Below are 55,493 nucleotides of genomic sequence, written 5' to 3' on the forward strand. Positions count from 1 at the left end.
TGATCAGCAGGTCGTCAGACGTTATATCCGTAATCAGGAAAAGGCCGACAAAGCTTCCGACTTTGCCGACCTCTTTAATCGTAGCTACTAACTTATAACAAAACCGCTTCTAGCGGTTCAAGCGCAGCGTTTCAAACCTCCACCTCTGGTGGAGGTCATGACTTTATGCACGCCGCAAAAACAGGTGAAATAATTTTCCGATTGTACAATAATTTCCAAAAAACCGTTGCTGCCGCAAAAAAAGCAACTATAAAGGCGCCGCAAGTGAACTTTAAGATTCACGTCGGGGTTCGAAGGCAGACCGGAACGGTTCGCGGCGTGGCGCCTGCGCCGAGGCGCAGTCCCTGCCTTTGCAATCTTCAAGCAATCCGCCGGCGGAACCAGGCGGCCTTCAGCAGTCACAGCGGTTATGCGTCCGATCCCCAAAGGGGCCGGGCGCAGTTCAGTATATCGGGCAGATTCCGGCGGATACCCGCCGGCACGCTTTCGGAATGCGCGCCGACGGAACCGTTCGGGGCCGGCCGGAAACGTTCAAGAGAGATGGGGCCTGGGGACACAGGTGTTCAAGATTACCAAGACTGATCTTTCCTCGCCGTTCCTGCCGGGGTCGATGGAGTTCGGCGCCTCGGACAACGAGATGCTGACGCAATACTGCGTGACGGAACGCTGGAGCGGCGACCTTTCCAACGGTCTCTTCACGCTCGGCGAGAAGGCCACGCTCGCCCACGGCCTGCAGCAGCGCACCTGCGGCCTCCTGAGCCTGATCCGCTGTTACGAGCCGCGGGACCGTCCCTTCCTGCTCGAACTGTTCGAGCAGGCGGCCTCCTCCTCCTCGTCCTTCTGCTTCTCCACGACGATCCATACAGAAGGCACGCCGGGCCAGCCGGTGTTCTGCATCGGTGAATCGACGGGCCTCGAGGACCGCTATGCGGGATCGATCATCGGCGTCTTCATCATGCCGCGCTTCCAGGTCGATCTCGAGGGCCGGCGTTTCCAGCGGCAGTAGCCCCTACAGCGCCAGCGCCTTCAGGTCCGACTGCGGATCCTCGATTACCGCGCGGTCGGGCGTGCGGCCCATCTCGATCAACTTCTTGCCGACCACATAGGCCTTGGCGTCGTTGACCGCGTCGACGGCGATGAGACGGCCCTCGCGGAAATACCACACGGAGACGCTGCCATCGCGCTGGCCGGGACGCACGACCGTCTCGTCGAAGCCCTGGCAGAAGCCGGCGATCTGCAGCTTGACGTCGTACTGGTCGGACCAGAACCACGGTTTCGGCACATAGGGCGCATCGCCGCCGGCGATGACGGTGGCGGCCGCCTCCGCCTGGTCGACGGCGTTCTGCACCGATTCCAGCCGCACGCGCCGGCCCTCGAAGGGCAGGACCGTGCAGTCGCCGATCGCGAAGATCGAGGGATCGGAGGTGCGCGCGCGATCGTCGACGACGATGCCGCCGGCGACCTCCAGCCCCGCCTCGCGGGCGAGCCTGTCGTTCGCCGCGACGCCGATGCCGACGATCACGAGGTCGACCGGCAGCACGAAGCCGTCGGACAGTTCCGCGCCCGTTACCCGGCCGTTCTCGCCGATCAGCCGCACGAGGCCGGTCTTCTCGCGGATGTCGACGCCGCGCGCGCTGTGGATCGCCTTCAGGATGGTCGCGGTCGCCGGCGAGGCGACGCGGGCGAGGATGCGCTCGGCCATCTCGATGACGGTGACGTGCAGCCCTCGCCCGCGGGCGACCGCCGCCGCCTCCAGCCCGATATAGCCGCCGCCGACGACCAGCGCGCGCCGGCCCTCCTGCATCTCGATGCCGAGCCGGTCGGCGTCGCGGTAGTCGCGCACGGTGAAGACGCCGTCAAGGTCGCCGCCGATCTCGGCCGGCAGGCGCCGGGGCGCCGCGCCGGTGGCGAGCGCCAGGTATTCGTAGGCGAGCGTCGAACCGTCGCCGAGCGTCACGGTCTTCTCCGCCCGGTCGATGGCGACGATCTCCGTCGACAGGCGCATCTCCACGTCGTTTTCCGGGTACCAGTTCTCCGGGCGGAACATCAGCCGGTCGAGATCGGCCTCGCCGAGCAGGTATTTCTTGGAGAGCGGCGGGCGCTGGTAGGGATGGCTCGCCTCGGCGGAGACGATGGTGATCGGCCGCATGTCCTTCAGCGCGCGCAGTTTGGCGACAAGGGCGAATGCGGCCTGGCCGCCGCCCGCAACAACCAGTCTTCCGGTCACGAATGGCTCCCTGTTTTCACGAGAGGTAGCGCGGCGGCGATGCCTGCGTCAACGCGCGCCGGCGTCGCCCGGTTCTTCGTTTGCGTCAGGGATCGGCGGGGACGGCAAGGCCCTTCACCGCCGCCGGACGGGCGAGGCAGCGCTCCAGCCAGGCCATGACGGCGGGGAAATCCTTGTAGCCGAGCGCCTCGCGCCCGCCGTAGAAGACGTCGGCGCCGCGCACCCAGGGATAGGTGGTGATGTCGGCGATGGTGTGCTCCTCGCCCATGATCCATTCGCGGTCCTTCAGGCGGCCCTCCAGCACCGAGAGCAGGCGCCGCGCCTCGTCGCGGTAGCGCTCCACCGGATAGGGATTGTCGGCGACCTTGTCGGCGGCGAACTTGTGGAAATGGCCGAACTGGCCGAACATCGGGCCGATGCCGCCCATCTGGAACATCACCCAGGCGATCGTCTCGTAGCGGGCGGCCGGGTCGGCGGGGATGAGGCGGCCGGTCTTCTCGGCGAGGTAGAGGAGGATCGCGCCCGACTCGAACAGGCCGATCGGCCTGCCGCCCGGGCCGTCGGGATCGATGATCGCCGGAATGCGGCCGTTCGGGTTGAGCGAGACGAATTCCGGCGACTTCTGCTCGTTGGCGCCGAAATCGACGCGGTGGACCTCGTAGGGCAGGCCCAGTTCCTCGAGCGCGATCGCCACCTTCACGCCGTTCGGCGTCGCCAGCGAATAGAGCTGGATCACGTCGGGGTTCTTCGCGGGCCATTTCTTGGTGATGGGGAAGGCGGAAAGGTCGGACAAGGCGGGCTCCTTCTGTCGTCGCTTCCGCATATAGGCGCGGGAAGCGACCGCCGCAAGCGACGATCAGCCGGCCTTTCGGGCGAGCCAGACGGTCGCGCCGCCACAGTCCGGGTCCTCCGCCACGTGGTCGACGACGGCAAAGCCGTTCTCCGCGAGAAGCGCGCGGTACTCCGCGGCGTCGAGGCTCGCATGATAGAGCGGCTCGCCCTCGAAGCGGCCGACGGCGACGCCGTGCGACGGGCCGGAGGTGAACATCAGCATCGCGCCCGCGTCCGCCAGCGCCGCGAAGCGCGGGAACATCGCCCGCTGGTCGTCATGCGCGAGATGGAAGAAGCTGTGCCACGCGAGGATACCGGCGAAGGTTTCTTCGGCCGCGAAGCGGCGCATGTCGGCGACGTGCCAGGTCGCCTGCGGATGGCGCGCCCGGCAGAGGCCGATCAGCGTTCCGGAGGTGTCGACGCCGGTGACGCGCAAGCCGCGCGCGATGAGGTCGGCGGCCAGGGGCTCGCCGGAGCCGCAGCCGAGATCGAGGACGGGGGCGCCCGGAGCGAGCGGCGCGGCGAAGCGGTCGAGCCAGGGCCTTTCGACGAGGGTGCGGCCGCGGAGCCGATCGAAGGCGGCGGCATGGCGTTCGTAGAGGCCGGCGATGCGCTCCGCCTCGCTCACCTCAACGTGTCCCGCACGCGCCCGACGATATCGGTGACGACCGGGTCGCCGGCATGCGCTTCCTTGCGGGCGCGCACGAGGCAGGCCTCGGATTTCAGGATCACGCCGTCGGTGAGGATCTTCAGGTGGTTGGCCGTCAGCGTCGCCCCCGTCGAGGTGATGTCGACGATGATGTCGGCGGAGCCGGAGGCGGGCGCGCCCTCGGTGGCGCCGAGGCTCTCGACGATGCGGTAGAGCTGGATGCCATGGTTGCCGGAGAAGAACTGCTGCGTCAGCCGCCAGTATTTCGTGGCGATGGTGAGCCGACGGCCGTGGCGGGCGCGGAAATCGGCGGCGACGTCGCCGAGATCGGCCATGGTGTCGACGTCGAGCCAGATCTCCGGCACGGCGACGACGACGTCGGCATGGCCGAAGCCGAGCCGGGCGCAGAACTCCACCCGCGCATCCGCCTCCGCGAGCCCCTCGCGCACGAGATCCTCGCCGGTGACGCCGAAATCGATCGTGCCGTTGCCGATCTCGCGGGAGATCTCCGAGGCCGAGAGGAAGGCGATCTCGATGTCGTCGCGCCCCTCGACGCGGCCGCGATAGGAGCGGTCGTTGCCGACGGCGACGACGGGAAGGCCGGCGCGGGCGAGGATCGCCGAGGCGTCCTCCTTCATGCGCCCCTTCGAGGGCAGGCCGATGGTGATCGTCATGCCGCACCTCGCTCAGCCGCCGCGATACGGTCGAGCCAGAGCGCGAAGCCGACGGCAGGGATGCGGTCCGTAGCACCGAGCAGCGTCAGCAGCCGGTCGAAGCGGCCGCCGCCGGCGAGCACCGCCGGGTCGCCCTTCGGCGTCACCTCGAAGACGAGGCCGGTATAGTAGTCGAGCGGGCGACCGAAGGCGGCGCGGTAGGTGATCGCCGCCGCGTCGACGCCCGCGTCCGAGAGCGCCGCGACGCGGGCATCGAAACGGGCGAGCGCGTCGTCGAGCGCCAGCCCCGCCTTGCCGGCGAAGGCGGCGAGGGCCGCCGGCGCCTCGGCGAGCGTCAGCTCCAGCGACAGGAAGCCGGTGAGCAGCGACAGCGTGCGGGCATCGAGGCGGGTGCTGGCGAGCTCGATCTTCTCGCGCAGGCGCCTTGCGATCTCGACCGGGCTGCGGCTCGCATTGGTGGAATAGCCGGTCGCCTCCATCGTCGCGTCGATATGGGCGGCAAGGGCCGCCTCGTCGTCGAGCTTGCCGAGGATGGCGAGGCGCTCGACCTCCGGGCCGAAGACGCCGGAAGGCTCCGGCGAGGAGAGATCGGCGATCAGCCGGGAGAGCCGCTCCTGGTTGCCGAAGGCGTGCACCAGCCGCTTCTGCCAGCCGGCCGGCAGGCCGCAGGCTGCCACCACCGCCTCGAACACCGACTGGTCGCCGAGGGTGACGGCGAGCGGCACGCCCGGCAGGCGGTTGGCAAGGACGTGCAGCGCGTCATGGACGGCGCGGGCGTCGGCGCGGGCGGCGTCGGGCTCGCCCAGGTCCTCGATGCCGGCCTGGTAGAACTCGTTCGCGCCCTCGCGGCGCTGGCGGAAGACCTCCCCGAGATAGGCATAGCGCTTCGGCGTGCCGGTCGCCGTCTCGATGTGGCGCAGGCACACGGGGATGGTGAATTCCGGGCGCAGGCAGAGGCTCTTGCCCGTCTCGCTCTCCGTCATGAAGATGCGGCGGCGCAGGTCCTCGCCCGCCATGTCGAGAAACGGCTCCGCCGGCTGGATCACCGGCGTGTCGACGCGCTCGGTGCCGAGCGATTCGAGATCGGCGACGAGATCGGCGGCGAAGGGCGGCAGGTTGGTCAGGGGCATGGGGAGATAGCCCCCTCATCCGCCTGCCGGCACCTTCTCCCCGACGGGGAGAAGGGGAAAACGAGAGGTCGGCGATCATCTCCTTCTCCCCGTCGGGGAGAAGGTGGCCGAAGGCCGGATGAGGGGGCCAGCGATGCGTCAGGCATTGCGCGCCCGGTCTTCCGCCTGCGCGGCGAGCATCTCGCGCACCTTCGCCACGAGGTCGGCCTCGGGCACGGAGACCTGCGCCACGCGGGCCTCGCGCCAGGCGGCGTTGTCCTCGATCTCGCCGGAGAGCCGCTTGCCCTCGATCAGGTCCTTGACCTGGACGATGCCCTCGGCGCGCTCGTTGCCGCCCTGGATGACGGCGAGCGGGGCGCCGCGGCGGTCGGCATATTTGAGCTGGTTGCCGAAGTTCTTCGGATTGCCCTGGTACATCTCAGCGCGGATGCCGGCGTTGCGCAGCTCCTGCGTGAAGCGCTGGTAGCGGCCGAGGCTGTCGATGTCGCGGTCCATGACGCAGACGACCACCGGCGCGAGCACCTCGTCCTGCCCGAGCTTGCCGAGGTTCTTCAGCGCCGTCATCAGCCGCGAGACGCCGATGGAGAAGCCCGTCGCCGGCACCGGCTGGCCCATGAAGCGGGAGACGAGCCCGTCATAGCGCCCGCCGCCGCCGACCGAACCGAAGACGACCTTCTCGCCCTTCTCGTTGGTGACGGCGAACTGCAGCTCGGCCTCGAAGACCGGGCCGGTGTAATATTCGAGGCCGCGGACCACGGAGGGGTCGATCTTGATGCGGTCCGGTCCGTAGCCGGCCGAGGCGACGAGATGGCCGATCTGGTTCAGCTCCTCCACGCCCTCGCCGCCGCGGGCGCTGCCGGAAACGAGCGCGGCGAGATCGGCCGCGCTTGCGGCATAATCCTTGATGCCGACGAAGAAGAGCACCTTGTCGATCTGCTCTTCGAAGAGGCCGGCGCCCTTGGTGAAGTCGCCGCTTTCGTCCTTGCGGCCCGGCCCGAGCAGCAGGCGCACGCCGTCGGGACCGAACTTGTCGAGCTTGTCGATGGCGCGCAGCACGGTCAGGCGCGCATTGGCGTTCGCCTCGCCGGCAAGGCCGATCGCCTCCATCACGCCGTCGAGGACCTTGCGGTTGTTGACGCGGATGACGTAGTCGCCGCGGGCGATGCCGAGCGCTTCCATCGTGTCGGCCATCATCATGCACATCTCGGCGTCCGCCTGCACGCCGGCGGCGCCGACCGTGTCGGCGTCGAACTGCATGAACTGGCGGAAGCGGCCGGGGCCGGGCTTCTCGTTGCGGAAGACGTAGCCGGCGCGATAGGTGCGGTAGGGAAGCTGGATCTCGTTGAAACGCTCCGCGACGTGGCGGGCGAGCGGGGCCGTCAGGTCGTAGCGCAGGCTCATCCACTGCTCGTCGTCGTCCTGCAGCGAGAAGACGCCCTCGTTCGGCCGGTCGGCATCGGGCAGGAATTTTCCGAGCGCGTCGGTATATTCGAACAGCGGCGTCTCGACCGGGTCGAAGCCGTAGCGCTCGTAGACCTCGCGGATCTTCGCCGTCATCTCGGCGACGGCGCGGATGTCGGCGGCGTCGCGGTCGACGAAGCCGCGCGGCAGGCGGGCCTTCAGCTTCTGCGGTTTCTTCTGTTTCTCGCTCATCGGATGCCCGAAAGTCCTGTATGTCCGTTGGGGGTTTCCCTAGCGGATTGGGGGGCGGGCGGCAAGGCGCGCCGAAATGCCTCCTTCCAATTTTCCGCCCGGCCGCTATCCCTTTTGCCGGAACGGCCTTTTCAGGATTGGAGCAAGACGATGATGAACAGAAAGACGCTTCTCGCCGCGCTGGCGGCCCTCGCCCTCGCCGTCCCGGCCCTTGCCGAGGATGCCCACCAGGGCCACGGCGCAGCCGCGGGCGCGGAAAGCCCGTCGAGCACGGCCTTCGCCGAGGCCAACGCCCGCATGCACGAGGGCATGGCCATCGACTACACGGGCGATGCCGACGTCGACTTCGTGCGCGGCATGATCGCCCACCACCAGGGCGCGATCGACATGGCGCGCGTCGAGCTCGAATTCGGCAAGGACCCGGCGCTGCGCAAGCTCGCCGAGGAGATCATCGCCGCGCAGGAGGGCGAGATCCGGATGATGCGGGAGTGGCTGGAGAAGAACGGCCGGTAGGGAGCCGCACGCGCGACATGCCCCGTCCTCCCCGCTGGCCCGCCGGCAGGGCCATCGCCTCCAGCTTTGCCCCTCGCCCCGCAAGCGCGGAGAGGGGCCTGCCCTGCGAACGGTCATCGGCCGGGGAAACCGGTGCGGCAAATCTCCTTCTCCCCGCCTGCGGGGAGAAGGCGGCCGGCAGGCCGGATGAGGGGCAGCCGGCATATCGGCACCCTCCCCGCCAGGAGAGCCAACGCCAACGCCAGGAGCCTGCCGCTACTCGCCCGCGTGCCGCGGCCGCGAGGCGTCCATCAGCGAGGCGGCGATGGCGCGGGCCATCATCAGGCTCGTCTCGCGGATTTCGGTATTGGTGCCGTTTCGGGCGGAGCGGATGAGGCGGAACCCCTCCCGCAGCATGATCTCCTGAGCCTTGTCGCAGGCCCACTCCTCTATGCGGACATTGTCGCGCACCGACGTCTCTGGCGCCATGATCCCCTCGTGCCAAATCATTCAGCATCAAGCGGCATGCCGCGAGAAACGCACGCACCCAACCGAAAACTTCAATGTCTGAAACCGCCGCTTGAGCCTACGTTACATGATTCGTTGCAAATTCAAACATTTATTTATGACGAATGCATAAATCACGGACGCGCGAAGGCCGCCCGCTCCCGCTCCACCTCCTCGCGGCAGAAGCAGCCCTCGACATGGTCGTTGACGAGGCCCATGGCCTGCATGAAGGCGTAGACGGTCGTCGGGCCGACGAAGGTCCAGCCGCGCTTCTTCAGGTCCTTCGACAGGCGCACGGAGACGGGCGTCGTCGGGTTGGCGACGAGCGTGTCCCAGTCGACGCGGGCGGGGCGGTCCTCCGGGCCGGGCTCGTAGCGCCAGAAATAGCGGGCGAGCGAGCCGAACTCGTCGCGCAGCTCGCAGGCGCGGCGCGCGTTGTTAATGGTCGAGACGATCTTGCCGCGATGGCGGACGATGCCGGGATCGGCGAGGCAGCGGGCGACGTCCTCCTCGCCGAAGGCGGCGACGCGGTCGAAGTCGAAGCCGGCGAAGGCGGCGCGGAAACCCTCGCGCTTGCGCAGGATGGTGAGCCAGGAGAGGCCCGACTGGAAGCCTTCCAGGCAGATCTTCTCGAACAGGCGGCGGTCGTCCGTCACCGGCCGGCCCCATTCGGCGTCGTGGTAGCGGCGGTAGTCGTCGAGATTGCCGTGCCAGGCGCAGCGGTCGCGCCCGTCCTCGCCTGCGAGAAGTCCCCTCTCGGTCATATGCGTCTCCGTTTCCCTTTTGTTCTCATTTACCATATATCAACCAGCTTTGGAAAGCCGGCAATAACCCTACCCGTTACTTTATCGGCGCCGGACAAGTTTCATGAACGGGCGTTTACCTTTCGCTTGGCCGCGCGGTGCAAGCATTTCCGCGAACCTGCGCCGTTCCCTTCGTTCCCGCGGCGCGATCCGGCGACGATCAGTAGCGAGTACGTCCGATGTCGATACGATTTCTCCTGGCCACGAGCCTCCTTCTTGCCTCCACCGCGGCTGGGGCCAACGACCGGTACATGAACCGGCCGCCGATCATCATCAGCCCCGATCTCTCCGCGCCCTGGGTGATGCAGCTCACCGGCGAGGGCGTGCGGCCGGCCGTCACGACGCGGCGCATCGTCGAGCGGCAGCGCGTTGAGCAGCGCCGCGTCCTGAAACGCGACGGCGCCGCGCGCATCGAGCGCGTCGCCGCCGTCCGGGCGGAAAGGCCGGTGCGCTCGAAGATCGACCCGATGTACCTGCCGCAGATCGTCTCCTACGAGAGCGGGTACAAGCCGGGCACCATCGTCATCGACACCAACAACCGCTTCCTCTACCTGGTGATGGCGGACGGCAAGGCGCGGCGCTACGGCGTCGGCGTCGGCAAGCCGGGCTTCGAATGGGCCGGCACGCACAAGATCACCCGCAAGGCCGAGTGGCCGGACTGGGTGCCGCCGAAGGAGATGATCGCGCGCGAGGCGGCCAAGGGCCACTACCTGCCCGCCCGCATGGAAGGCGGGCCGGACAACCCGCTCGGCTCGCGCGCCATGTATCTCGGCTCGACGCTCTACCGCATCCACGGCACCAATGCGCCCTGGACGATCGGCTATGCGGTCTCCTCCGGCTGCATCCGCATGCGCAACGAGGACGTCGTCGACCTCTACGAGCGCGTGAACGTCGGCACGAAAGTCATCGTCATCTAGGCACGGGCCGAACAAATCCGCCTTCACGATCGTCTTACCCTGGGCAGCCGGTCTTGCAATCGGTCAAGACTCGGCTAGCCTTCGCGTATCGAGAGTGAGAGAGGGGAACAGCATGCGGACATACGCATCGATCCTGCTGGCTGCGGCGGTCGCCGTCACGACGGCCCTGCCCGCGACCTCGGCGAGCGCCTTTCCCGGCGTGACGCAGGGCATGGGCACGACGTCCGACGTGACGCTCGTCGCCACGCAGTCGAAGAAGCAGGTTGCGGCGAAGTACAAGCGCCAGAAGGTCCGCCTCGTCACCGACGAGGCGCCGGGCACCATCATCGTCGATACGAACAACAAGTTCCTCTACTATGTCGAGAGCAAGAACCGGGCGACGCGCTACGGCATCGGCGTCGGCCGCGAGGGCTTCGGCTGGTCCGGCGTGGTGAAGGTCGGGCGCAAGGAGGAATGGCCGGGCTGGACGCCGCCCGCCGAGATGCGCCGCCGCGAGGCGAAGAAGGGCCGCATCCTGCCCGCCTACCAGCCCGGCGGCGAGGACAATCCGCTCGGCGCCCGCGCGCTCTACCTCTTCAAGGGCGGCCGCGACACGATCTTCCGCATCCACGGCACGAACCAGCCCTGGACGATCGGCCAGAACATGTCGTCCGGCTGCATCCGCATGATGAACAAGGACGTGGAGCACCTCTATGCCCGCGCCGGCATCGGCACCAAGGTCATCGTCGTCGGCCCCGGCAACAAGCACGGCAAGGTGAGCTTCGACGACCGCGGCATGGACTTCTTCGGCTCGCTGTTCGGCGGCTGAGCCTGCGCCAGGAAGACAGACGATGCCGGCCCCGCGCCGGCATCGTCGTCTTCAGCCGACCGAGCAGGTGACCCTGCCCGTCCGGCGCAGCGGCTCGCCGTCGCCGTCCGCACGGTAGAGGATCAGCGTGTAGTCGCCGGCATAGGCCGTCTCGTCCTCCGTCGCCTTCGTCATCACCACCAGGTCGGCGGAAGCGAAGGGCAGGTCGCCGCCGGTCTCGGCATGGACGAGCAGGCGCAGCTCGCCGTCGTAGAGCCAGTCATGCGCGAGGTGGGAGGGTTCGAGCGCGACATTTTCCAGCCCCTGCGGCGCGAGGCCGGCGGGCAGCGCCAGCTCGCCGCGGAAGTTCAGGAGGCCGCCGCCGATCGAGTAGCTGAAGCCGGCCTCGGCGGTGAAGGCGAGGTTCCCGTCCTTCGCCGTGCAGCCGAAGCCGTCGGTGGCGTAGGCCGGCGAGGCGACGAGGGCGAGGCAGAGCGGCAGGATGCGCATGGGAGGCTCCGTTGCGGGGTGGCCTCAGGAAAGCATGTCCGGCTTCCTTCCGCCATAGGCCCAGTCGAGGAGCTCCACCGTGTGCAGGATCGGGATGTCCGTGCCGGTGGCGATCTGCGTGATGCAGCCGATGTTGCCGGTGGCGATCACGTCCGGCTTCGTCGCGGCGATGTTCTTCACCTTGCGCGCCTTGAGCTTCCGGGAAATCTCCGGCTGCATGATGTTGTAGGTGCCGGCGGAGCCGCAACAGAGGTGGCCTTCCGCCGGATCGCGCACGGTGAAGCCCGCCTTCTTCAGCAGGATCTTCGGCGCCATGGTGATCTTCTGGCCATGCTGCATCGAGCAGGCGGAGTGATAGGCGACCGTCATCCCCCTCGCCGCCTGCTGCGGCAGGTCGAGCGTCGACAGGAATTCCGTCACGTCCTTCGCCAGCGCCGAGACCCGCGCGGCCTTCTCCGCATAGGCCGGGTCGAGGCGCAGCATGAAGCCGTAGTCCTTGATCGTCGTGCCGCAGCCGGACGCCGTGACGATGATGGCGTCGAGGCCGCCCGCCTCGATCTCCCGGAGCCAGACGTCGACATTTTTTCGCGCGGCCTCCAGCGCCTCACCCTCGCGGCCCATGTGATGGACCAGCGAGCCGCAGCAGACCTCGCCCGCCGGCGCCACCACCTCGACGCCGAGGCGGGTGAGCAGGCGGATCGTCGCCTCGTTGATCTCCGGCTTCAGCACCGGCTGGGCGCAGCCGGTGAGGATGGCGACGCGCGCCCTGCGGGGACCGGCCGCCGGATGGGTGCCCGGCCGTGCAGCCGGCGACGGCGCCGGCAGGCGGCTGGGTGCGAGATCGAGCATGGCGGCGAAGGGTTCGAGCGGCTTCACCCGCCTGAGGAGGCCCGCGAAGGGCCGGCCGAGGCTTGCCGCCCTAAGCGCCAGGCGGAAGCGGCGCGGATAAGGCAGCACGGCGGCGAGCAGGTTCCGCGTCATCCGGTTCCAGAACGGGCGGCGATAGGTCTCCTCGATATGGGCGCGGGCATGGTCGACGAGGTGCATGTAGTCGACGCCGGAGGGACAGGTCGTCATGCAGGCGAGGCAGGAGAGGCAGCGGTCGATATGGGTGACGACCTGCTCGTCGGCGGGCCGGCCGTTCTCCAGCATGTCCTTGATGAGGTAGATGCGGCCGCGCGGGCTGTCGAGCTCGTTGCCGAGCGTGACGTAGGTCGGGCAGGTCGCGGTGCAGAAGCCGCAATGCACGCATTTGCGGAGGATTTTTTCGGACGTCGCGACATGGGGGTCGGCGAGTTGTTCGGGGGTGAAGTTGGTCTGCATCAGCGGGCATCCCTGTTGCGGACTGGGACGGCGCGAGCGGCACCCCCCTCTGCCCTGCCGGGCATCTCCCCCTCAGGGGGGGAGATTGGATGAAGCGCCCTCCCGCCCCTCTTGGACGGTGCAATTCGAGCGAGGGTTTCACGTCTTGCCGATCTCCCCCCTTGAGGGGGAGATGCCCGGCAGGGCAGAGGGGGGCAACTGCTGGCTTCAAACATCGACATCACCCCACCATCCGCGACACGAAGACCCCCGAAGGGTCGAAGCTCGCCTTCACCTGCGCGCTCAGCGCCGCGACCGCCTCGGCCTGCGGCTCGAAGACCGGCGTCGCGGCCAGCACCTCCGGCCGTGCCCGGACGAGCGTCGCATGGCCGCCGCCGAGCGCCTTGACGTAGCGGCGCAGGAGGGCTGCCTCGGGATCGGCCTCCATGCGCAGCCAGAGGAGGCCGCCCTGCCAGTCGTAGAAGGCGTCGACGCCGGTTTCGAGGCGCAGTGCCGCGACGAGCTGGTGGCCCATGGTCGGGGCGACGGAGACGCGCCAGAGCGGCCGCGCCGTGCCGTCGGCATAGGGAGCAGCGTCGCGGATCTCGCGCCAGAGCGCTTTCGTCGTCTCCGCGTCGAGGACGGAGACCGGGCCGAAGGCGGCGAGTTCCGCGGCGAGCTTCTCCTGCCGCACGGCGACGGAGGCGGCGAGCCCTTCGAGGCGCAGCACCGTCGCGGCCCCCTCGCCCGGCAGCGCGCCGCCGGCGAAGCGACCGCGCACGCTCTCGGGCAGGTGCGCCGCCCCCGACACCTCGACCGGCAGCGCCATCGCCGTCGCCATGGCGGCGGCGGCCTCGGCGTCGTTGAGGCCTGAGACGACGACGGTGGCAGCGGTCTCCGGCACCGGCAGGACGCGGAAGGTGACTTCGGTGACGAGCGCCAGCGAGCCGTGCGAGCCGGCGAGCACCTTGGCGAGGTCGAGGCCGGTGACGTTCTTCATCACCCGGCCGCCGGCCTTGACGATCTCGCCGCAGCCGTTGACGAAGCGCACGCCGAGCAGGCTGTCGCGCGCCGCCCCCGCCACGAAGCGGCGCGGGCCGGAGGCGTTGGTTGCGAAGACGCCGCCGATGGTGGAGGCGCCCTCAGCGCCGGTCAGCGCCTTGAGGTCGGTGGGCTCGAAGGCGAGCATCTGCCGCTTTTCGGCGAGCGCCGCCTCGATCTCGGCAAGCGGCGTGCCGGACCGCGCCGTCATCGTCATCTCGGCCGGATTGTAGGCGGTGATGCCGGCGAGCGCGCGGGTGGAGAGCGCCTCCGTCCCTTCGGGCGGAGAGAAGAGGCTGCGCGTGCCGCCGCCGCGGATGACGAAGCGGGCGGAGGATAGGCTCGCGACCTGGACAAGGCGGGCGGCGGCCTCCTCGGAGAGCGGTTCGTGGACGGCGGTCATGCGGCGGGGCGCCCTTCGAGCGGAAAGACCTTGGACGGGTTGAGCAGCCATTGCGGATCGAAGGCGGCGCGCACGGCCATCTGCTGGGCGAGGTCGACCTCGGCATATTGATGGCGCATCAGGTCGCGCTTCTCGACGCCGACGCCGTGCTCGCCGGTAAGGCAGCCGCCGGCGTCGACGCAGAGCTTGAGGATATCGTTGCCGGCGGCTTCCGCGCGGGCGGCGTCCTCCGGGTCGTTGGCGTTGAAGAGGATGAGCGGATGCATGTTGCCGTCGCCGGCGTGGAAGACGTTGGCGACGCGCAGGCCGTATTTCGCGACGATCTCCGCCGTGCCGCGCAGCACATGCGACAGCTGGCCGAGTGGCACCGTGCCGTCCATGCAGATATAGTCGGCGATGCGGCCGGTGGCGCCGAAGGCGGACTTGCGGCCCTTCCAGATCAGCGCCGCCTCCGTCGCCGACTGGCTTTCCTTGACGACCCTGACGCCGTGGCGGCCGGCGATCTCGATGATCTTTCCGAGCATCGCGTCCATCTCGGCATCCGAACCCTCGACCTCGACGATCAAGAGCGCCTCGACGTCCATCGGATAGCCGGCCTGGGCAAAGGCCTCGCAGATCTCGATCGCCGGCTTGTCCATGAACTCGATGGCGACCGGGATGATGCCGGCGCCAATGACGTCGGCGACGCAGGCGCCCGCGTCCTCCGACGAGTCGAAGCCGAAGAGCACGGGGCGCGCGCCCTCGGGCCTGGCGATGAGGCGCACCGTCGCCTCGGTGACGACGCCGAGCTGGCCCTCGCCGCCGCAGACGAGGCCGAGGAGATCGAGCCCGCCGGCATCGAGGGCCTTGCCGCCGAGCTCCACCACCGTGCCGTCGATCAGAACCAGCTTGACGCCGAGCAGGTTGTTGGTCGTCACGCCGTATTTCAGGCAATGGGCGCCGCCGGAATTCATGCCGATATTGCCGCCGATCGTGCAGGCGAGCTGCGAGCTCGGGTCGGGCGCATAGAAATAGCCGTCGGCGGAGACGGCATCCGAAATGGAGAGATTGGTGACGCCCGCCTGCACCGTCGCCGTGCGGTTGGCATAGTCGACCTCCAGGATGCGCGACATCTTCGAGAGGCCGAGCACCACCGCATCCTCCTGCGGGATCGCCCCGCCGGCAAGCGAGGTGCCCGCGCCGCGCGGCACGACGGGCACGCCGTAGCGATGACAGTATTTCAGCACGGCGGCGACCTCAGCCGTCGTCTCCGGCAGGGCGACGGCGAGCGGCAGGCGGCGATAGGAGACGAAGGCATCCGTCTCGAAGGGCACGAGCTCGCGCTCCTCATGGACGAGACAGCCGGGCGGCATGAGGTCGAGAAGGTCGGCGACGATCTCGCGGCGGCGCGCGAGGACCGCCGGACGCGGCGCCAGGAAACCGATCTGATCCATCGTGCGGGCCCTCCTGCCTGACTGGTCTTTTTTCTTTACCACTTCCGCAAAAGCGAGGCAAATGCTAAGCATCTTCTCCCCTTCGGCAACAATGGGCGCGGCTTGTGACCAATCTGGGCGATCTCGAAATCTTCTCCCGCGTCATTTCCACCGGCAGCATGTCGGCGGCCGGCCGCGCGCTGGGGCTCTCGCCCGCCGTCGTCTCCAAGCGGGTGAAGCGGCTGGAGGAGCGGCTCGGCACGCGGCTCCTGCAGCGCACCACGCGGCAGATCTCGCTGACGGAGGCGGGACAGGGTTTTTACGAGCGCATCGTCGGCGTGCTCGCCGGCATCGAGGAGGCGGAGGCCTTCGTCTCCGGCCGCTCCGGCGCGGCGCGCGGGACGCTGCGCGTCTCCGCCCCCACCTCCTTCGGCCGCATGCACATCGCCCCGCATCTCAAGGGCTTCATGGACGCCCATCCGGAGCTGACGCTCAATATCGTGCTGACCGACGAGTTCTCCGACATCGTCGGCGGCGGCTTCGACCTCGCCATCCGCATCGGCGAGCTCAGCGATTCCTCGCTGGTGGCGCGGCGGCTGGCGCCGGTGCGCCGGGTGCTCTGCGCCACGCCCGGCTATCTCGAAAAGCACGGCACGCCGGGGACGCTCGACGATCTCGCCGCCCATGTCTGCCTGCCGCAGCACACGCAGGACGTCTGGCGGCTAGAGGGACCGGACGGCAGCGTCGTCCACAAGCCGACCGGGCCGCTCGTCACCAATTCGAGCGAGGTCATCCGCGAGGCGGTGCTCTGCGGCATGGGGATCGCCCTACGCTCGACCTGGGACGTCGGGGCGGAGCTGAAGGACGGCCGGCTCGTGCAGGTGCTGCCGGGCTACGAGGGCTCGCGCAACGTCGTGCTCTCGGCGGTCTATCCGAGCCGGCAGTTCCTGCCGGTCAAGGTGCGCCTCTTCATCGACTACCTCGCCGAGCTGTACGGGCCGCTGCCCTATTGGGAGCGGTGAGCCCCCTCATCCGGCCCTTCGGGCCACCTTCTCCCCGCTGGGGAGAAGGAGGACATGGCGCCGCTGGAAGTCCCCTTCTCCCCAGCGGGGAGAAGGTCCCGGAGGATGAGAGGGACTTGCGATCATTCCCTCAATGCCGGTCCTCGTCCGCATGGCGCTTGCGGATGGCGCGGACGAGCAGCCACATGCCGGCGATGACGAAGGGGACGGCGATGCCGGTCAGCGTCTCGGGCTTCACCGGCACGCCGAGCCCGTTCGCGGCCTTCGCCACGTAGCCGAACAGGCCGACGACATAATAGGAGATCGCCGCGACCGACAGGCCCTCGACGGTCTGCTGCAGGCGAAGCTGCAGCCGCGCGCGCCGGTCCATCGAGTTGAGCAGCGTCGTGTTGAGCTTCTCCAGTTCCACGTCGATCCAGCTTCTCAGCAGCGCGGTGGCGCGGGCGAGCTTTCGCGACAGGTTCGCCTGCCGCTCCTCCACCGACTGGCAGGTGCGCATGGCGGGCGCCAGCCGCCGTTCGAGGAAGAAGCCGAGCGTCTCGTAGCCGGGCATCGCCGTCTCGGCGAGCGTGCGGATGCGCTCCTGGACGATGCCGTAATAGGCGCGGCTCGCGCCGAAGCGGTAAAGCGAGAGCGCGGCGTTCGCCTCCAGCTCGGCGGCGAGACGGGTGATCTCGGTGAGCAGCGTGTCGGCATGGTCGCGGGCCTCAAGCTTCATCGCGTTGGTGATGCCGGTCAGCCCGTCCTCGATGCGGCGGATGTCCGGCGAGAGCGACTGCGCCAGCGGCAAGCCCATCATCGCGAGCGTGCGGTAGGTCTCGATGTCGAGCAGGCGCTGCACCAGCGCGCCGCGCCCGGCCTCCGTCATGCCGCGGTCGATGACGAGGATCTGCGTCAGCCCGTCGCCGTTCTGGCGGAAGTCGGTGAGGATCGCCGCCTGGCCGCCCTTGACCTCGCTGTAGCAGAGGCTCGTCGGGTCGAAGACGGAGATCGCCTCGCGCGTCTCTTCCGTGTCGGGACGGATCTCCAGGCGGATGCCGGAGATCAGCGTGCCGGGCGGCGCAAAACTGTCGCCGAAGGGATGGACCGGCACATCGCCGCCGAAGCGCTCGGGTGCCGGCGCGTCCCAGAAATAGGTGGAGAATTCCGTGTGCCGCTCCCAGCGCAGCGTCCCCTGCCCCCAGCTCAGCGCGTGGTGGCTGGCGTCGCGGCCGGGCGGCGATATGCCGCGCGAGCGCGACAGTTCCGCCATCACGGCGTGGTCGACCGCCGAGCCGCCGTCGGTGAGGAAGGCGAGCTGGAAGATGACGCGCGGCGACGGCACCAGCGCATAGGGTCTCGCGTGGATCTCGCCGAGCGCCTGCGCGCGCGTCGTCGCCTGCGGAAAGGCGAAACTGCCCTTGGCCATGCGTGCACCGTCCCCCTCGTGCTGCAACAGCACTTTCTTAACAAATGTCAGTGCCGTGAAGATAGGACGCATTGACGCAGGCACACAGGTTTCGAGTGGCCAAGATTCTTGACCAGTTTCGCCTCCGCTTGCTAGTCTTGCCGCCGTGACCGACACCGCCTTCGACCTCTTCGCCCGCATCAGCCACAGCCGCACCGCCGACGAGGTCGTGCGGCAGATCGAGCTCCTGCTTCTGGAGGGGGTGCTGCGCGACGGCGACCGGCTGCCGGGGGAACGGGAGCTGGCGCGCCGCCTCGACGTCTCGCGGCCGATCCTGCGCGAGGCGCTGAAGGAACTGGAGGCGCGCGGCCTCCTCGTCAGCCGCCAGGGCGGCGGCACCTATGTCGCCGACATCATCGGCGAGATCTTCTCCCGCCCGTTGGTCGAGCTCATCGCCCGCCACCCGCAGGCGACGGCGGATTACGTCGAGTACCGGCGCGAGCTCGAGGGCATCACCGCGGAGATGGCGGCGGGCCGCGCAACCGAATACGACCGGCGGATGCTGACGCGCATCGTCGAGGCGATGCGCACCGCCCACGAGAGCGGCTCCTTCGAGGCGGAGCTCGCCGCCGACGTGGAGTTCCACAACGCCATCGGCGAGGCGGCGCACAACATCGTGCTGCTGCACACGCTGCGCGCCTGCTACCGGCTGCTCGCCCAGGGCATCTTCTTCCACCGCCACCTCGTCTTCTCGTCCGAGCCGGCGCGGCTTCAGCTGCTCCTCCAGCACGAGGCGATCCATGCCGCCATCATGGCCGGCGACGGGGCGGCGGCGAAGGCGGCGGCGCGGAACCATATGGACTACATCGCCGTTGCCATCCGGGAGGCCGAGCGGACCGGCGAATGGCAGCGCATTTCCCGGCTGCGCCTCAAGCAGCGCGGGCTTGAAACGTAAACCCTGCGCAAGCAAGATGCGCTACAACGCACGTGCGTCGCCGCCGCTCGACCGAAAGGACAGACAAGGACGTGAATCTCCTCCACCGCATAGCCAGCGATGTGCATCTGATGTTCCGCCGGCCGGCCCGCGTGCAGTACGGCGCGCTGTGCTACCGGCTGCGCAAGAAGCGGAGCGCGGTGGAAATCCTGCTGATCACCAGCCGCGACACCGGGCGCTGGGTGATCCCCAAGGGCTGGCCGATGGCCGGCCGCGCGGCCCACGACGCGGCGGCGCGCGAGGCCTGGGAAGAGGCGGGCGTCAAGGGCCGGACGGATCCGGAGGCGATCGGCCACTACATGTACAAGAAGGGCATCGCCCAGGGCATGAAGATCGACTGCAAGGTGCAGGTCTATGCGCTGGAGGTGGAAACCCTGTGCAAGAACTTCCCGGAGAAGAGCGAGCGGCAGCTCGAATGGGTGAGCTGCGAGGAAGCCGCACGGCGCGTGCAGGAGCCCGGCCTCAAGGAGCTCATCCTGGCCTTCGAGCGCACGATTCTGCCGGACGGAAAAAACTGATCGCCCGCAAAAAAGCCGACGGGCGGCCTGCCCGCGATATTGCCCTTCCCCTCGCCCGGCGATAGTCCCAAGCGGGACGATGGAGCGTAATCGATGGCGAATTCACAGGCACGGCTGGGCAAGCCCACGCTGGACAAGGACCTCGACAAGGTGACGCGGGTCGAGGAGGCCGCGCAGTTCGTCTCGAGAAGCCTCGTCGCGCCCGGCGTCGGCCTGATCTTCCTCGTGCTCGCCATGCTGTTTTCCGGCGTCTACGTGATCGACCAGCCGGGGGCCGTCGTGACCGTCGCGGCGGCGGCCATCGCCGCCTACATGGCGATGAACATCGGCGCCAACGACGTCGCCAACAATGTCAGCCCCGCCGTCGGCTCGCGGGCGATGACCATGGCGCGCGCGCTCGTCATGGCGGCCGTCTTCGAGACGGCGGGCGCGCTGATCGCCGGCGGCAAGGTGGTCGAGACGATCTCCGAGGGCATCATCACCCCGGATGCCCTGCCGACGCCGGACATCCTCGTCTGGGTCATGCTGGCGGCACTGCTCGCCGCGGCGCTGTGGGTCAACCTCGCCACCTGGATGGGCGCGCCCGTCTCGACCACGCACACCATCGTCGGCGGCGTGATGGGCGCCGGGATCGTCGCGGCGGGAACGGCCTCGGTCGACTGGACGGGCATGGCGGCGATCGTCGCAAGCTGGGTTGTCTCGCCGCTGCTCGGCGGCGTCATCGCGGCGGGCTCCCTCTTCGTCATCAAGGAACTGGTCATCTACCGCGACGACAAGATCGCCGCCGCCCGCACCTGGGTGCCGGTGCTGGTGGCGGTGATGACGGGCAGCTTCATCGCCTATCTCGTGGCGATCGGCCTCGGCAACGTCATGGCGATCGGGCTTGGCACCGCGCTCCTGATCGGCCTTGCCGCGGGGGCGGCCGCCTATGCCGGCGCCGTTCCGGTCGTGCGGGGCCAGTCGGTGGGGCTGGAGAACCGAAACCAGTCGCTGCGCACGCTGTTCCGCATCCCGCTGATCTTCTCGGCCGCGCTTCTCTCCTTCGCCCATGGCGCCAGCGACGTTTCGAACGCCGTCGGCCCGCTCGCGGCGATCGTCCGCGCAGCCCAGGTCGCCGACATGACGCCCGGCTTCGACGTGCCCTTCTGGGTCATGCTGATCGGCGCGCTCGGCATCTCGCTCGGCCTCCTGCTCTACGGGCCGCGCCTCGTGGCGCTGGTCGGCGAGCAGATCACCAAGCTCAACCCGATGCGGGCCTTCTGCGTGGCGCTGTCGACGGCGCTGACCGTGCTCGTCGCCGCGGCCCTCGGCCTGCCGGTCTCCACCACCCATGTCGCCGTCGGCTCGGTCTTCGGCGTCGGCTTCTTCCGCGAATGGTACACGCGCCATTCGAAGCGGCGCATGGACTACATCCGCCGCCGCGGCGGACGGCCCGACGCCGAGGAGCCGGAGGAGCACAATTCCGAGGAGATGCGCCGCCGCTACCTCGTGCGCCGCTCGCATTTCATGACCATCGTCGCCGCCTGGATCATCACCGTGCCGGTGACGGCGGCGCTGGCGGCGGTGCTGTTCTTCGTCCTGAGCGGCCTGTTCGGCTGAGGGTTTTCGATGCGCGCCAACTACCGCATGCAGCGTCTTTTCGTCGAGGACGGCCTTGCCGCCGGCCGGGCGTTCGAGGCCTCGAAGGAGCATTTCCACTATCTCGCCAATGTGCTGCGCATGGAGGACGGCGGAAACGTGCTGATCTTCAACGGGCGCGACGGCGAGTGGCGGGCGGAACTCTCCTTCCCGACGCGCAAGCGGCTGACGCTGACGCCGGTCGAGGAGACGCGGCCGCAGCCAAAACCCTCCGACCTCCACTATCTCTTCGCTCCGCTGAAGACCGGCCGGCTCGACTATCTGGTGCAGAAGGCGGTGGAGATGGGCGCCGGCGTGCTCCAGCCCGTCCTGACACAGCATGTGCAGGGCAAGATCGCCAGCCTCGACCGGCTGCAGGCGAACGCCGTCGAGGCCGCCGAGCAATGCGGCATCCTGGCGATCCCGACGGTCGCGCCGCCCCGGAAGCTGGAAGACCTGCTGGCCGGCTGGCCGCAGGAGCGCCGCATCGTCTTCTGCGACGAGGGCCACGGCAGCCAGAACCCGCTGCCGGTGCTGTCGGCGATCGAGGAGCGCAGGCTGGCGCTGCTCGTCGGTCCCGAGGGCGGCTTTTCCGACGAGGAGCGGGCGCTGCTCGGAAGCCTTCCCTTCGTGACGGCGATCCCGCTCGGCCCGCGGATCCTCAGGGCCGACACGGCTGCGGTCGCGGCGCTCGCCGTGCTCCAGGCGACGATCGGCGACTGGCGCTGACGCCGTCTGTCCCTCGTTTTTTTGAACCTGCCTTGAAAGAAATTTGCTTGCACCGCATGTAAATCCGGTTCAAGCACCCATCAGGCCCGACGGTTCCGCCGGGCGCCATCCGTTCGGAAGAAGACGCCCATGGCCCGTGACACCACCGACCAGACGCCGGTCCGCTCGACTGCGGACATGGCGGAGTACCTCGCCTCCGGCTGCAAGCCGAAGGACAAGTTCCGCATCGGTACGGAGCACGAGAAATTCGTCTTCTTTACGGCAGACAACAGCCCCGTGCCCTATGCCGGCACGGCCAGCATTTCCGCCCTTCTGAACGGCATGCAGGAGAAGACCGGCTGGGAGCCGATCGTCGACGCCGGCAACATCATCGGCCTTGCCGAGCCCACCGGAATGGGGGCGATCTCGCTGGAGCCCGGCGGGCAGTTCGAGCTCTCCGGCGCGCCGCTGGAAAACCTGCACGAGACCTGCCGCGAATCGAACCAGCATCTCGCGACGCTGCGCGAGATCGCCGAGCCGCTCGGCATCCGCTTCCTCGGCATGGGCGGCAGCCCGAAATGGACCTTCGCCGAGACGCCGCGCATGCCGAAGAGCCGTTACGACATCATGACCCGCTACATGCCGAAGGTCGGCACGCAGGGGCTGGACATGATGTACCGCACCTGCACGATCCAGGTGAACCTCGACTTCTCCTCCGAGACCGACATGCGCCGCAAGATGCAGGTGTCGCTGAAGCTGCAGTCGCTCGCCACCGCCCTCTTCGCCTCCTCGCCCTTCACCGAGGGCCGGCCGAACGGCCTCCTCTCCTGGCGCGGCGACATCTGGCGCGACACCGACAACAACCGCGCCGGCCTCATCCCCTTCGCCTTCGCGCCGGATTTCGGCTTCGAGCATTATGTCGAATGGGCGCTCGACGTGCCGATGTATTTCGTCGTGCGCGACGGCAGGTACCACGACTGTACCCACGTCACCTTCCGCCAGTTCATGGCCGGGGCGCTGAAGGGCGAGATCGCCGACTGGGAGCCGAACCTCGGCGACTGGACCAACCATCTGTCGACGCTCTTCCCCGACGTGCGGCTGAAGCGCTTCCTCGAGATGCGCGGCGCCGACGGGGGCCCATGGCGGCGCATCTGTGCGCTGCCCGCCTTCTGGGTGGGCCTGCTCTACGACGACGCGGCGCTCGGCGCCGCGGAGGATTTCACGCGCGACTGGACGGTCGAGGAGGTGACGGCGCTGCGCGATGCCGTGCCGGCGAAGGCGCTCGGCGCCGAGTTCCGCGGCCGGCCGCTCCTCGACGTGGCGAAGCAGGTGCTGGACATCGCCCGCAGCGGCCTCGCCGCCCGCGCCCGGCTGAACGACGAGGGCTTCGACGAGACGGTCTTCCTCTCGCCGCTGGAGGAGGTGCTCGCCAAGCGCGCGACCCTCGCCGAGGACATGCTGTCGCTCTATCACGGCCGCTGGGGCGGCTCCGTCGAGCCGGTCTTCACCGACTACCAGTACTGAGCCTCCCAGAAAGCGGGTTTGCGAGACCGGATTTGCCGTTATAGTGCAGGCACATGCTTGTGCCTGACGGCGGGGAGGTTTCACGATGCTTTCGCTCTACGACATGATGATGCAGGCACAGAGCGGCAAGGCCGTGGAGGCGATGGCCAAGCAGTTCGGCCTCGCCCAGGAGCAGACGGCGAAGGCGATGGCGGCGCTGATGCCGGCCTTCTCCGAGGGTTTCAAGCGCAATGCCACCACCCCCTACGACTTCGCCGCCTTCATGAAGGCGCTCACCTCCGGCGCACATGCGCAATATTTCGAGGACCTGGGCAAGGCCTTCACGCCGCAGGGCATGGCGGAGGGCAACAGCATCCTCGGCCACATCTTCGGCAGCAAGGAGGTCTCGCGCGCCATCGCCGCGCAGGCCGAGCAGATGACCGGCATCGGCCAGGAGATCTACAAGCAGATGCTGCCGGTGATGGCGAGCGCGCTGATGGGCGGCCTTTTCAAGCAGTCGCTCGGCACCTTCTTCCCCGGGCTGGACACGGGCGGCAAGACGCCGGCCAATCCCTACGCCGACATGATGCAGCAATGGGCCGAGGCGACGGGCTTCGCGAGGAAGCCGGAGCCTGCGAACCCCTTCGACAATCCCTTCACGCAGGCCGCGCAGGATTTCTTCGGTACCGCGCCGAAGAAGGACGCGCCCGCCAATCCCTTCACCGACAACCCCTTCGCCAAGGCCTTCCAGGAGATGTTCGCCGGCGCCCCGGCGCCTGAGGACAAGCCGGAGGGGACGGCCGCGGACGCGCTGAAGACACTCGTCAACACGATGTTCGACACCGGCCTCGAAATGCAGAAGGATTATCAGCGCAACATCGAGTCCGTCTTCGAGACGATGCGCGCCGGCATGGACGCCCCCGCCGGCACCGCGAAGAAAGACTGATCCCGGAAACGAAAAAGCCCGACGCGGACGTTTCCGTCGCGCGCCGGGCAAGCAGCAGGGTTATTGGCTCTCACCCTGCGGGGAAGAGGGGCGCGGCCCGGGGAGGACGGGCCGGCGCCGCGGACGATCAATCCGGATGGCCGCAGCGCAGGTGGCGACGGGCGCGCTCGCGCGCAGCGATCGTCAGGTGCAGGCCGGCGTCGGAGAAGAAGGAGGACGTGATCGCCTCGCGGACGTCCTCGCGGGTCAGCCCCAGGTCGAGAAGCTGGCGGTCGTCGAGCTCGCGCAGGCGGTTGAGCGCGCCGCGGTTCAGCCATGCCCGGAGCACTTTCGAGGCGGCGTTGCCGAGGCGGGCGGCAAGCCCGGGCGCCGGCTTGCGGCCGGCAAGGATGTCGAGGTCGAGACTGCGGTCGATCATGCGCATGGCATCTCTCCTTTCCGGCATGGCGCCCCTTCGCTCCTCGATGGGGTCGTGCCGTGCCCGCGATGTCGATCGCGTTTTCGCAGAAAGGCATTGATCAGTCCAACGAATGTTTCTAATAGTATCAATCAATCACTCTGATGGGTAACGCCATGTCCGCACCGCTCGACATCGACCAGCTCCAGACCTTCGTCGCCATCGCCGACACCGGCAGCTTCACGCGGGCGGCCGAGCGGGTGTTCAAGACGCAATCGGCGGTCTCCATGCAGATGCGCCGGCTGGAGGAGCGCATCGGCAAGCAGCTCTTCATGAAGGACGGGCGCGGCAACCGGCTGACCGCGGAGGGCGACCGGCTGCTCAACTACGCGCGCCGGATGATCCGCCTCAACAACGAGGCGATCGCCGCCTTCGACGACAACCGCCTGGAAGGCACGCTGCGCATCGGCACGCCGGACGACTATGCCGACCGCTACATGCCGGAAATCATCATGCGCTTCGCCAAGACGCATCCGAACGTCGAGCTCTTCATCGTCTGCGAGCCTTCGGTCGACCTCGCGGAGAAGATGAACAGGGGCGAGCTCGACATCGCGCTCGTCACCCACAACCCGCGCCAGCGGCAATCCGACGTGGTGCGCACCGAGCCGCTCTGCTGGGTGATGTCGGCGAACCATCCGCTGCCGGAGAACGCGCCGGTGCCGCTCGCCGTCGGCCGGCGGGACTGTCAGTGGCGGCAGATCGCCTGCGCGGCGCTCGATTCGGTCGGGCGCGAATACCAGGTGCTGTTCACGAGCTGGTCGTCCACCGTCGTCGCCGCGGCGGTGATGGCGGGCATGGCGGTCTCGGTGCTGCCGGAATCGGCGCTGCGCCCGGGCATGAAGGTGCTGACCCAGGCCGACGGCTTCCCGCCGCTCGCCCCCGTGCAGATCGGCATCATGCGGCGGCCGGGGCTCTCGCCGTCGCTCTCCAACGCCATCACCAGCCACATCACGGCCTGTCTCGACAACATCACGCCGCTCGCCGGCAACGACGACCTGCCGGAGGCCGAGGTCAAGGTCTTCCCGCGCCTGCCGCGCCTCAGGCCCGGCCACATCCTGCCGGGCTGGTGAGCGGAGACTGCAAGGCCCCCTCATCCGGCCGCCGCTACCTTCTCCCCGATGGGGAGAAGGGGAAAAACGCAACGTCGGCGCCCCTTCCTTCTCCCCAGCGGGGAGAAGGTGGCCTGAAGGGCCGATGAGGGGGTGTCACGTAACCGCAAGCCAGACCGCGAGCCACGCCCAGAGCAGCATCACCACGACGAGCCCCGCGATGAACAGCGGCCGGCGGTAGCGCAGCCGGTTGCTCGTCACGTGCACATAGGCATGGGCATAGCGCAGCGCCACGAAGAGCCAGCCGCCCGCCACCGTTACCGCATTGTCCGCGTCGACGAGGTAGAGGAGGATGCTCACCGCGTAGAAGAGCACCGGCAGCTCGAACTGGTTGGCGAGGCTGTTGCGCACAGGCAAGCTTTCGGCCGGCTCCTCGCGGTTCTCGCGGAACTGCGCCGCCGTCGCGCGGCCGCCCCTGACGGCGCCGACGCGCCGGGCGGACAGCAGAAAATAGAGGATGAAGACGAGCGCGGCATGCGCGATCATCGGCCAGATCGTGGCTTCCGTGGGAGACATGGGACCCTTCGGCGTGTCGTTTCCTGCCATCCATAGGCGGTTCCGGCGCCGGCCTCAAGACGCGAGGAGCCGCGGGCCGGCAGGGCATTCCGCTTTTCCAAGAAGCACGGCATGCCCTGCCTGTCGTTCCTGCGCTTCGCACTCCCGCTGGAGCCGTTCTATTGCGGCGTCAGCCGCTCCGTTCCGGAGCCGTCCTGGCCGCTGATCGTCCAGGCGCCTTCCAGCGAGCCGTCGCCCTTGACTTCGTAGACGATGAGGCCGACGGCGTCATCGAGCACGTAGGCGGCGGCAAACGCGTTGTCGTAGAGCATGCAGATGCCCTGCGACGTGGTGGTGCCGGTGTTCCATTCGATCGCGCAGGTCGTCTCGCTCGTCAGCTCGATCGTCGCCGTGCCGCCGTAGGACGAGCCGTCGAGGTTCGTCCCCTCGACGTCGTAGGTGCCGGCGTTGACCGTCTGCGCATGCGCGGACGCGGCAAGCCCCAGGCCCAGCAGGGCGCCAGCCAGTATCGTCTTCATGATGTCCCCCAGGTGAAGCCGGCGAGATTGCCGGCACACCGGAGACTAGGGCCTCGCCGCGGAAAACGGAACAGGAATCGCGGGCGCGCCCGCGGTCAGGCCGAACTCAGACCGAACCCGGATAGTTCGGGCTCTCGCGGGTGATCGTCACGTCGTGGGCGTGGCTCTCGCGCAGGCCCGCGCCGGAGATGCGCACGAAGGTCGCCCGCGCCTGGAACTCCTTGAGGTCGCGGCCGCCGACATAGCCCATCGAGGCCTTGAGGCCGCCGGCGAGCTGGTGCAGCACGCCCGAGACCGGGCCCTTGTAGGGCACCTGGCCCTCGATGCCCTCCGGCACCAGCTTCAGCGTGTCGCGCACCTCCGCCTGGAAGTAGCGGTCGGCCGAGCCGCGCGCCATCGCGCCGACCGAGCCCATGCCGCGATAGGCCTTGAAGGAGCGGCCCTGGTAGAGGAAGACCTCGCCCGGGCTCTCGTCCGTGCCGGCGAGCAGCGAGCCGACCATGACGGCCGAGGCGCCGGCGGCGATCGCCTTGGCGAGGTCGCCGGAGAATTTTATGCCGCCGTCGGCGATGACGGGCACGCCTTCCTTCTCCGCCGCCTCGACCGAGCCCATGATGGCGGCGAGCTGCGGCACGCCGACGCCGGCGACGATGCGCGTCGTGCAGATCGAGCCCGGGCCGATGCCGACCTTGACGGCGTCCGCGCCCGCGTCGATCAGCGCCTTGGTGCCGTCTGCGGTGGCGACGTTGCCGGCCATGATGCGCACGGAGTTCGACAGTTTCTTCACGCGGGCGACGGCGTCCAGCACGCGCTGCGAATGGCCGTGGGCGGTGTCGACCACGAGCAGGTCGACGCCGGCGTCGATCAGCCGCTCGGCGCGCTCGAAGCCGTCGTCGCCGACGGAGATGGCGGCGGCGGCGCGGAGCCGGCCCTGCGCGTCCTTCGAGGCGTTGGGGTTCAACTGCGACTTCTCGATGTCCTTCACGGTGATCAGGCCGACGCAGCGGCCGTCGCCGTCGACCACCAGCAACTTCTCGATGCGGTGGCGGTGCAGCAGGCGCTTGGCCTCCTGCTGGTCGACGCTCTCCTTCACGGTGACGAGGTTCTCCCGCGTCATCAGCTCGTAGATCTTCTGCGAGGGATCGGAGGCGAAGCGCACGTCGCGGTTGGTGAGGATGCCGACGAGGCGGCCGGCCTTGCCGCTGCCGCCGTTCTCGACGACCGGGATGCCGGAGATGCCGTGCGCCTTCATCAGCGACAGCGCCTCGGCGAGCGTGGCGTCGGGGCCGATCGTCACCGGATTGACGACCATGCCGCTCTCGAACTTCTTGACCTGGCGGACCTCCTCGGCCTGCTCGGCCGGCGTCAGGTTGCGGTGGATGACGCCGAGGCCGCCGGCCTGGGCCATGGCGATGGCGAGCCGGCTTTCCGTCACGGTGTCCATGGCGGAGGAGAGGATCGGCAGGTTCAGCTCGAAATCGTGGGCGATGCGGGTGGCGATGTTGGTCTGGCCGGGCATCACTTCGGAATGGCCGGGTTGCAGGAGGACGTCGTCGAAGGTCAGAGCTTCGAGACCGGTTGCCGTTTCGATGATGCGCGCCATGGGCCAAGTTCCTTCGGTGTAAAGCGAGCGCCCCAGGGGGAACATCGGGAGTTGTCCACCTTGGTCGCTTGCAAGAAATTCTTGGAAGTTGGCGAGGGCTGGTAACACGTTCCCGCCGGAATGGAAATAGGAAAACGCCTTTAGGCCGCACCGCCTGCCCCAAGGCGTGATCGCAGATGAAATACGACCTCGCCGTTCTTCCTTCTCCCCTCGGGGAGAAGGTGGCCCGGAGGGCCGGATGAGGGGGCGGAACGCACCGTGGCCTCGCCGCGGCGTCCCCCTCATCCCGCTGCCGCGACCTTCTCCCCGACGGGGAGAAGGGGCAAAAGGCAACCCTCATAGACCATATCCAATTGCTGCCCCTGCGGCCGCCATTTGACAGCGCCGCGCACGAGGCGCAGAAGACGGGCGGGCTCGCCCAGGAGCCCGGTTGCCGGTGCCCGATGAATCGTATCGTTCCCCTCATCCTCGCCGTCGCGCTCTTCATGGAGCAGATGGATTCGACGGTGATCTCCACCTCGCTGCCGGCGATCGCCGCCGATCTCGGCGTCGGCCCGATCACGCTGAAGCTGGCGCTCACCTCCTACATGATCGCGCTCGCCACCTTCATTCCGCTGAGCGGCTGGATGGCCGACCGCTTCGGCGCCAAGCGCGTGTTCCGGCTGGCGATCCTCGTCTTCGTGGCGGGCTCGGTGCTCTGCGCGGGCGCGGAAAGCCTCGTCGGCTTCGTCGTCTCCCGCTTCCTGCAGGGCATGGGCGGTGCGATGATGACGCCGGTCGCCCGCCTCGTGCTGGTGCGCTCGACCTCGCGCAGCGAGCTCGTCTCGGCGATGGCCCTGCTGACGATCCCCGCGCTGGTCGGTCCCCTCGCTGGGCCGCCGCTCGGCGGCTTCATCACCACCTATTTCTCCTGGCACTGGATCTTCCTCATCAACGTACCGGTCGGCATTCTCGGCTTCGTGCTCTCCGGCATCTACCTGCCGGAAATCCGCGCAGCGCCGCCGCCGCTCGACTGGAAGGGCTTTCTGCTGAGCGCCGTCGCCGCGTCGGGCACCATGTTCGGCCTCTCGGTGGTCAGCCTGCCGGCGCTGCCGCCGCAGGTGGGTTTCGCGGCGACCGCCGTCGGCCTCTGCTGCGGCGCGCTCTACGTGCGCCACGCGCGTCGGCATCCGGCGCCGCTTCTCGACCTCACGCTCTTCCGCGACAGCGCGTTCCGCGCCGCGGCGATCGGCGGCACGCTGTTCCGCGTCTCCGTCGGCGCCGTGCCCTTCCTGATGCCGCTGATGCTGCAGGTGGGCTTCGGGCTGACGCCGTTCCAGTCGGGCCTCGTCACCTTCACCGGGGCGATCGGCGCGATCACCACCAAGTTCCTCGCCAAAAAGGTGCTGTCGTTCGCCGGCTTCCGCACGACGCTGATCGTCGCCTGCCTCTCGGGCACGGTGCTGACCTTCGTCAACGGCCTCTTCACGCTGCAGACGCCCTTCGCGCTGATCGCCGCGGTGCTGCTCGTCGCGGGCTTCGCCCGCTCCTTCTTCTTCACCAGCGTCAACGCGCTCGCCTTCGCCGACATCCCCGACCGGGACGCGAGCAAGGCGACGGCGATGACCGCCGTCCTGCAGCAGATGAGCCTTGCGCTCGGCGTGGCGGTGGCCGGCTCCATCCTGGAGATCGAGACGGCGATCACCGGCTCGGCGCTCACGCTCTCCGACTTCCAGCTCGCCTTCATGATCATCGCCGGCCTGACGCTGACGGCGGTTTTTCCGTTCCTCACGATGGCGCGCAATGCCGGCGCCTCGGTCTCGGGGCATCGCCTGGGCGAGGTGGAGCGGGAGACGACGGCGGTGAAGTGAAGGGGGTCGTCCGCCCCTCATCCGCCTGCCGCACCTTCTCCCCGCAAGCGGGAAGAAGGGATATGCCGCGCGGCTTTCCGGATTTCAGGAAATCTTTGCCAAGTTCTCCTTCTCCCCGCTCGCGGGGAGAAGGCGCGGCAGCGGGATGAGGGGCAGCGCCCCGATCAATCCGCCGCACCAGCCTCCGGCTTGCGTCCCTTGAACCCCTTGGCGAGGAGGAACATCTCCACCGATTCGGCGCGCGAGGCGGCCGGCTTCACGTGGATGACCTGCTTGAAATTCTGCTTGAGCATGTTGAGAAGCTCGCGCTCCGTGCCGCCCTGGAAGGTCTTCGCCAGGAAATGCCCGCCCTCCGCCAGCACCTCGACGGCGAAATGGGCGGCGACCTCGCACAGATGCATGGTGCGCAGGTGGTCCGTCTGGCGATGGCCGGTGGTGGGGGCGGCCATGTCGGAGAGGACGAGGTCCGGCGTGCCGCCGACCGCCTCGATCAGCCTCTGCGGCGCTTCCGGGTCCAGAAAGTCCATCTGCAGGATGCGCACGCCCGGCAGCGGGTCCATCTCCAGGAAGTCGATGGCCGCCACGCGCGGGTCCGCATCCGTCGAGCCCGTGACCTTGGCGGCGATCTGCGACCAGCTTCCGGGCGCCGCCCCGAGGTCGATGATGCGCCGGGCGCCGGCGAGGATGTGGTGCTTCTCGTCGATCTCCAGGAGCTTGAAGGCAGCCCGGGCGCGATAGCCCTCCAGCTTCGCCCGCTGCACGTAGGGATCGTTGATGTGGCGCTCGATCCAGCGGCGCGAAGAGGCCTTGAGCTTGCCCTTCTTCACCTTCTGGCCGAGCTTGCGGCCGGTGCGGTTGCCGCCGACGGGGGGCTTGGTCATGAGGCCTGTCCTTCGGGCTTGCGCGGGCCGCGGTGGAAGCGGCGGTGGCGGCCGCGCCGCCACACGCCGTCGTCGGCCATCATGTCGGTGAGCAGGCCCTCGCGCAGGCCCCGGTCGGCGACGCGCATGCGCTGCGAGGGCCAGCGCTTGCGGATCGCCTCCAGGATCGCGCAGCCGGCGAGCACGAGGTCGGCCCGGTCCGGGCCGATGCAGGGATTGGCCGCGCGGGTGGAGAAATCCCAGGAGAGGAGGCGTGCCTGCATCGCCGTCACCTCGTCGTCGGAAAGCCAGACACCGTCGACGCGCCGCCGGTCGTAGCGCGGCAGGTCGAGATGGACCCCGGCGAGCGTCGTCACCGTGCCGGAGGTGCCGATCAGGTGGAAGTCGTCCGGCGCCTGGACGGCCGAATCGCTCGGGCAGTCGAAGGCGGCGAGCATGCCCTCCACCTCGGAGACCATGTTGGAGAAGCTCTCCGGCGTCACGTCGCGCCCGCCGTGGCGTTCCGACAGCGTCACCACGCCGACGGGCAGCGACGTCCAGTGGGTGATGTGGTTGGCGAGCCGGCTGGAGCGGTTCTCGCCGATGCGGATGACGGCGATCTCCGACGAGCCGCCGCCGATGTCGAAAAGCACGACCGACTTCGTCTCGCGCCCGACGAGCGAGGAGCAGCCGGACACGGCAAGCCGCGCCTCGGTCTCGCGGTTGATGATCTCCAGCTCCAGCCCGGTCTCCTCGCGCACGCGGGCGAGGAAGAGCTCGCCGTTCTCCGCCGAGCGGCAGGCCTCGGTGGCGATCAGCCGGCTGCGGCGGATGTTGCGGTTGCGGAGCTTGGCGGCGCAGATCCTCAGCGCCTCGACGGAGCGGTCCATCGCCTCGTCGGAGAGCCGGCCGCTCGCCCCCAGCCCCTCGCCGAGCCGGACGATGCGCGAGAAGGCGTCGACGACACGGAACTGGCCCGGCCGCGTCGGCTGGGCGACGAGCAGGCGGCAATTGTTGGTGCCGAGGTCGAGGGCGGCATAGAAGGGCGAGTCGTTGGGCTCGCGCTCGGCCGGCCGGTGATGGGCGGGCGCGGGGTCGCGGCGCGGCTCGGCCATGGCCTCGCGGACCGGCCGCGGCTCCGGAGCGGGCGCGACGGCAGCCGACGCGGCCGCTCCGGCGGGCGCCGGCTTCGGCGCGGCCTTGCGACCGCGATGCTTGCGCCTGCCCTTGCGGCCGTCGGCATGGCGGCCTTCGGCCTGGGGCTGTTCGGACGCCTGGGCGTCGCGCTGGCCGACGGGCGCGAGCGGACGCACGTTCTCGCTGCCGCCGCCCTTGCCGCGGCGGCGTCGCTTGTTCCTGCGGGCGGCATCGCCGCCGTCTGCGGTCGGGGGGCGCTCTGTCGCTCCGGTCGGGCCGGCCGACTGGCCTGCGGACGGGAAAACGGTGGACGGAATCCTGGCTCCGGCCTGCTTTCCCTTGCGGCGGCGCGACCGCTTCGGCAGCGCCCCGTTGCCCGCATCTCGCGCCCCGGAAACGGGCGGCTTCACGCCGCTGTCGGGGTCGTTCACGTCTCAGCCTATCGCGCCGCGCAAAGCCTTGTCCGCTGCAGCAGGCGCTCTCTCGATTTTCGTTGGGACGACCTTACCAGCGGCACGGCCTTTCGCCAAATTCTTTTTGTGACCGAACGACGACACGGCCCGGCCGCGGCATCTTCCCGAAAAAAACCATTTGCATCGGCGCGCCTTTTGTTTATAAGCCCGCCTCACGGGCAACGGCCACGCCGCCGCCCACGGTGGGGAATAGGTTAACGGTAGACCCACGGACTCTGACTCCGTTAGTCCTGGTTCGAATCCAGGTTCCCCAGCCAATTTCACTGTTATAATTCAATAACTTAGCTTCATGTCGCCAGCGTCGGGAATACCCCCACGCTGCACCCCCACAAGGTGCCTTTGGCGATGTCGAACTTCCTCCGGCGCGAAGCCGATTCCTTCTTCTTCCGGCGGCGCGTCCCCACCCCTCTGCAAGCTCGCCTTGGTCAGTCCGAAATATACAGGTCTTTAAAGACCACCGTGCGAAGAACAGCCAGAGCGCGAGCAGCGCACCTGTTTATTGCCACAGAGAGTTTGTTTCGGATGTTGGAAGAAGACGATGAATTTCCATTGACGGATGACGATATCCGGGTTGCCGTGCGCAGATGGCTGGACACGCCACCGTGGAAGCAACGCCTCAAGATCGTGGACGAGATGTCGCCCGGTAGCCTCAGGGCGTATCATGAATCCCTGCCGGACACGCTCCTCAAGATGAGCGCGGATGAAGGCGTCTCTTACGGTGACAATCTCGGCCAGGAAGCGAATGCCGCGCTGGACCACTCAGAATATTTTGATGTTCGAAGCGGGGACCGTCTTCGAAGGACAGCGACAGCGATTCAGAGACAGCTACGCGAGTATGTCGATCGTCGAATGGACGACGTCTTTGGAGAGGAACTCAAGGCGACGACCACAATGCAGACCGTAGCTACAGTAGCGCCATCAGAACCACCCGCGAACATGACGAAGCTTTCGACGTTCATCAAGGCATGGCAACAGGACATCATCGCCGGATACAACTACAACAAGGCTCTTGGCGACGAGACGACGGATCAGTACCTCAAGACCGTGGAAATGTTCGTCGCGTTGATGGGCGACCTCCCTGTTGGAAAGATCACCTTCGACACAGCCGCCGAGTTCCGTGAGTTAGTTCTTCAGATGCCTGCGGCGCATGGCAAGGGCGGGACGACATCCGCCAAAAAGGAACTTGCCCGCGCCAAGGCTGACAAGGACCTACGCCGCGTCAGCATGAAGACCGCCAAGCGCCATTTCTCTGGCATGAACTCCATCTGGAAATGGCTCGTCCACAAGAAGCACATCCCCGTGGCCGTCCAACCGTTTTCCGGCCATTCGTTTCCGGGAACGAAGTCGAAGAAATCCGCCCGTGACGACTGGTCACGCGAAGACCTGCAACGCCTCTTCACATCGAGAGAATACCGCGATGCGCCGGATTCCGGTGCATTGCACTGGCTACCCCTCATCTCACTGCATTCCGGCATGCGACTGGAGGAGATATGCCGTCTGCGCCCGGAGACAGACATCATCACGAGGGACGGCATCCACTGCTTCAACATTACTGCCCGAACCGGATGGGACCCCAAGACTGAATCTGGAACCCGCCTCATACCGATCCACTCGTGGCTGATCCAGCACGGATTCATGAACTTTGCCACGCAACAGCGTTCCAGAGGCTCAGAACACCTGTTTTCCCCCGAGTTGACGCTTCATAAAGGAAAGGTCAGCTCCGGGTTCAGCCGCGAGTTCTCGAAGCTGAAGATCGATCTAGGGGTGGGATCGAAGACCTCATTCCATTCCTTCCGCCATACCTTCCGAACAGTACTGGGCTCCACCAATCTTCAGAACGATCACATCGACGCGATCATGGGACACGAGGGTGGAGGTAGCGAAGGCCGCACGTACACCAAGCGGTTCACAACCGACAAACTTCAAGAAGTCGTGGAAGCTTTCAGATCGCCTATCGACCTTGGCTTCATCGGCACATCAACGGGAAGCGCACCTCCACCACTTCCAAAGGTCACAGTGAAGAAAAGGAAATTGACCCCGCCCGTTCTGGACGGAAACGGTCGGATCATTCGGCAACGCCATCGGTGACTTTCTCTCAGATTGAGGCATTATTTTCTGCGACTTAAAATGGTCTATTATCAACGAATTGACTCTAGCGTGTGCCTGCTGCAACTTCCCTCCCGGTAACGGACTATGGGGGGATATGTGAAGATTCACGAGTTTGGACTAAAGCTTCGATTCTCAGGAGGGGAGGCGGATGAACATCGGCTGGAGTTGTATGACGGCACCAACTCATTTCATGGTTTCGCTCAAGCGTTGCAGATCGCGACGCACGCATATCTGAACAGAGAAGTCGTCAGCAGAGCGACCGCCCTGAAGGGCGCTACTTTCTATATGAAAGCTCCGCGTCATGGCAGCGTTCTTCTCGATATCATCGCGGTCATCGAGAAGTATCCAGCAACCGTCGCGGTAGCTGCGCCTATCTTCTACGACTTCATCAAGTACTCGTTCAGCAAAGCCACGGGGCAGCTAGACGTTGAGCCTGAGACCCCTTACGTATCGCGCCTCAGCACGGACGACGAACCTTTCTTCGATGATCTCGCTGAGACCTTGGAAGGAAGCCTTCAGCGCGGGCACCGCGCCATCGACGAGGGCATCCCCAAAATCACTCTTGAACGCCCTCGCTCTCCACTTCTTGAGTTTGACTCGGAGACAAGTGCGTGGGTGAACACTCGGCACGGGAACGACCAGGTCGAGGAAATGCAAGGAAATGTGACTAGATACAACTCAATCACTGGGAATGGTCGTGCCTACGTCAATGAGTTGGCGCGGATCGTCCCATTTCGATCGGGTGAAGATTTTCCCTCCTTGAAGGCCGGATACTTGACGTGGTCCCTACATGGCAATGCGACCGCCGTGCCGCATCAATTGAAGCTGTTCGCGACAAAAATCCGTTCTGCCAACGGAGAGGTCAAGCGACTGATTCTTTCCGATGTCACCCAACTAAACTGATGAACGCTACGCCGGAGGCAGTCGGTCCCAGTCGCCGCCGCAGCGCGTTGCTGGACTTCCTGCGGCTGCCTTTCATCCGGTCTCAGCATGCGCGAATTCCCGCCTCTAGCTACCACGGCGCGATGCTGACAGCTCCGATATGCTCACCCCTTGTATTTCGGCAGGGGTAGCCTCACGCCCTTCCACGCCAATTGTTTCCTATCCTTCGGATCGAGCCACGTGTCTCGATCCGATCCGCAACGCGGACCGGGGAAACAATGGACGCGGAACCTTCGCGATCGGTGACAGCGGGAGGGGCGGCTCTTATGCCCTTCGGGCACCGCCATGCCCTGTTAGGCCAAGGCGGGACAAGAGCCTATGCCGCCCCTCGCACTGTCAACCCCAGCCTGCCGCCGTGCCATCCTGAATCACGTTAACAACTTCGACGCCTTGTTTCCGGGAGCCCGGAAATCATTTCCGACCGTCCTGGGCTCAACTCTCGGAATCTGCTATAAAATTCATGTTTTCAATGAGTTATGGAGATTTCGGATGAAGACGACGACCACCGTAATTCGCGGACTCGCAATCGATGTCCTCGTCATCGAAACCGTACATGCCGATGTCGTCGGCACTCTCTTCTACCGTGCCGAAATCCTCATCCGGGAGCGGAAGTCGGGCGCGCAGCATCTTGTCCGGCGGACCCGCATTCCGGGAACCGGGCAAGCCCTTGCGCGCGACGTTCAGCGCCGGGGTCTCCGAGCTCTGGAAACTTTCAAGCAAGCCGCATGACAATCAGAAAGGACTTGAACATGAAGCACACTGTCACGATCGAAGAATGGGCGGGAGACGTTGCATTCGTAACCGAGGCGACGGCATCCGATGGCCGCTTCCTCTCCCTATATGCCGCGCCGCTGCCTGCCGACACACAGGGCCGCTGGGTTTATACCGTAGACACGCACATCGATGCGGGTGACCATGAACTCAGGCACGTGACGCTGGACATCGCCTACAGCAAGGAAGCGGCACTTGCCGCCGCCGAGGAAGCCGCCCGGCAGTGGCTGCGGCCCACCCCTCGGCTGGAAGTGGTTGCGTAACGAAAGGAACAGAGAGAATGGGATTCGAACGACAGGTCCGAGAGCGGATCGAAGATGTCCTCAGCGGCGACAAGAAGCCGGAAGAAATCCCCGGCGCGACATCCGTCCGGTGCGCGATGGGTCTTGTGCTTGGAACGCTGGAAGGCATAACGACGCTGTCGGAGAGCGATGCGTGGGACTATCTCGACTCTGGCAACGTCGCGCTCGTCCATGAACTCCGCGACCAATATCGTGACAGGACCGCGCAATGGCGAAAGCGGTACGAGGCCGATAAAGCGGCACTCGCCGAAGCCGAGGAAGCAGCGCGAGCGAATAGGGCAAATGAGCCGCTCAGAGAAATGAAGGCACTCTCGAAGGCACTGTGGGACGAGTTCGATGCGCAGAACGCCACGCAGCGAGAATAGCGGCGACAGGAGGCATAACCAGATTTGGACGGGTAAAGACACCACCCGACTGCTCAGAAGGCCTCCTACGGCCTTTAAAATCGATTACAAAGTGGACAGCGGGGCTCATCGGCCCCGTTTTCGCGTCATTGGGTCACGACGATGGTCACGCCCGCCGTCTCCGTTGCTCCTGTCGAATCCGTTGCCGACACCCAGACTCGATGCGATCCGGTTTCCAGCGCCCGCCCGCCGATCCATCCCGTCGAGGCATCGAAGGTCGCACCGGGTGGCAGCTTCCCGAACAGCAGATAGGTGACAGGTGGCGGTTGCCGTCCGGTTACGACCGGATGGATGACCGCACGAAGATCGAGTGCCGCCCCTGTCGTCACGGACGCCTCCCCCGCGATGGACAGCGAGAAGGCTGCGGGTGGTGGCACGAACTCCGACCAGTGCGCCACGTCGGATTCGCCGCCCCACGTCAGGGCGGGCGAGATCGATTCCGCGTGGACCGGCACGGCTACGGCGAGTCCGAGAAAGAACACGACGGCGCGGATCATTCTTCGCCCCATTCGATTGCGTCGAAGTCGAAGCCATCGTCATCACCCGGATCATCGGCCCACCCCTTCCAGTCGAATCCGGGTGGATCGAGATCGGCGATCAGGTCCGCCGCCTCAAGGACCAGATCGGCGCAGCCGTTCGCATCTGGATCATCGCTCGCAAGCGCGTCGGCAAGCTTCTGATCGATGGCAATCACGCGGTCGCGGGCCGCTTGAGGCAGTCCGATCCGGGCGAGGAAATCGGAGAGGCTGGGGGCGGTCATGGTGATGTTGTCGCTCATGGTTTCAATCCTGTTCCGGAATCTGGCTCTCCCGAACCGTCCGTCCCCTGATCGGGCTTCGGATCGGGTTCCGGTGGCTTCGCTTGCGCAGCCTCCCATTTCTTCGCCTCGGCAAGTGCTGCGGCGGCGATCTCGTCGTCACTGGCGCCGTCCCGGCCCAATTGCCGGAGAGACAGCCAGTCCTCGAAGAAGACGCGGTTTCTCAGCCACTCCACGGCCTCCGGCGGTACGCGGTATTCGAGCAGGGCGGCGGCCTTTTCCTTGCTCCGCGAGCGCTTCAAATCCTTGACTAACCGCGACCAGGTTGGCGCGGCGCGACTACTCGTCTGATAGTACGGCGGATCGATACCCCGTTCCATCTTCCACGCGGTCGGGCCGCGATCCTCGTCATCGAGAGGGCTGATCTCAGCCCTCCGGACAGACCGAGGTTCGGACTCCCGGGATGCCACCGGAGAACGAATTCCATCGCCGTCGGACAGACGACGTATCGCCTCACCCGGAGGCGAGGAAACACCGGGTGAAGGCCGTGGCCGACGCGGCGGCGGGGAGAATGAGAACGCAGGCATCGGAAGCGGTGGCATGACGGCGAGCACGGCAGACAGGATGCCGAGAAGCTGAAGCGCCACTTTCCCGGCCGGATCGCCGCCCCGTCGTTGCCGCTGACGTTCGATGAGAGCTTGCCGCATCCGATCGGCGCAGTTTCGACGCTTCTTCTTTTGTTCCGGCTTCATCGGCTGCCACCTCACTCTTGGTCCTTCAGGAAGGATGCGGGCCGGAGGGGACCGGCGCAAATGACGGACAGGGAAGGCGACTCCCGGAACAAGGATTCGACGTCGAATCCCGGCGTGTCCGAATACGTCCTTCGGCGCGGAAGGCCCTCCACGGCCTTCTCTGGCGCTCGTTTTTTTGGCAGATTGGGATTCTCAGGGGATTCCGGTGCAAGCGGGCGGTGCCGCCAGAGGCACGGGCGGCACCGCTTGTCGATATGGTCGGTTGGCAGACCATCGGATTATGCTGCGAGCGGCAACCCGCGCATGCGCGTGAACTTCGCCGAGACCGCTTCGCCCATGTTGGTCTGAACCTGAACATGGGTGCTGGTGACGTTGTTCGGAAGGATTGCCTTCGCGATCACAGTCCAGTCGAAAGGCTGGACGATACCACGGATGACCGAAGGGCTACCCGCAGGCATCTTCACGACGACTTCGACTTCGGTCGTACCCGACTGCGTTCCCGCACGGTAGTGGCCATCGTAGATCCCGCCGCCGAGATCAAAGCCGTAGACCTTTCCATCCTTGAAGGTGAGGGTTGCGCCACCAACGCCAGCCGAACCCGCGAATTCAATTACATACATGCCTTCCATATCTGAATGTCCTTTCACTTGAGATAGTTGGAGGGTTTGCAGAGACGACGGCAGGCTTTCAAAGAGCTTGATGAAAGCAATCACAGGGCCCGGGATGGCACGCGCTTCCGCAAGCCATTGGGTCACGGCGCCAGGTGAAACCTGAAGCCATTGCGCGAATTCCGTCTGAGAAAGATTCCAACCGGAAATTTTCGCTCGAAGCTGACTGCTGTTCATCACATTGAGTTCCTTATACCAATCGATGTGAATAATATCACTTCATTGAGGCGAAGTAAACACTCATCGTGAATTCAGACGGAAGCCCAGACAGGCGCGTCATTGTCTCGGCGGAGCTGGTGTCAAACTTGGAACGGGGTCCTGCGGACGTAGCGCGGCAAGCTCCTGTCTGACCGTCGCCAGATCGCGCCCGGTCTCCGTCAGCGCTGCCCGGAGGTTCTTCGCCCGCGCCTCCGCCTCCCGCCGCCCCGTATCGGCGGCACTGGCCCGATCGGCGGCATCTGCTGCAGTTCGCCGGAGCGCTTCCATCTCGGCCTCGACGGCGGCACGGATGCGAGACGCGACCTTCGAAATCCGGAAGCCGTCTAACACGCTACGAAGTGCACCCGGCAGGCGTTGAAGCCTTGCCGTCGCCTCACGGACACGAGCGGCTTCCTCCCGGACTCGGGCCATCATCGACCTTGCCTTGCGTTGCGCGGCGATGGCCTTGTCCTGTGCCTCCCTGGCGGCTTCCGTGGCAACCTTGGCGGCGGCAAGCTGACGGGCCGCTTCCGCCTTCGCCGCAGCCACCTCCGCCGTGATCCGGGCGACATCGTCCTTCGTGGCCGCGATGAAGGATTCCCCCTTCTCTTTCACGGCCTTCGCCCGCTCGACAGTGGCCTTCAAGGCTTTGGCCTGAACCTGCTCTGCCCGCCATTCCGCCCGTGTCAGACGGCGGCGTTGTGGGCCGAGGCGAGCCAGACCGCACGGCAAGCCGACAGCATCATGATAAGAGTCTTGCCATGACCGCATGGCGTTCCTGTAAGCCGCATCAGCCTTCTTCGACAGCGCCTTCGTGTCCGCGCCTTCGGTAGGTCCGGCCGCCATCACGGCGCGCTTAGCCACGACTCCCGGATGATGCCGGAGCGCCCGCATTTCTGGATCGTCGGTTGGCACGATGTAGGCGTGGACATGGAAATGGGACTCGTCTTCATGACGCACTACGGATTTCAGATCGTCTCCGTATTGTGAACGAAGCCAGTCGATCGTTCGCCTTTCCCATTCCTCGGCTTCCCGGAGTTTGGCCGGATTGGCTCGAACCTCTTCCATCGTGAATGGATGACTTGCAATGATCGTGTGGAGGGTCTTGTGATCCTGCCGCAGTTTACGCGGCTTACCGCCCTTGACCGCCGTCATCGCGACGGCTGCGGCACCGTCGTGCATTGCCTCGACTTCATCGATCGTCGATCCATAGACGACGACCGGAGGGGATGGATTCGTGACATGGACAGAGGCCACCGGATCGCGGCGAGCTTCGCTGAAGACGAAGGATACCGTGCGCCCCTTACCGTCGCCCTTGCGGCTGTATCCCTCCATGTGAATGAATTGAAAGCTCATCAGTGCTTCCGGGAGGTCACCGCGCGTTCAGCGTGGACATCTCGAATGAGCCGTTCGAGAAGATCGACGTTGCCGCCGACCATTCCGAGCGTTTTCGCCTCCAGCCTCAGGGAGTCCTCGTATGCCGCCTTGTGCTCGTCAGAGAGCGGTCCGAAGGTCGGATCATCCTTGATCTGCGTCATCAGAGCGATCCCGAGTCCTTCGGCGCGGGCCTTGGCATAGACCATGCGGCGAACGCGATCGCGCAGCGTGTCACTAATGTTCAGAACCATATGAAAACTCCCTCCCGGTGAATGCTGGTGGAAAAATCTTCAGCGCCGGCGGAGCCTGAAACAACCCAATAGTAGTGACCGATTACCACTAGCTGCGCTAGTGTCGGCCCTGCCGGGAGCCTCTTCCGAGGGACCACTTCATGGAGAGCCTTCCGGCGGACCTGGCAGGGGCCTTGTCGTCGCCCAGATGGACGACGAGCATCACGTAAAAGCACGTGATGCATGGTGACGACTGTTGCCTGTCGTCACGCCGCGATGCGGCAACCGCTGGCGGCGGCAGATGCCCGCCATTCCGCCCAGCGGGCCTCGCTCCGGGCGAGGCTTTCCCGTAGTTCGGCGCAGCGTCTCTCACGATCCGGCGCTTCGAACGGGATTTCATCGTCTTCGGTGGGCGTTCGGGGCTTCAATCTGACGACCTTCCCCCCTTCGAAGAGCTTCACGATGCTCATCACATCATCATCAAGCTCTTCTTCATCCACCTCTTCATCGTCGCTCAGGACAGTTGGCCGACATGTGTGAACGATATACGGGGCGGCCTCTGCCGCCTCGCGTACATCGTCCGCAGACATGGCCTTGTCCATCGCCATGCGGGCCACGCGCAGGGCTTCCTCTGGCTCTGGTCCGAAGGCTGCGTCCCACCACTCCCGCGCCTGTTTCTGCCACTCCCGGATATCGAGGCCATCCTCCTCGGACAACCTGGCGGGGTCGTAGTGCTGGACCATGATCATGGGTTCCGCCCACGGCGAATGCCGCCACTGTGGCAGGGACAGGCCGAGGACGATGTTCGCGGGTGGCGATCCATCCCCCGACTCGTTCCGTGTCTTCCGATCCGGCTTTTCCGGAGGAACGTCAGACACGGCGCCATCCTCATGAACATCATCGTCGGTGTCGGTCAACTCGCCATCGTCGGTCCTGCGCGACAGCTTCCGCACGCGCATCAGCTTGCCGTCGCCGTGTCCGACATGGACGCGCACGACCTTTTCCTTGCGCTTGTTCAGGTCCCGCAGCCACTCCGCGAACGGCCCCAGTGGCTGGCAGATTTTCAGGCGCTGGGTCTGCCTGTACAGCCACACCAATTCGTCGTCGCTCGCCGCGAGGGTGTCGGCGGGCTTCGAGCAATATTTCACGATCTCCTCGACGCTCTCGACCCTGCCGTTGTCCTTCCACTCGGAACCCATGAATTCATGCGTCTCCCGCAGGAACTTCTCCCACTCGCCTTTCATATTGTGGGTCGGCCAATAGATGACGTTGGCATGGACGTGGTAGAGGATCGTATCCGGCGCGTACCGATCCGTCATGCCGCGCTCTTCCGCCGTCTTCCTCGTGAACTCGATCCCCCGGAACAGAACCTTGACGCCGTATTTTTTGACCCGGTGCGCCCATTTCGAAATCCGGCGGGAGAGCGCCCGGATTTCCTCACGGAGCGTCCCATAGGCAGGAACAGGCTGGGGCGCCGTGAACACGGCATAACGCATGTACTTGCCGATGTACGCGGTCTTGTGGCTGGCACCGGACATGTACAGCTTCAAGGCATTGACCATCGGACGGCGATCACGGGCGGCGATCGTCGGGAGGAACCGCACCGCCCTGTAGACCGGAAGGGATTCCACAATGCCCGTCACGGCCGAGATCAGCGTCACGTCACCGTCGCGGATGACATCGACCCCAGCGCGGGCCAGCGCTGACGCGATACACTCAGTCTGTTCAGTCAGGAGCCGGGTGGCTGTGACTCGTTTGGCCCATGCGATTGGGTCCATCTCCCATCCGGTATTCGATTGCAGAACGTCATGATGAGATTTCTTTGCAGGCCCGTTCGCAACCATCTCCATGGCGGTGCGGGCTGCCAGAGCTTCGGCAGCGCGTTTCGCGAGGCCGGACGGGGCGTTGTCAACAATTTGGTTTTGAAAAACAGTCTTCGGCGCGGCTTCGGATGGGTGATATCCGCGCCGGGCGCTCAAGTAGCCGTCAACGGCGGCTTTACAATTTCAGCAATCTCGTTCAGCATTGTTGAACATCCTGTGAAAACCGCCGGAGGGTTGCGAGCCCTGTGATGGCGGTTTTTCTATGCTGGCTTGTCGGCGTGATCCGGTCAACTCTGCAACCGGGAACAAATAGAGCCCGTGGTCCTACGTCCGATAAACTCCTCGTAGGAGGCGATAACCAGCGTTATCGCTCACCAACATCACCAACGCCCGATCCATATCCAAATTCGGATAATGGCGGCAATAAAATCTTATATTTGCCAATAAATGCTTTGCATCTTTTCTGTAGTCCATAATCCGTAACTGATGCATTGGCTTCCTGATCCCGGTTCCACCAACGCCATTAGAAATTTGGATCAGTATTTCATCAAATAGCCAGTAATCAAAGTTGCTGTTCTTCTTCTTGTCGAACGTAACCATAAATTTCTTTAGCTTGCCCCTTCGATCCTCAAGACCGCGATCTTCCGCAGTTTCAATTATAAAATCTCGAAGGTCCTCTGCCCGCGTCCTCTTTTTCCTGCGGAAAGGCATGTCGAGCGCAAACAAGCGCTCCTGGAATTCCGATCTCTTCGCCATCCACCCCCCAATTTGTTGCCGTGACCAAGAATGCGAACCCAATCACTCCCTCTTAGGTGGTTTTTATTGAAATAATGTTAAATTAAAGGTTGCGTTAATAAGCTCGACGGGGAATGATCGACGTAATTGTTGACACCCCCACAAAACACCCCCACATTGTTGACGCGACATTGAGCAACGCATTGAAAGTAAATGTGATTCAGGAGCGCTCGTCCGGCTCCAGGTTCCCCAGCCAACCGCCTTAAGCAATAAAATCGATACCTTACCGTACGACAGATGTCTGAAGAGGGCGATGCTGTCGAATGGGCTGCCTGGGTTGCTGGAAGGCGCATCCGGATCGATCGCAGGCTACCTTGGCATCCCACCAATCTCCTCGCCACATGGGGAAGATGTGGATGGCAGCGGATTTTCAGGTGCGCCGATCAAGCGTCGCGACAGGCAGGCAAGCGCGAAACGGCTCGCCGCCATGGAAACCGTCCGCCGAAGAACGCACGCTCACGCGCCAGTCCGCCTCGTCGATTACGCCTCGACTGCGTCTCCGTGCGGGAGGCGACCTGCGCGAAGAGGATAGCGAGCTTTGGGTGACCTGGTTTCGATTCACGCCTCCGCGTAGGAGGCGACCGCCCTTGTTTAAGCCACTGTAGAAAAAAGGGAAAGTGCGGCGAAAGAGCGAAAGGGGATGTGAGGCGCGGTTGCCGGGCGGGCGGGACGCTCCGGAGCGTTTTTCCTCACGATTTCAAGGCACTCGGGCACGTGCGAACCTGGCGGCGTTCTCCGGCACGCTTCCGGTTCGCGCCGATCCGGATGCCATCATCATCTGGTCGGACGGTCAGCGGGCCGCTGGATCCGCAGCACGCTTGATGCCGAAGCGCTCCACCTTGCGGCGCCAGCTCGAGCCGGGACAATGGCGGCGCGGGCTGTCGGATTCAGGCTGCCGCGAGGCGGCGGCGTTCGGCGAGAAGGTCCCGAGCCCCTGAACCGGCTCGACGTGGACGCCTGCGGACGTGAAACGCATATCGAACGAGGAGGCCGCCGAACCAGTGGCCGCCCGTCTCCTCGATCGCGTTCGATGTCATGCCGGCAGCCCATGAAGCCGCTGCCATTCCCGAGCCCCGTCGTGTCGGGCTCGCCGCACGGTGTAGACCGCCTTCCGCAAAGACGTCGAATCGCCCGCCCGACGCCCGTGGGTCGCACGGGCGTTCGAGGACGCGGTGACCGAAGCTTCGGCACCGCCGTGAGGATTGCCCTCGCTCAGAAGGTCGGCGGGGTGCAGGCGCTGATCACCTCGCAGGGGACGGGGCCGACGCAGCGGAAGCGGTGGGGACGGCGGCTCTCGAAATAATAGGCGTCGCCGGGGCCGAGGATGCGGCGCTCGTCGTCAACCGTCACCTCCAGCCGGCCGGAGAGCACGATACCGCCCTCCTCGCCCTCGTGCACCAGCGGCACCTTGCCGGTGTCGGCGCCCGGCTGGTAGCATTCCTTCAGGATCTGCAGGCTGCGGCCGAAGAGATTGTCGCCGAGCTGGCGGTAGGAGATGCCGCCCTTGCCGATCTCCGTCAGCTCGTCGGCACGATAGAAGGCCTTCTTCGGCCGCTCCGGCTCGAAGGCGAAGAATTCTGCAAGGCCGATCGGGATGCCGTCGAGGATGCGCTTCAGCGCGCCGACGGAGGGGTTGCTGGCGTTCGATTCGATCAGCGAGATCGTCGAATTGGTGACGCCCGCACGCTTGGCGAGCGCGCGCTGCGAGAGATTGTGCGCCATGCGCAGGTGGCGCAACCGGCCTCCGATATCGACCGACATGGCCGGCTCCTGTTCGGGATGTTCGGAATATCGAAAAATCGACGTACCGCATCCTTGATTTTCAAAGGCTTGATGTCAACGAGAAAAGGACTTGTTGGGCACGGCAAATCGTGGCGTCAATCGGCGACCGCAGAGGAGATTTGCCATGAACGTCCACAACAGACCCAACGCGCCGGTGCTCGACAGCTACTGGATGCCCTTTACCGCCAACCGCCAGTTCAAGGCGGCGCCGCGGCTGCTCTCGGGTGCCGAAGGCATGTACTACACCAGCAGCGACGGCCGTCCGGTGCTCGACGGCACGGCGGGGCTCTGGTGCGTCAACGCCGGCCACGGCCGCCGGCAGATCGCCGCGGCGGTGGAGCGCCAGCTCACCGAGATGGACTACGCGCCCTCCTTCCAGATGGGCCATCCGGTCGCCTTCGACTTCGCCGAGCGGCTCGCCGAGATCGCGCCCGGCCCGGACGGCGCGAAGCTCGACCGGGTGTTCTTCACCGGCTCGGGCTCGGAATCGGTCGACACGGCGCTGAAGATCGCCATCGCCTACCAGCGCGCCATCGGCCAGGGCACGCGCACGCGCCTCATCGGCCGCGAGCGCGGCTATCACGGCGTCGGCTTCGGCGGCATCTCGGTCGGCGGCATCGTCAACAACCGCCGCGTCTTCCCGCAGCTCGCCGGCAGCGATCATCTCCGCCACACCCACGATCTCGCCAGGAACGCCTTCGTCAAGGGCCAGCCGGAGCATGGCGCCGAGCTTGCCGACGACCTCGAACGGCTGGTCGCGCTGCACGGGGCGGAGACCATCGCCGCCTGCATCGTCGAGCCGGTCGCGGGCTCCACCGGCGTGCTCATCCCGCCGAAGGGCTATCTGGAGCGGCTGCGGGCGATCTGCGACAAGCACGGCATCCTGCTCATCTTCGACGAGGTCATCACCGGCTTCGGCCGCCTGGGTGCCGCCTTCGCCACCGACTATTTCGGCGTGACGCCGGACATCGTCACCACGGCGAAGGGGCTCACCAACGGCGCGATCCCGATGGGCGCGGTCTTCGCGAGCCGCAAGGTGCACGACGCGCTGATGCAGGGGCCGGAAAACGCGATCGAGCTGTTCCACGGCTACACCTATTCCGGCCACCCGGCCGCCTGCGCCGCCGGCATCGCCACGCTCGACATCTACCGCGACGAGGGCCTGCTGACGCGCGCGGCGGAGCTGCAGGCGGACTGGCACGCGGCGATGCATTCGCTGAAGGGCCTGCCGCACGTCATCGACATCCGCACCATCGGCCTCATCGCCGGCATCGAGCTCGCGCCGCGGGACGGCGCACCGGGCACGCGCGCCTACGACGTCTTCGTCGACTGCTTCGAGAAGGGGCTGATGATCCGCGTCACCGGCGACATCATCGCGTTCTCGCCGCCGCTGATCGCCGAGAAGAAGCATTTCGAGGACATCGTCTCGATCCTCGGCGACGCGCTGAAGCGCGCGGCCTGATCCGGCTGCACGACGGACAAAAGCTTGCTATAAGCCGGGCTCGTCACCACACGGGCCCGGTTTTCCATGTCGTCATCGTCCGCCAGAGCACCGAAGATCATCTTCCGCATCCAGATCGGGGCGGAGGGGCGGATCGGGCGCGGCAAGATCGAGCTTCTCGGCCATATCCGCGAGACGGGCTCGATCTCGGCGGCCGGGCGGGCGATGGACATGTCCTACCGGCGGGCGTGGCTGCTCGTCGACGAGATGAACCGGCTGTTCCGCGAGCCCGTGGTCGCCTCGCAGCGCGGCGGCAAGCAGGGCGGCGGGGCGGTCGTCACCCCCTTCGGCGAGGCGCTGCTTGCCCGCTACCGGTCGATGGAGGCGACGATGGCAACGGCCGTCGCCGACGATCTCGGCTGGATCCGCGCCAATCTCGCGGAGGACTAGCTGCGGTCATTCCAGCGCCACCGTCTTGACGACGGCATAGACCGGAAGGCCGGGGGCGAGGCCGAGCCGGCCCGCGGAGAAGGCGGTGATGCGCGCACGGATGCGGTCGCCGCGGCAGGAAAGGACGAGGCTCGTCATGCCCTCCCCGTCCGGCTCGACCGCCTCGACCGTGCCTTCCAGGATGTTGAGCGCGCTCAGGCCCTCCGGCCGCACGGTCGCGACCATCACGTCGCGGGCGGGAATGCGCAGGCGCACCGCCTCGCCGGCCGAAACGCCGGCGGCGGGCACGACGAGCGGCAGGCCGCCCTGCAGGCGGATGGTGGCGAGGCCGTGCGCGGCGTCGCAGGCCTCGACGCGGCCGGAAAGCACGCTGCCCGCTTCGCGGCGCTCGGCGGCGGAGACGAGGCGCGGGCCGCCCAGCACCTCGGAGGCGGGGCCGACCGTCTCCACGCGTCCGGCGTTCATCAGCACCACGCGGTCGGCGATGCGCGCGACCTCGGCGACGGAATGGCTGACATAGACGATGGGGATGCCGACCTCGTCGCGCAGGCGTTCGAGATAGGGCAGGATCTCCGCCTTGCGGTCCTCGTCGAGGGCCGCGAGCGGCTCGTCCATCAGCAACAGGCGCGGGGCGGAGAGCAGCGCGCGGCCGATGGCGACGCGCTGCTTCTCGCCGCCGGAGAGGTTCGCCGGCCGGCGCTTGAGCAGGTCGCCGATGCCGAGGAGATCGACGATGCAGGCGGGGTTTTCGGCGCGCGCGCCCTTCGGCGCGAACCAGCGGCCGTAGTCGAGGTTCTGCCGCACCGTCATGTGCGGGAAGAGCCGCGCCTCCTGGAAGACATAGCCGAAACGGCGGCGGTGGGCCGGCACGAAGACGCCGCGGGCGGTGTCGACCAGCACGTCGCCGGACAGCACCACCCGTCCTTCATCCGGCCGGGCGAGGCCGGCGACGATGCGCACGAGCGAGGTCTTGCCCGAGCCCGAGCGGCCGAACAGCGCGGTGACGCCGCCCTCGGCGGTGAAGGCGGCGTCGAGCGCGAAGGTGCCGAGCCGCTGGCGGACGTCGACCACGAGGCTCATTCGAGATGCACCTTGCGGCCGATGCGCTGGGCGAGCATTTCCGAGGCGACGAGGGCCGCCATGGAAATGGCGATGGCGACGAGCGTGAGGCGCATCGCCCCCGCGTCGCCCCCCGGCACCTGGGTGAAGGTGTAGATCGCGGCCGACAGCGTCTGCGTCTCGCCGGGGATGTTGGAGACGAAGGTGATCGTCGCGCCGAACTCGCCCATGGCCTTGGCGAAGGAAAGGATCATGCCGGCAAGCACGCCGGGCAGGATCAGCGGCAGGGTGACGGTGGCGAAGACCGGGACGGGGCCGGCGCCGAGCGTGCCGGCCGCCTCTTCCAGCTTGCGGTCGACCGCCTCGATCGACAGGCGGATGGAGCGCACCATCAGCGGGAAGCCCATCACGGCGCAGGCAAGCGCCGCCCCGGTCCAGCGGAAGGAAAGCACGATGCCGAACCAGTCCGACAGGAACGCGCCGATCGGCCCGCGCCGGCCGAACAGCACGAGCAGGATGAAGCCGGTGACGACCGGCGGCAGGACGAGCGGCAGATGGACGAGGCCGTTCAGCAGCGACTTGCCCCAGAAGCGCCCGCGCGCGAGCGCCAGCGCCACCAGGATGCCGGGCGGCAGGCTCGCCAGCATGGCGACCGTCGACACCCGCAGGCTGAGCCGGATCGCCGTCCATTCCTCGTCGCTCAGGGTTGGCCAGTCCACATCGTTCTCCCGGGCCGTTGCGTCAGCATTACGCCCTGCCCCACCGTCGAGAATAGAGGAAAACAGCGCGTCGATCCTTCTTCGCCCCGTTTACGGGGAGAGGATGCCGGCAGGCAGGTGAGGGGCGGAGTCGACTGGAGATGTCGCAATTGCCCCTCATCCCCCTGCCGGGACCTCTCCCCGCAAGCAGGGAGAAGGAGCAAGAGGCGCACGCTCCTGTTACCGGCTCACGCTCACTTGAGGATCGTGAAGCCCTGCTCGGTGAAGAAGGGCCCGGCCTTGTCGGACTTCAGGAAGTCGAGATAGGCGGCGGACGCCGGGCTTGCCGATTCGGAAAGGACGGCGACCGGATAGATGATCGGCGGGTGGCTGTCTTCCGGGAAGGTGCCGACGATGGCGACGTCCGGGTCGGCGGCGGCGTCCGTCTGGTAGACGATGCCGTAGGGCGCCTCGCCGCGCGAGACGAGCGCCAGGGCGGCGCGCACGCTCTCGGCGCCCGCGACCTTGCCCTCGACCGCCGCCCAGGCGCCGAGCTTCTCCAGCGCCGCCTTGCCGTACTTGCCGGCCGGCACCGAATCGACTGCGCCCATGGCGAGCCTGCCGTCGCCGACGAGGCCGGCGAGGTCGAAGCCTTCCCTGATCTCGACCGGCTCGGCCTTGTCCTTCGGCGCGACCAGCACGATGCGGTTGCCGAGCAGGTTCGCGCGGGTGTCCTCCCTGATCAGCTTCTTCTCGGCGACATAGTCCATCCAGGCGAGGTCGGCGGAGATGAAGAGGTCGGCCGGCGCGCCCTGCTCGATCTGCTTGGCGAGCGCGGAGCTTGCGGCATAGGAGACCGCCGTCTCGTTGCCCGTCTCCTGCTGCCAGGCGGCGTTGGCGGCATCGAGCGCGTTCTTGAGGCTCGCGGCGGCGAAGACGGTGACCTTGTCCGCCGCGGCGACGGGCATGGCGAGCGGCAGCGCCGCAAGGAAGGCGACGGCGAGTTTCAAAAGCAGACGACGGTTCATTCCTGTTCTCCCGGGCAGCGTGATGTTTTCCCGAATATATCGATGCCGGCGGCTTTGTCAGCGCTCTATTTTCAAAAATACAACGAAACAGTCTGCGGCGGGGAAAGGCGGGTCCTGAAATGGAAAAGCCTGCCGCGGGAGGAGGTGCGGCAGGCTTTCCGATAGAACCGAACGGCGATTGGGAGGAGGAATATCGCCGTTCCCGCAGGCGTCCTTGGGAGGAGGAGTAGGCCGCCTGCAATATCGAAGCTTTGCGGGAGGAGGTGCATCGCTTCGATAAATATGACTATATCTGACTCGCGCTCATTTGATAGGCATTATATTGCAATGCAGCTATGCGCTATGCGCTTATCGAATAACTGGACCGGTGCCGGGACCAGCCTGCGAAGCGCTTCTTTTTGCAATGCAAAAACGCCCGCCGGAGGGGCGGGCGTTTCAAAACCATGCCTTGCGGCCGGCGGTCGGATCAGAAGCCGACGGCGGCGCGGGCGACCGTCTTGATCTCGGAGCGATTGATGCCGAGATCCTGGAGTTCGCGTGCGTTCATGCGGCTCAGCTCGTTGACGGTCTGACGATATTTGCGCCAATTGCTGAAGGAACGTGCCATGTTCATGATGATCCCCTTTCCTGAGGCTCTCTGTTCGGCACCGTCCGTGGCGCCGCGTCTTTCGATGGCCTCCATATAGGCTCATGCTGCATTGCATAAAAGCGCGCAAGGAGCAGGACACCCATGCGGATGATGCATGGGTCCGGCAAGGTTTCGTTAAGGACGCAGTCGGGCGCCTTCCCCCGCGCCGCCCGCGGCGGCTGTCGGAACTGGTCGCGCGCTAGTCGCAGACAGGCTGAAACGGCAGGATGGCAGGCCCTAAGATCGGCTCGAACACTCCAAGCAGGGGCGCAAGCAATGGCAGAATTTCCGCAGAAGGCGAAGGTCGTCATCATCGGTCTGGGCGGCATCGTGGGCGCGTCGATCGCCCATCATCTCATCGAGCGGGGATGGGACGACATCGTCGGCATCGACAAGTCCGGCATCCCGACCGACATCGGCTCGACCGCGCACGCCTCCGACTTCTGCTACACGACCAGCCACGACTATCTTTCGGTCTGGACGACGCAATATTCCATCGATTTCTTCGAGAAGATGGGCCACTACGCCCGCATCGGCGGCCTCGAGGTGGCGCGCACCGGCGACGAGACCTGGATGGAGGAGATCAAGCGCAAGCTCTCCTCGGCAAAAGCCTTCGGCACCCGGGCGCACTACGTCTCGCCGGCGGAGATCAAGAAGCTGTTCCCGCTGATCGAGGAAGACCAGGTGATGGGCGGCATGTTCGACCCGGATGCCGGCCTCGTCATCCCGCGCTCGCAGACCGTCGCCGGCAAGCTGGTCGACGCCGCCGAGAAGAGCGGCAAGCTTGCGGCCTTCGCCAACACGCCGGCCAAGTCGCTGATCGTCGAGGGGGGCCGCATCAAGGGCGTCGTCACCCATCGCGGCACGATCATGGCCGACCATGTCATCGTCTGCGCCGGGCTCTGGGGCCGGCTGATCGCCGAGATGGTGGGCGAGGACCTGCCGGTGATGCCGGTCGACCATCCACTGACCTTCTTCGGCCCCTATGACGAGTTCGAAGGCACCGGCAAGGAGATCGGCTATCCGCTGCTGCGCGACCAGGGCAACTCCGCCTATATGCGCGACACCGGCGACCCGAAGACCACCGAGGGCGGCCAGATCGAGTGGGGCTACTACGAGACCGACAATCCGCGCCTCTGCCACCCGCGCGACCTGCTCGAGAAGCACGAAGCGCGCCTTTCGCCCTCGCAGCGCGATCTCGACATGGAGCAGATCATCGCGCCGCTCGAACGCGCCATGGAGCTGACGCCGATCCTCGGCGAGCTCGGCTACAACGAGAGCCATTCCTTCAACGGCCTCCTGCAGGTCTCGGCCGCCGGCGGCCCGTCCTGCGGCGAGAGCCAGAAGGTGCGCGGCCTCTGGTACTGCGTCGCCATCTGGGTGAAGGACGGCCCCGGCTACGGCAAGCTGATCGCCGACTGGATGACGGACGGCCGGACGGCGATCGACCACAACAGCATCGACTACGCCCGCTTCTATCCGCACCAGCTCACCGAAGAGTTCATCGAGAACCGCTGCCGCGAGGCCGCGCAGAAGATCTACTTCCCGGCCGTGCATCCGCGCGAGCCCTATGCGACGAGCCGCGGCGTCAAGCGCTCGCCCTTCCACGAGCGCGAAGTCGAGCTCGGCGGCCATTTCATGGAGCTCGGCGGCTGGGAGCGCGCGCACGGCTACAAGGCCAACGAGCACCTCCTGGAGAAATACGGCGACCGTGTGCCCGTGCGCGAGAACGAATGGGACAACCGCCACTTCTGGCGCGTCTCCAATGCCGAGCACCTGGCGATGAGCGAGGATTGCGGCATCGTCAACCTCTCGCATTTCCACATGGTGGACATCGAGGGGCCCGACCACGTCGAACTCTTGGAGTGGCTTTGCGCGGCAAAAATCGGCGGCGACGGCAATGTCGGCAAGGGCATCTACACCCACTTCCTCGACGACGAGGGCATGGTGCGCGCCGACTTCACCGTCTTCCGCATGGCCGACCGCTGCCGGCTCGTCAACGGCGCCGACGCCGGCCCGCGCGACTTCCACTACATGAAGCGGGTGGCAGAGGACCGCGGCCTCGACGTCACCATCACCGACGTCTCGGAAAAATTCATCACCATCGGCATCTGGGGGCCGAACGCCCGCGAAACGCTGAAGAAGGTCGTCGCCGACCCGGCCGGGCTCGACCCGGAGAACTTCGCCTTCGCGGCGATCAAGCCGATCGAGATCGCCGGCAAGCCGGTCACCGCCTTCCGCATCTCCTATGTCGGCGAGCAGGGCTGGGAACTGCACATGAGATACGAGGACGGGCTCGCCGTCTGGGATGCGCTGCGCGCGACCGGCGTCATGGCCTTCGGCGTCGAGACCTATGCCAACTCGCGCCGCATGGAGAAGAGCCTGCGCCTGCAGAATGCCGACCTGCTCACGCAGTACAACCTGATCGAGGCGGACCTCGCCCGCCCGAAGGTCAAGGAGGCCGATTTCCGCGGCAAGGCCAAGCACCTCGAATACAAGGCCCGCGACCACCAGCCGGCGATGCTCTGCACGCTGGTGATGACGGAGAACACCGACAAGAACGGCGTGAAGCGGTACCCGGTCGGCACCCTGCCGGTGATCGACCCGGAGACGGGCGCGGTGCTGGTCGACGAACTCGGCCGCCGCTCCTACACGACCTCCATCGCCTACGGCCCGACGATCGGCAGGAACATCGCGCTCGCCTACCTGCCCTGGGAATACTGCCAGGAAGGCCGCAAGCTGCAGGTCGAGTATTTCGCCGAGGCCTATCCGGTCGAGGTGGCGGGGGTCGGCTACAAGCCGCTCTACGACCCCGAGAATCAGAAGCCGCGGACGTAAACACCCGGAAGCTTTGCCCCTCACCCTAACCCTCTCCCCGCAAGCGGGGAGAGGGGACCTGCCCTGCGAACGGTACCGGTCGAGGAAAACGACGCGGCATCTCCCTTCTCCCCGCCTGCGGGGAGAAGGTGGCCGGCAGGCCGGATGAGGGGCCTGGCGCACGGCGACCTTTGCAGTCACCTCCCCAACAAAGCCTTCGCGTGGATCGCCATCATGCGCTCCTCGTTTGCCGGGATCACCAGCGTCTCGAACGGCGGCAGGAAGGCGAGGTTCGCGAGGATGGCCTCGCGCACGGGCGCGGCGTTCTCGCCGATGCCGCCGGTGAAGACGAAGGCATCGAGGCCGCCCATCGACACCGCCATCGCCGCCGCATGCTGGGCGACCTTCAAGGCATAGTAGTCGAGCGCGAAGGCGGCGCGCGGATCGTCGCTTTCGAGCAGCGTCTTGACGTCGTTGCTGATGCCGGAAAGCCCCTTGAGGCCGGAGCGCTCGTAGAGCGTCTCCTCGATCTGCTCCACCGTCATGCCGAGTCCGCGCATCATGTAGGTGACGGCGCCGGGGTCGATCGAGCCGGTGCGGGTGCCCATCGGCAGGCCGTCGAGCGCGGTCATGCCCATCGTCGTGTCGATGCTGAAGCCGTTTTTCATCGCGCAGAGGCTCGCCCCGTTGCCGAGATGGCCGACGACGACGCGGCCTTCCGCAAGCTCCGGCCGCTCGGCGGCAAGCACCCGGGCGATCCACTCGTAGGAAATGCCGTGGAAGCCGTAGCGTCGGATGCCTTTCTCGCGCAACGCCGCCTCCAGCGCGAAGGTGTGGAACAACTCGCCGTGGCCGGCATGGAAGGCGGTGTCGAAGCAGGCGATGTCCGGGGCACGGCCGGAAAGCCGCTTGGAGGCGGCGATGCCGGCGAGATTGTAGGGCTGATGCAGCGGGGCCAGCGGGTTCAGCGCTTCGAGCGCCACGAGGATCTCCGGCGTGACGACCACCGGCGCCACGAAGGTGCCGCCGCCGTGGACGACGCGGTGGACGGTCGCCACCGTGCGCCAGCCGTCGTCGTAGCGGTCGATGAGATCGACGACGGCGCCCATGGCCGCCTCGTGGTCGTGGGCGGACAGCGGCCGGTCGATCGCCGTCTCGCCGATCGTCGCGGCAAGCCGCGCCCGGGTGCCGATCCCGGTCACCTTGCCCTTGGCGCGCCTGGCGAGCGTCGCATGGTCGAAGATCTCGAATTTCAGGCTCGAGGAGCCGCAATTGAGCACCAGCAGGACGTCGATCATTTGATGACGCCCCTGGCGCGCGCATCGGCGACGAGCACGGCGAGTGCCGAGGAGAGGAGCCGCGCGCGCTCGTCGTCGGCCCGGCTCGTCAGGATCACCGGCACGCGCGCGCCGAGCACGATGCCCGCCGCCTCCGCCCCGCCGAGGAAGGTCAGCTGCTTGGCGAGCATGTTGCCGGCCTCGATGTCCGGCACGACGAGGATGTCCGCATCGCCCGCCACCTGCGAGACGATGCCCTTCTCGCGCGCGGCGGCGCGGCTGATGGCGTTGTCGAGCGCGAGCGGGCCGTCGATCAGGCAGCCGGTGATCTGCCCGCGGTCGGCCATCTTGCAGAGCGCCGCGGCATCGAGCGTCGCCTGCATCTTCGGATTGACGGTCTCGACGGCGGCAAGCACGGCGACCTTCGGCGGCACCGCCTCGCCGAAGACGACGCGCCAGAGGTCGACGGCATTCTGGACGATGTCGGCCTTGGCCACGAGGTCCGGCAGGATGTTGACGGCCGCGTCGGTGATGACGAAGGGCTTCGGATAGGTGGCGATGCTCATCAGGTAGGCGTGCGAGATCCGCCGCTCGGTGCGCAGGCCGGAGCTCGCGCCGACGATGGCGCC

55 protein-coding genes, 1 tRNA gene and 1 pseudogene (1 of these 57 running past the window's edge) are annotated in these 55,493 nt (G+C 66.5%); 23 read left to right on the forward strand and 34 right to left on the reverse strand.

Features of this window, described 5'->3' with window-relative positions; genetic code table 11:
• Together NNZ72_RS25575 and NNZ72_RS00005 are read left to right on the forward strand one after the other, a co-directional pair.
• Positions 1–91, forward strand: a pseudogene (locus NNZ72_RS25575) (IS200/IS605 family transposase); the annotation flags it as partial.
• A gap of 468 nt (positions 92–559) precedes the next feature.
• On the forward strand, positions 560–1,006 hold the full coding sequence (locus NNZ72_RS00005) for a hypothetical protein (RefSeq protein ID WP_257310775.1): 447 nt from the start codon (positions 560–562) through the stop codon (positions 1,004–1,006).
• A gap of 3 nt (positions 1,007–1,009) precedes the next feature.
• Here the strand turns inward: NNZ72_RS00005 and NNZ72_RS00010 are convergent, their stop codons facing one another.
• The 6 genes from NNZ72_RS00010 to hisS all read right to left on the reverse strand — a co-directional run bounded on the left by NNZ72_RS00010 (position 1,010) and on the right by hisS (position 7,164).
• On the reverse strand, positions 1,010–2,227 hold the full coding sequence (locus NNZ72_RS00010) for an NAD(P)/FAD-dependent oxidoreductase (RefSeq protein WP_257310777.1): 1,218 nt from the start codon (positions 2,225–2,227) through the stop codon (positions 1,010–1,012).
• Positions 2,228–2,312: 85 nt separating this feature from the next.
• On the reverse strand, positions 2,313–3,020 hold the full coding sequence (locus NNZ72_RS00015) for a glutathione binding-like protein (protein WP_257310780.1): 708 nt from the start codon (positions 3,018–3,020) through the stop codon (positions 2,313–2,315).
• A gap of 63 nt (positions 3,021–3,083) precedes the next feature.
• Positions 3,084–3,686 carry a class I SAM-dependent DNA methyltransferase gene (locus NNZ72_RS00020; RefSeq protein ID WP_257310782.1) on the reverse strand — a complete coding sequence of 201 codons (603 nt, stop codon included), beginning with the start codon at positions 3,684–3,686 and terminating at the stop codon, positions 3,084–3,086.
• A complete protein-coding gene (hisG, locus tag NNZ72_RS00025) occupies positions 3,683–4,381 on the reverse strand; it encodes an ATP phosphoribosyltransferase (protein WP_257310785.1) in 699 nt (232 codons plus the stop codon). Before hisG ends, NNZ72_RS00020 begins: the two co-directional genes overlap by 4 nt.
• Positions 4,378–5,511, reverse strand: coding sequence for an ATP phosphoribosyltransferase regulatory subunit (locus tag NNZ72_RS00030; RefSeq protein ID WP_257310788.1), 1,134 nt, complete (start codon positions 5,509–5,511; stop codon positions 4,378–4,380). Before NNZ72_RS00030 ends, hisG begins: the two co-directional genes overlap by 4 nt.
• Before the next feature lie 138 nt (positions 5,512–5,649).
• The gene (hisS, locus tag NNZ72_RS00035) at positions 5,650–7,164 is read right to left on the reverse strand and encodes a histidine--tRNA ligase (RefSeq protein WP_257310790.1); all 1,515 of its coding nucleotides are present in this window, start codon (positions 7,162–7,164) and stop codon (positions 5,650–5,652) included.
• A 153-nt stretch (positions 7,165–7,317) separates the two neighbouring features.
• On the opposite strand from hisS, the gene copM reads away from it, so the two are divergent.
• Entirely contained in the window at positions 7,318–7,677 is a 360-nt protein-coding gene (gene copM / locus NNZ72_RS00040; protein WP_257311609.1) for a CopM family metallochaperone, read from the forward strand.
• A gap of 255 nt (positions 7,678–7,932) precedes the next feature.
• Here copM and NNZ72_RS00045 read toward each other — a convergent pair whose 3' ends face one another.
• The gene (locus NNZ72_RS00045) at positions 7,933–8,145 is read right to left on the reverse strand and encodes a hypothetical protein (RefSeq protein WP_257310794.1); all 213 of its coding nucleotides are present in this window, start codon (positions 8,143–8,145) and stop codon (positions 7,933–7,935) included.
• Between the two features lie 152 nt (positions 8,146–8,297).
• Positions 8,298–8,927, reverse strand: coding sequence for a DNA-3-methyladenine glycosylase I (locus tag NNZ72_RS00050; protein ID WP_257310796.1), 630 nt, complete (start codon positions 8,925–8,927; stop codon positions 8,298–8,300).
• Between the two features lie 218 nt (positions 8,928–9,145).
• Between NNZ72_RS00050 and NNZ72_RS00055 the strand changes: the two genes are divergently transcribed.
• Both NNZ72_RS00055 and NNZ72_RS00060 read left to right on the forward strand, forming a co-directional pair.
• Positions 9,146–9,883 carry a L,D-transpeptidase gene (locus NNZ72_RS00055; protein ID WP_257310798.1) on the forward strand — a complete coding sequence of 246 codons (738 nt, stop codon included), beginning with the start codon at positions 9,146–9,148 and terminating at the stop codon, positions 9,881–9,883.
• A gap of 112 nt (positions 9,884–9,995) precedes the next feature.
• Complete coding sequence (locus NNZ72_RS00060; RefSeq protein ID WP_257310799.1) at positions 9,996–10,691, forward strand: L,D-transpeptidase; 696 nt, start codon at positions 9,996–9,998, stop codon at positions 10,689–10,691.
• Between the two features lie 51 nt (positions 10,692–10,742).
• Here the strand turns inward: NNZ72_RS00060 and NNZ72_RS00065 are convergent, their stop codons facing one another.
• From NNZ72_RS00065 to NNZ72_RS00080, 4 genes are all read right to left on the reverse strand, one after another.
• Positions 10,743–11,180, reverse strand: a complete 438-nt coding sequence (locus NNZ72_RS00065; protein WP_257310802.1) for a hypothetical protein — start codon at positions 11,178–11,180, stop codon at positions 10,743–10,745.
• Positions 11,181–11,204: 24 nt separating this feature from the next.
• Positions 11,205–12,503 (reverse strand): glycolate oxidase subunit GlcF, encoded by a 1,299-nt coding sequence (glcF, locus tag NNZ72_RS00070; protein ID WP_257310804.1) that lies wholly within the window; start codon positions 12,501–12,503, stop codon positions 11,205–11,207.
• 220 nt (positions 12,504–12,723) lie between these two features.
• Positions 12,724–13,926: an FAD-binding protein gene (locus NNZ72_RS00075; protein WP_257310807.1), complete on the reverse strand. Its 1,203-nt coding sequence runs from the start codon at positions 13,924–13,926 to the stop codon at positions 12,724–12,726.
• Positions 13,923–15,359, reverse strand: coding sequence for an FAD-linked oxidase C-terminal domain-containing protein (locus NNZ72_RS00080; protein WP_257310810.1), 1,437 nt, complete (start codon positions 15,357–15,359; stop codon positions 13,923–13,925). The genes NNZ72_RS00075 and NNZ72_RS00080 overlap by 4 nt, the downstream gene beginning before the upstream one ends.
• Before the next feature lie 104 nt (positions 15,360–15,463).
• Between NNZ72_RS00080 and NNZ72_RS00085 the strand changes: the two genes are divergently transcribed.
• Positions 15,464–16,360: a LysR family transcriptional regulator gene (locus NNZ72_RS00085; protein ID WP_257310813.1), complete on the forward strand. Its 897-nt coding sequence runs from the start codon at positions 15,464–15,466 to the stop codon at positions 16,358–16,360.
• A gap of 130 nt (positions 16,361–16,490) precedes the next feature.
• On the opposite strand, the gene NNZ72_RS00090 is transcribed toward NNZ72_RS00085, so the two are convergent.
• Complete coding sequence (locus NNZ72_RS00090; protein WP_257310815.1) at positions 16,491–17,768, reverse strand: DUF3422 family protein; 1,278 nt, start codon at positions 17,766–17,768, stop codon at positions 16,491–16,493.
• A 145-nt stretch (positions 17,769–17,913) separates the two neighbouring features.
• Here NNZ72_RS00090 and NNZ72_RS00095 point away from each other — a divergent pair, with 145 nt between their 5' ends.
• From NNZ72_RS00095 to NNZ72_RS00120, 6 genes are all read left to right on the forward strand, one after another.
• Complete coding sequence (locus NNZ72_RS00095) at positions 17,914–18,702, forward strand: FCD domain-containing protein (protein ID WP_257310817.1); 789 nt, start codon at positions 17,914–17,916, stop codon at positions 18,700–18,702.
• A 71-nt stretch (positions 18,703–18,773) separates the two neighbouring features.
• Positions 18,774–19,259 carry an NUDIX hydrolase gene (locus tag NNZ72_RS00100; RefSeq protein ID WP_257310820.1) on the forward strand — a complete coding sequence of 162 codons (486 nt, stop codon included), beginning with the start codon at positions 18,774–18,776 and terminating at the stop codon, positions 19,257–19,259.
• Positions 19,260–19,352: 93 nt separating this feature from the next.
• The gene (locus NNZ72_RS00105; RefSeq protein ID WP_257310823.1) at positions 19,353–20,858 is read left to right on the forward strand and encodes an inorganic phosphate transporter; all 1,506 of its coding nucleotides are present in this window, start codon (positions 19,353–19,355) and stop codon (positions 20,856–20,858) included.
• Positions 20,859–20,867: 9 nt separating this feature from the next.
• Positions 20,868–21,605 (forward strand): 16S rRNA (uracil(1498)-N(3))-methyltransferase, encoded by a 738-nt coding sequence (locus NNZ72_RS00110; RefSeq protein WP_257310827.1) that lies wholly within the window; start codon positions 20,868–20,870, stop codon positions 21,603–21,605.
• A gap of 129 nt (positions 21,606–21,734) precedes the next feature.
• Positions 21,735–23,108, forward strand: coding sequence for a glutamate--cysteine ligase (locus tag NNZ72_RS00115; protein WP_257310830.1), 1,374 nt, complete (start codon positions 21,735–21,737; stop codon positions 23,106–23,108).
• Between the two features lie 85 nt (positions 23,109–23,193).
• The gene (locus tag NNZ72_RS00120; protein ID WP_257310832.1) at positions 23,194–24,033 is read left to right on the forward strand and encodes a DUF937 domain-containing protein; all 840 of its coding nucleotides are present in this window, start codon (positions 23,194–23,196) and stop codon (positions 24,031–24,033) included.
• Between the two features lie 127 nt (positions 24,034–24,160).
• On the opposite strand, the gene NNZ72_RS00125 is transcribed toward NNZ72_RS00120, so the two are convergent.
• On the reverse strand, positions 24,161–24,457 hold the full coding sequence (locus NNZ72_RS00125; protein WP_257310836.1) for a DUF1127 domain-containing protein: 297 nt from the start codon (positions 24,455–24,457) through the stop codon (positions 24,161–24,163).
• A 149-nt stretch (positions 24,458–24,606) separates the two neighbouring features.
• On the opposite strand from NNZ72_RS00125, the gene NNZ72_RS00130 reads away from it, so the two are divergent.
• Positions 24,607–25,560, forward strand: coding sequence for a LysR substrate-binding domain-containing protein (locus tag NNZ72_RS00130; RefSeq protein WP_257310839.1), 954 nt, complete (start codon positions 24,607–24,609; stop codon positions 25,558–25,560).
• Between the two features lie 135 nt (positions 25,561–25,695).
• Here the strand turns inward: NNZ72_RS00130 and NNZ72_RS00135 are convergent, their stop codons facing one another.
• The 3 genes from NNZ72_RS00135 to guaB all read right to left on the reverse strand — a co-directional run bounded on the left by NNZ72_RS00135 (position 25,696) and on the right by guaB (position 28,236).
• A complete protein-coding gene (locus NNZ72_RS00135; RefSeq protein ID WP_257310843.1) occupies positions 25,696–26,115 on the reverse strand; it encodes an MAPEG family protein in 420 nt (139 codons plus the stop codon).
• 158 nt (positions 26,116–26,273) lie between these two features.
• On the reverse strand, positions 26,274–26,633 hold the full coding sequence (locus NNZ72_RS00140) for a hypothetical protein (protein WP_306766133.1): 360 nt from the start codon (positions 26,631–26,633) through the stop codon (positions 26,274–26,276).
• Between the two features lie 106 nt (positions 26,634–26,739).
• The gene (gene guaB, locus NNZ72_RS00145; RefSeq protein ID WP_257310846.1) at positions 26,740–28,236 is read right to left on the reverse strand and encodes an IMP dehydrogenase; all 1,497 of its coding nucleotides are present in this window, start codon (positions 28,234–28,236) and stop codon (positions 26,740–26,742) included.
• A gap of 443 nt (positions 28,237–28,679) precedes the next feature.
• Here guaB and NNZ72_RS00150 point away from each other — a divergent pair, with 443 nt between their 5' ends.
• On the forward strand, positions 28,680–30,086 hold the full coding sequence (locus tag NNZ72_RS00150; RefSeq protein ID WP_257310849.1) for a DHA2 family efflux MFS transporter permease subunit: 1,407 nt from the start codon (positions 28,680–28,682) through the stop codon (positions 30,084–30,086).
• Positions 30,087–30,250: 164 nt separating this feature from the next.
• On the opposite strand, the gene NNZ72_RS00155 is transcribed toward NNZ72_RS00150, so the two are convergent.
• On the reverse strand, positions 30,251–30,967 hold the full coding sequence (locus NNZ72_RS00155) for an RlmE family RNA methyltransferase (RefSeq protein WP_257310851.1): 717 nt from the start codon (positions 30,965–30,967) through the stop codon (positions 30,251–30,253).
• Positions 30,964–32,514, reverse strand: coding sequence for a Ppx/GppA phosphatase family protein (locus tag NNZ72_RS00160; protein ID WP_371747661.1), 1,551 nt, complete (start codon positions 32,512–32,514; stop codon positions 30,964–30,966). Before NNZ72_RS00160 ends, NNZ72_RS00155 begins: the two co-directional genes overlap by 4 nt.
• 225 nt (positions 32,515–32,739) lie before the next feature.
• Between NNZ72_RS00160 and NNZ72_RS00165 the strand changes: the two genes are divergently transcribed.
• The 6 genes from NNZ72_RS00165 to NNZ72_RS00190 all read left to right on the forward strand — a co-directional run bounded on the left by NNZ72_RS00165 (position 32,740) and on the right by NNZ72_RS00190 (position 37,045).
• Positions 32,740–32,813, forward strand: a tRNA-Gln gene (locus NNZ72_RS00165).
• 88 nt (positions 32,814–32,901) lie between these two features.
• Entirely contained in the window at positions 32,902–34,644 is a 1,743-nt protein-coding gene (locus NNZ72_RS00170; protein ID WP_257310855.1) for a site-specific integrase, read from the forward strand.
• A 117-nt stretch (positions 34,645–34,761) separates the two neighbouring features.
• Complete coding sequence (locus tag NNZ72_RS00175) at positions 34,762–35,568, forward strand: DUF7946 domain-containing protein (RefSeq protein WP_257310858.1); 807 nt, start codon at positions 34,762–34,764, stop codon at positions 35,566–35,568.
• Between the two features lie 528 nt (positions 35,569–36,096).
• Positions 36,097–36,336: a hypothetical protein gene (locus NNZ72_RS00180; RefSeq protein WP_257310861.1), complete on the forward strand. Its 240-nt coding sequence runs from the start codon at positions 36,097–36,099 to the stop codon at positions 36,334–36,336.
• A gap of 20 nt (positions 36,337–36,356) precedes the next feature.
• Positions 36,357–36,641: a hypothetical protein gene (locus NNZ72_RS00185; RefSeq protein ID WP_257310864.1), complete on the forward strand. Its 285-nt coding sequence runs from the start codon at positions 36,357–36,359 to the stop codon at positions 36,639–36,641.
• A gap of 17 nt (positions 36,642–36,658) precedes the next feature.
• Positions 36,659–37,045 (forward strand): hypothetical protein, encoded by a 387-nt coding sequence (locus NNZ72_RS00190; RefSeq protein WP_257310868.1) that lies wholly within the window; start codon positions 36,659–36,661, stop codon positions 37,043–37,045.
• Between the two features lie 125 nt (positions 37,046–37,170).
• On the opposite strand, the gene NNZ72_RS00195 is transcribed toward NNZ72_RS00190, so the two are convergent.
• The 9 genes from NNZ72_RS00195 to NNZ72_RS00235 all read right to left on the reverse strand — a co-directional run bounded on the left by NNZ72_RS00195 (position 37,171) and on the right by NNZ72_RS00235 (position 45,445).
• Positions 37,171–37,581 (reverse strand): Ig domain-containing protein, encoded by a 411-nt coding sequence (locus NNZ72_RS00195; RefSeq protein ID WP_257310871.1) that lies wholly within the window; start codon positions 37,579–37,581, stop codon positions 37,171–37,173.
• Positions 37,578–37,862 (reverse strand): hypothetical protein, encoded by a 285-nt coding sequence (locus tag NNZ72_RS00200; RefSeq protein WP_257310875.1) that lies wholly within the window; start codon positions 37,860–37,862, stop codon positions 37,578–37,580. The genes NNZ72_RS00195 and NNZ72_RS00200 overlap by 4 nt, the downstream gene beginning before the upstream one ends.
• Entirely contained in the window at positions 37,859–38,593 is a 735-nt protein-coding gene (locus tag NNZ72_RS00205; protein WP_257310878.1) for a hypothetical protein, read from the reverse strand. The genes NNZ72_RS00200 and NNZ72_RS00205 overlap by 4 nt, the downstream gene beginning before the upstream one ends.
• Before the next feature lie 278 nt (positions 38,594–38,871).
• On the reverse strand, positions 38,872–39,438 hold the full coding sequence (locus NNZ72_RS00210; protein WP_257310881.1) for a helix-turn-helix domain-containing protein: 567 nt from the start codon (positions 39,436–39,438) through the stop codon (positions 38,872–38,874).
• A gap of 99 nt (positions 39,439–39,537) precedes the next feature.
• On the reverse strand, positions 39,538–40,815 hold the full coding sequence (locus tag NNZ72_RS00215; protein ID WP_257310884.1) for a plasmid recombination protein: 1,278 nt from the start codon (positions 40,813–40,815) through the stop codon (positions 39,538–39,540).
• A complete protein-coding gene (locus NNZ72_RS00220) occupies positions 40,815–41,087 on the reverse strand; it encodes a hypothetical protein (protein WP_257310889.1) in 273 nt (90 codons plus the stop codon). Before NNZ72_RS00220 ends, NNZ72_RS00215 begins: the two co-directional genes overlap by 1 nt.
• A 245-nt stretch (positions 41,088–41,332) precedes the next feature.
• A complete protein-coding gene (locus NNZ72_RS00225; protein ID WP_257310891.1) occupies positions 41,333–43,045 on the reverse strand; it encodes a hypothetical protein in 1,713 nt (570 codons plus the stop codon).
• 168 nt (positions 43,046–43,213) lie between these two features.
• Positions 43,214–43,645: a hypothetical protein gene (locus NNZ72_RS00230; protein ID WP_257310894.1), complete on the reverse strand. Its 432-nt coding sequence runs from the start codon at positions 43,643–43,645 to the stop codon at positions 43,214–43,216.
• A 1,251-nt stretch (positions 43,646–44,896) separates the two neighbouring features.
• Positions 44,897–45,445: a cupin domain-containing protein gene (locus NNZ72_RS00235; RefSeq protein WP_257310895.1), complete on the reverse strand. Its 549-nt coding sequence runs from the start codon at positions 45,443–45,445 to the stop codon at positions 44,897–44,899.
• A 145-nt stretch (positions 45,446–45,590) separates the two neighbouring features.
• Here NNZ72_RS00235 and aptA point away from each other — a divergent pair, with 145 nt between their 5' ends.
• On the forward strand, positions 45,591–46,928 hold the full coding sequence (gene aptA / locus NNZ72_RS00240) for an omega-aminotransferase AptA (RefSeq protein ID WP_257310898.1): 1,338 nt from the start codon (positions 45,591–45,593) through the stop codon (positions 46,926–46,928).
• 66 nt (positions 46,929–46,994) lie between these two features.
• Positions 46,995–47,357 (forward strand): winged helix-turn-helix domain-containing protein, encoded by a 363-nt coding sequence (locus NNZ72_RS00245; protein ID WP_257310901.1) that lies wholly within the window; start codon positions 46,995–46,997, stop codon positions 47,355–47,357.
• Positions 47,358–47,363: 6 nt separating this feature from the next.
• On the opposite strand, the gene modC is transcribed toward NNZ72_RS00245, so the two are convergent.
• The 4 genes from modC to NNZ72_RS00265 all read right to left on the reverse strand — a co-directional run bounded on the left by modC (position 47,364) and on the right by NNZ72_RS00265 (position 50,755).
• A complete protein-coding gene (gene modC / locus NNZ72_RS00250; protein ID WP_257310904.1) occupies positions 47,364–48,437 on the reverse strand; it encodes a molybdenum ABC transporter ATP-binding protein in 1,074 nt (357 codons plus the stop codon).
• Positions 48,434–49,135 (reverse strand): molybdate ABC transporter permease subunit, encoded by a 702-nt coding sequence (gene modB, locus NNZ72_RS00255; RefSeq protein ID WP_257310907.1) that lies wholly within the window; start codon positions 49,133–49,135, stop codon positions 48,434–48,436. Before modB ends, modC begins: the two co-directional genes overlap by 4 nt.
• Before the next feature lie 233 nt (positions 49,136–49,368).
• Complete coding sequence (modA, locus tag NNZ72_RS00260) at positions 49,369–50,142, reverse strand: molybdate ABC transporter substrate-binding protein (RefSeq protein ID WP_257310910.1); 774 nt, start codon at positions 50,140–50,142, stop codon at positions 49,369–49,371.
• Between the two features lie 466 nt (positions 50,143–50,608).
• Positions 50,609–50,755: a DUF1127 domain-containing protein gene (locus NNZ72_RS00265; protein WP_257311621.1), complete on the reverse strand. Its 147-nt coding sequence runs from the start codon at positions 50,753–50,755 to the stop codon at positions 50,609–50,611.
• A 291-nt stretch (positions 50,756–51,046) separates the two neighbouring features.
• On the opposite strand from NNZ72_RS00265, the gene NNZ72_RS00270 reads away from it, so the two are divergent.
• Positions 51,047–53,608, forward strand: a complete 2,562-nt coding sequence (locus tag NNZ72_RS00270; RefSeq protein ID WP_257310912.1) for a GcvT family protein — start codon at positions 51,047–51,049, stop codon at positions 53,606–53,608.
• 176 nt (positions 53,609–53,784) lie between these two features.
• On the opposite strand, the gene NNZ72_RS00275 is transcribed toward NNZ72_RS00270, so the two are convergent.
• Both NNZ72_RS00275 and NNZ72_RS00280 read right to left on the reverse strand, forming a co-directional pair.
• A complete protein-coding gene (locus NNZ72_RS00275) occupies positions 53,785–54,885 on the reverse strand; it encodes an acetate/propionate family kinase (protein ID WP_257310916.1) in 1,101 nt (366 codons plus the stop codon).
• Positions 54,882–55,493, reverse strand: the 3' portion of a protein-coding gene (locus NNZ72_RS00280; RefSeq protein ID WP_257310917.1) for a bifunctional enoyl-CoA hydratase/phosphate acetyltransferase. The gene runs 318 nt beyond the window's last position; only the last 612 of its 930 coding nucleotides appear in the window; the start codon falls outside the window, past its right edge; its stop codon occupies positions 54,882–54,884. Before NNZ72_RS00280 ends, NNZ72_RS00275 begins: the two co-directional genes overlap by 4 nt.

This window comes from Shinella pollutisoli (assembly GCF_024609765.1).
Taxonomy (GTDB): Bacteria; Pseudomonadota; Alphaproteobacteria; order Rhizobiales; family Rhizobiaceae; genus Shinella; species Shinella pollutisoli.

Coding starts and splice junctions, on each gene's coding strand:
- hisG (WP_257310785.1), bottom strand. CDS start 4,381: ATGACGATCACCATCGGCCTGCCCTCGAAGGGGCGCATGAAGGAGGAC.
- NNZ72_RS00030 (WP_257310788.1), bottom strand. CDS start 5,511: ATGCCCCTGACCAACCTGCCGCCCTTCGCCGCCGATCTCGTCGCCGAT.
- hisS (WP_257310790.1), bottom strand. CDS start 7,164: ATGAGCGAGAAACAGAAGAAACCGCAGAAGCTGAAGGCCCGCCTGCCG.
- copM (WP_257311609.1), top strand. CDS start 7,318: ATGAACAGAAAGACGCTTCTCGCCGCGCTGGCGGCCCTCGCCCTCGCC.
- NNZ72_RS00045 (WP_257310794.1), bottom strand. CDS start 8,145: ATGGCGCCAGAGACGTCGGTGCGCGACAATGTCCGCATAGAGGAGTGG.
- NNZ72_RS00050 (WP_257310796.1), bottom strand. CDS start 8,927: ATGACCGAGAGGGGACTTCTCGCAGGCGAGGACGGGCGCGACCGCTGC.
- NNZ72_RS00055 (WP_257310798.1), top strand. CDS start 9,146: ATGTCGATACGATTTCTCCTGGCCACGAGCCTCCTTCTTGCCTCCACC.
- NNZ72_RS00060 (WP_257310799.1), top strand. CDS start 9,996: ATGCGGACATACGCATCGATCCTGCTGGCTGCGGCGGTCGCCGTCACG.
- NNZ72_RS00065 (WP_257310802.1), bottom strand. CDS start 11,180: ATGCGCATCCTGCCGCTCTGCCTCGCCCTCGTCGCCTCGCCGGCCTAC.
- glcF (WP_257310804.1), bottom strand. CDS start 12,503: ATGCAGACCAACTTCACCCCCGAACAACTCGCCGACCCCCATGTCGCG.
- NNZ72_RS00075 (WP_257310807.1), bottom strand. CDS start 13,926: ATGACCGCCGTCCACGAACCGCTCTCCGAGGAGGCCGCCGCCCGCCTT.
- NNZ72_RS00080 (WP_257310810.1), bottom strand. CDS start 15,359: ATGGATCAGATCGGTTTCCTGGCGCCGCGTCCGGCGGTCCTCGCGCGC.
- NNZ72_RS00090 (WP_257310815.1), bottom strand. CDS start 17,768: ATGGCCAAGGGCAGTTTCGCCTTTCCGCAGGCGACGACGCGCGCGCAG.
- NNZ72_RS00105 (WP_257310823.1), top strand. CDS start 19,353: ATGGCGAATTCACAGGCACGGCTGGGCAAGCCCACGCTGGACAAGGAC.
- NNZ72_RS00110 (WP_257310827.1), top strand. CDS start 20,868: ATGCGCGCCAACTACCGCATGCAGCGTCTTTTCGTCGAGGACGGCCTT.
- NNZ72_RS00115 (WP_257310830.1), top strand. CDS start 21,735: ATGGCCCGTGACACCACCGACCAGACGCCGGTCCGCTCGACTGCGGAC.
- NNZ72_RS00120 (WP_257310832.1), top strand. CDS start 23,194: ATGCTTTCGCTCTACGACATGATGATGCAGGCACAGAGCGGCAAGGCC.
- NNZ72_RS00125 (WP_257310836.1), bottom strand. CDS start 24,457: ATGCGCATGATCGACCGCAGTCTCGACCTCGACATCCTTGCCGGCCGC.
- NNZ72_RS00130 (WP_257310839.1), top strand. CDS start 24,607: ATGTCCGCACCGCTCGACATCGACCAGCTCCAGACCTTCGTCGCCATC.
- NNZ72_RS00135 (WP_257310843.1), bottom strand. CDS start 26,115: ATGTCTCCCACGGAAGCCACGATCTGGCCGATGATCGCGCATGCCGCG.
- NNZ72_RS00140 (WP_306766133.1), bottom strand. CDS start 26,633: ATGAAGACGATACTGGCTGGCGCCCTGCTGGGCCTGGGGCTTGCCGCG.
- guaB (WP_257310846.1), bottom strand. CDS start 28,236: ATGGCGCGCATCATCGAAACGGCAACCGGTCTCGAAGCTCTGACCTTC.
- NNZ72_RS00150 (WP_257310849.1), top strand. CDS start 28,680: ATGAATCGTATCGTTCCCCTCATCCTCGCCGTCGCGCTCTTCATGGAG.
- NNZ72_RS00155 (WP_257310851.1), bottom strand. CDS start 30,967: ATGACCAAGCCCCCCGTCGGCGGCAACCGCACCGGCCGCAAGCTCGGC.
- NNZ72_RS00170 (WP_257310855.1), top strand. CDS start 32,902: ATGTCGAACTTCCTCCGGCGCGAAGCCGATTCCTTCTTCTTCCGGCGG.
- NNZ72_RS00180 (WP_257310861.1), top strand. CDS start 36,097: ATGAAGACGACGACCACCGTAATTCGCGGACTCGCAATCGATGTCCTC.
- NNZ72_RS00185 (WP_257310864.1), top strand. CDS start 36,357: ATGAAGCACACTGTCACGATCGAAGAATGGGCGGGAGACGTTGCATTC.
- NNZ72_RS00190 (WP_257310868.1), top strand. CDS start 36,659: ATGGGATTCGAACGACAGGTCCGAGAGCGGATCGAAGATGTCCTCAGC.
- NNZ72_RS00195 (WP_257310871.1), bottom strand. CDS start 37,581: ATGATCCGCGCCGTCGTGTTCTTTCTCGGACTCGCCGTAGCCGTGCCG.
- NNZ72_RS00200 (WP_257310875.1), bottom strand. CDS start 37,862: ATGAGCGACAACATCACCATGACCGCCCCCAGCCTCTCCGATTTCCTC.
- NNZ72_RS00205 (WP_257310878.1), bottom strand. CDS start 38,593: ATGAAGCCGGAACAAAAGAAGAAGCGTCGAAACTGCGCCGATCGGATG.
- NNZ72_RS00210 (WP_257310881.1), bottom strand. CDS start 39,438: ATGAACAGCAGTCAGCTTCGAGCGAAAATTTCCGGTTGGAATCTTTCT.
- NNZ72_RS00215 (WP_257310884.1), bottom strand. CDS start 40,815: ATGAGCTTTCAATTCATTCACATGGAGGGATACAGCCGCAAGGGCGAC.
- NNZ72_RS00220 (WP_257310889.1), bottom strand. CDS start 41,087: ATGGTTCTGAACATTAGTGACACGCTGCGCGATCGCGTTCGCCGCATG.
- NNZ72_RS00230 (WP_257310894.1), bottom strand. CDS start 43,645: ATGGCGAAGAGATCGGAATTCCAGGAGCGCTTGTTTGCGCTCGACATG.
- NNZ72_RS00235 (WP_257310895.1), bottom strand. CDS start 45,445: ATGTCGGTCGATATCGGAGGCCGGTTGCGCCACCTGCGCATGGCGCAC.
- aptA (WP_257310898.1), top strand. CDS start 45,591: ATGAACGTCCACAACAGACCCAACGCGCCGGTGCTCGACAGCTACTGG.
- NNZ72_RS00245 (WP_257310901.1), top strand. CDS start 46,995: ATGTCGTCATCGTCCGCCAGAGCACCGAAGATCATCTTCCGCATCCAG.
- modC (WP_257310904.1), bottom strand. CDS start 48,437: ATGAGCCTCGTGGTCGACGTCCGCCAGCGGCTCGGCACCTTCGCGCTC.
- modA (WP_257310910.1), bottom strand. CDS start 50,142: ATGAACCGTCGTCTGCTTTTGAAACTCGCCGTCGCCTTCCTTGCGGCG.
- NNZ72_RS00265 (WP_257311621.1), bottom strand. CDS start 50,755: ATGAACATGGCACGTTCCTTCAGCAATTGGCGCAAATATCGTCAGACC.
- NNZ72_RS00270 (WP_257310912.1), top strand. CDS start 51,047: ATGGCAGAATTTCCGCAGAAGGCGAAGGTCGTCATCATCGGTCTGGGC.
- NNZ72_RS00275 (WP_257310916.1), bottom strand. CDS start 54,885: ATGATCGACGTCCTGCTGGTGCTCAATTGCGGCTCCTCGAGCCTGAAA.